This window comes from Ureibacillus sp. FSL E2-3493 (genome assembly GCF_038077515.1).
Lineage (GTDB): Bacteria > Bacillota > Bacilli > Bacillales_A > Planococcaceae > Ureibacillus > Ureibacillus halotolerans.
Genome location: NZ_JBBOPK010000001.1, coordinates 2,957,672 through 3,015,342, shown reverse-complemented (window position 1 = coordinate 3,015,342; position 57,671 = coordinate 2,957,672). Strand labels below are relative to the sequence as shown.

The 57,671-nt window shown below is 35.1% G+C and carries 49 protein-coding genes (2 of these 49 running past the window's edge); 41 read left to right on the top strand and 8 right to left on the bottom strand.

The window, feature by feature from the left end; translation table 11 throughout:
- Positions 1 to 1,383 carry the 3' portion of a polyprenyl synthetase family protein gene (locus tag MHH69_RS15555; protein ID WP_341362691.1) on the top strand. It extends 978 nt beyond the left edge of the window, so the window shows 1,383 of its 2,361 coding nt (coding positions 979-2,361); the start codon falls outside the window, past its left edge; it ends in the stop codon at positions 1,381 to 1,383.
- 60 nt (positions 1,384 to 1,443) lie between these two features.
- Here MHH69_RS15555 and MHH69_RS15550 read toward each other — a convergent pair whose 3' ends face one another.
- From MHH69_RS15550 to MHH69_RS15535, 4 genes are all read right to left on the bottom strand, one after another.
- On the bottom strand, positions 1,444 to 2,358 hold the full coding sequence (locus tag MHH69_RS15550; protein WP_341362690.1) for a DMT family transporter: 915 nt from the start codon (positions 2,356 to 2,358) through the stop codon (positions 1,444 to 1,446).
- Between the two features lie 183 nt (positions 2,359 to 2,541).
- Positions 2,542 to 3,111 carry a manganese catalase family protein gene (locus MHH69_RS15545; RefSeq protein WP_122971511.1) on the bottom strand — a complete coding sequence of 190 codons (570 nt, stop codon included), beginning with the start codon at positions 3,109 to 3,111 and terminating at the stop codon, positions 2,542 to 2,544.
- 98 nt (positions 3,112 to 3,209) lie between these two features.
- On the bottom strand, positions 3,210 to 3,473 hold the full coding sequence (locus tag MHH69_RS15540; RefSeq protein ID WP_122971512.1) for a spore coat protein CotJB: 264 nt from the start codon (positions 3,471 to 3,473) through the stop codon (positions 3,210 to 3,212).
- A complete protein-coding gene (locus tag MHH69_RS15535) occupies positions 3,466 to 3,693 on the bottom strand; it encodes a spore coat associated protein CotJA (RefSeq protein ID WP_122971513.1) in 228 nt (75 codons plus the stop codon). Before MHH69_RS15535 ends, MHH69_RS15540 begins: the two co-directional genes overlap by 8 nt.
- Positions 3,694 to 3,864: 171 nt before the next feature.
- On the opposite strand from MHH69_RS15535, the gene MHH69_RS15530 reads away from it, so the two are divergent.
- The 5 genes from MHH69_RS15530 to MHH69_RS15510 all read left to right on the top strand — a co-directional run bounded on the left by MHH69_RS15530 (position 3,865) and on the right by MHH69_RS15510 (position 10,828).
- Positions 3,865 to 4,707, top strand: a complete 843-nt coding sequence (locus MHH69_RS15530) for a DegV family protein (protein WP_122971514.1) — start codon at positions 3,865 to 3,867, stop codon at positions 4,705 to 4,707.
- 167 nt (positions 4,708 to 4,874) lie between these two features.
- Positions 4,875 to 6,785 carry a PrkA family serine protein kinase gene (locus tag MHH69_RS15525; protein ID WP_341362689.1) on the top strand — a complete coding sequence of 637 codons (1,911 nt, stop codon included), beginning with the start codon at positions 4,875 to 4,877 and terminating at the stop codon, positions 6,783 to 6,785.
- Between the two features lie 157 nt (positions 6,786 to 6,942).
- Positions 6,943 to 8,106 carry a sporulation protein YhbH gene (gene yhbH, locus MHH69_RS15520; RefSeq protein WP_341362688.1) on the top strand — a complete coding sequence of 388 codons (1,164 nt, stop codon included), beginning with the start codon at positions 6,943 to 6,945 and terminating at the stop codon, positions 8,104 to 8,106.
- A 39-nt stretch (positions 8,107 to 8,145) separates the two neighbouring features.
- Positions 8,146 to 9,546, top strand: coding sequence for a SpoVR family protein (locus MHH69_RS15515; protein ID WP_341362687.1), 1,401 nt, complete (start codon positions 8,146 to 8,148; stop codon positions 9,544 to 9,546).
- A gap of 352 nt (positions 9,547 to 9,898) precedes the next feature.
- On the top strand, positions 9,899 to 10,828 hold the full coding sequence (locus MHH69_RS15510) for an SDR family oxidoreductase (protein ID WP_341362686.1): 930 nt from the start codon (positions 9,899 to 9,901) through the stop codon (positions 10,826 to 10,828).
- A gap of 77 nt (positions 10,829 to 10,905) precedes the next feature.
- Here the strand turns inward: MHH69_RS15510 and MHH69_RS15505 are convergent, their stop codons facing one another.
- Both MHH69_RS15505 and MHH69_RS15500 read right to left on the bottom strand, forming a co-directional pair.
- Positions 10,906 to 12,537 (bottom strand): catalase, encoded by a 1,632-nt coding sequence (locus tag MHH69_RS15505; RefSeq protein ID WP_122971516.1) that lies wholly within the window; start codon positions 12,535 to 12,537, stop codon positions 10,906 to 10,908.
- Between the two features lie 173 nt (positions 12,538 to 12,710).
- Positions 12,711 to 14,372, bottom strand: a complete 1,662-nt coding sequence (locus MHH69_RS15500; RefSeq protein WP_341362685.1) for a ribonuclease J — start codon at positions 14,370 to 14,372, stop codon at positions 12,711 to 12,713.
- A 186-nt stretch (positions 14,373 to 14,558) separates the two neighbouring features.
- Here MHH69_RS15500 and MHH69_RS15495 point away from each other — a divergent pair, with 186 nt between their 5' ends.
- Both MHH69_RS15495 and MHH69_RS15490 read left to right on the top strand, forming a co-directional pair.
- The gene (locus MHH69_RS15495) at positions 14,559 to 15,260 is read left to right on the top strand and encodes a DUF421 domain-containing protein (protein ID WP_341362684.1); all 702 of its coding nucleotides are present in this window, start codon (positions 14,559 to 14,561) and stop codon (positions 15,258 to 15,260) included.
- Between the two features lie 148 nt (positions 15,261 to 15,408).
- The gene (locus tag MHH69_RS15490; protein WP_122971519.1) at positions 15,409 to 16,098 is read left to right on the top strand and encodes a hypothetical protein; all 690 of its coding nucleotides are present in this window, start codon (positions 15,409 to 15,411) and stop codon (positions 16,096 to 16,098) included.
- Positions 16,099 to 16,145: 47 nt separating this feature from the next.
- Here the strand turns inward: MHH69_RS15490 and MHH69_RS15485 are convergent, their stop codons facing one another.
- The gene (locus MHH69_RS15485; RefSeq protein ID WP_122971553.1) at positions 16,146 to 16,640 is read right to left on the bottom strand and encodes a L,D-transpeptidase family protein; all 495 of its coding nucleotides are present in this window, start codon (positions 16,638 to 16,640) and stop codon (positions 16,146 to 16,148) included.
- 204 nt (positions 16,641 to 16,844) lie between these two features.
- On the opposite strand from MHH69_RS15485, the gene MHH69_RS15480 reads away from it, so the two are divergent.
- Positions 16,845 to 17,726, top strand: coding sequence for a DMT family transporter (locus MHH69_RS15480; RefSeq protein WP_341362683.1), 882 nt, complete (start codon positions 16,845 to 16,847; stop codon positions 17,724 to 17,726).
- Positions 17,727 to 17,768: 42 nt separating this feature from the next.
- Here the strand turns inward: MHH69_RS15480 and MHH69_RS15475 are convergent, their stop codons facing one another.
- Entirely contained in the window at positions 17,769 to 18,350 is a 582-nt protein-coding gene (locus tag MHH69_RS15475) for a YitT family protein (RefSeq protein WP_122971521.1), read from the bottom strand.
- A 274-nt stretch (positions 18,351 to 18,624) separates the two neighbouring features.
- Here MHH69_RS15475 and MHH69_RS15470 point away from each other — a divergent pair, with 274 nt between their 5' ends.
- The 32 genes from MHH69_RS15470 to MHH69_RS15315 all read left to right on the top strand — a co-directional run.
- Complete coding sequence (locus MHH69_RS15470) at positions 18,625 to 19,245, top strand: hypothetical protein (RefSeq protein ID WP_341362682.1); 621 nt, start codon at positions 18,625 to 18,627, stop codon at positions 19,243 to 19,245.
- 66 nt (positions 19,246 to 19,311) lie between these two features.
- Positions 19,312 to 19,545 (top strand): gamma-type small acid-soluble spore protein, encoded by a 234-nt coding sequence (locus tag MHH69_RS15465; protein WP_341362681.1) that lies wholly within the window; start codon positions 19,312 to 19,314, stop codon positions 19,543 to 19,545.
- A 42-nt stretch (positions 19,546 to 19,587) separates the two neighbouring features.
- On the top strand, positions 19,588 to 20,925 hold the full coding sequence (locus tag MHH69_RS15460) for a DUF2252 domain-containing protein (protein ID WP_341362680.1): 1,338 nt from the start codon (positions 19,588 to 19,590) through the stop codon (positions 20,923 to 20,925).
- 18 nt (positions 20,926 to 20,943) lie between these two features.
- Positions 20,944 to 21,738: an arginase gene (locus MHH69_RS15455; protein ID WP_341362679.1), complete on the top strand. Its 795-nt coding sequence runs from the start codon at positions 20,944 to 20,946 to the stop codon at positions 21,736 to 21,738.
- 57 nt (positions 21,739 to 21,795) lie between these two features.
- Positions 21,796 to 22,035 carry a hypothetical protein gene (locus tag MHH69_RS15450; protein ID WP_341362678.1) on the top strand — a complete coding sequence of 80 codons (240 nt, stop codon included), beginning with the start codon at positions 21,796 to 21,798 and terminating at the stop codon, positions 22,033 to 22,035.
- 177 nt (positions 22,036 to 22,212) lie between these two features.
- A complete protein-coding gene (locus MHH69_RS15445) occupies positions 22,213 to 23,361 on the top strand; it encodes an acyl-CoA dehydrogenase family protein (protein ID WP_341362677.1) in 1,149 nt (382 codons plus the stop codon).
- A 52-nt stretch (positions 23,362 to 23,413) separates the two neighbouring features.
- Positions 23,414 to 24,919, top strand: coding sequence for a class I adenylate-forming enzyme family protein (locus MHH69_RS15440; RefSeq protein WP_341362676.1), 1,506 nt, complete (start codon positions 23,414 to 23,416; stop codon positions 24,917 to 24,919).
- Positions 24,920 to 24,932: 13 nt separating this feature from the next.
- Positions 24,933 to 26,114: an acetyl-CoA C-acetyltransferase gene (locus MHH69_RS15435; RefSeq protein WP_341362675.1), complete on the top strand. Its 1,182-nt coding sequence runs from the start codon at positions 24,933 to 24,935 to the stop codon at positions 26,112 to 26,114.
- A gap of 232 nt (positions 26,115 to 26,346) precedes the next feature.
- A complete protein-coding gene (locus tag MHH69_RS15430) occupies positions 26,347 to 27,567 on the top strand; it encodes a carboxylate--amine ligase (protein WP_122971528.1) in 1,221 nt (406 codons plus the stop codon).
- Positions 27,564 to 28,289 carry an aspartate/glutamate racemase family protein gene (locus tag MHH69_RS15425; RefSeq protein ID WP_122971529.1) on the top strand — a complete coding sequence of 242 codons (726 nt, stop codon included), beginning with the start codon at positions 27,564 to 27,566 and terminating at the stop codon, positions 28,287 to 28,289. Before MHH69_RS15430 ends, MHH69_RS15425 begins: the two co-directional genes overlap by 4 nt.
- 237 nt (positions 28,290 to 28,526) lie before the next feature.
- Entirely contained in the window at positions 28,527 to 33,134 is a 4,608-nt protein-coding gene (gene essC / locus MHH69_RS15420) for a type VII secretion protein EssC (protein ID WP_341362674.1), read from the top strand.
- Positions 33,115 to 33,366: an EsaB/YukD family protein gene (locus MHH69_RS15415; protein ID WP_122971531.1), complete on the top strand. Its 252-nt coding sequence runs from the start codon at positions 33,115 to 33,117 to the stop codon at positions 33,364 to 33,366. Before essC ends, MHH69_RS15415 begins: the two co-directional genes overlap by 20 nt.
- Positions 33,367 to 33,397: 31 nt before the next feature.
- Positions 33,398 to 33,700: a WXG100 family type VII secretion target gene (locus MHH69_RS15410; RefSeq protein ID WP_341362673.1), complete on the top strand. Its 303-nt coding sequence runs from the start codon at positions 33,398 to 33,400 to the stop codon at positions 33,698 to 33,700.
- Between the two features lie 18 nt (positions 33,701 to 33,718).
- Positions 33,719 to 34,024, top strand: a complete 306-nt coding sequence (locus tag MHH69_RS15405) for a WXG100 family type VII secretion target (RefSeq protein ID WP_122971533.1) — start codon at positions 33,719 to 33,721, stop codon at positions 34,022 to 34,024.
- A 153-nt stretch (positions 34,025 to 34,177) separates the two neighbouring features.
- Positions 34,178 to 34,915: a hypothetical protein gene (locus MHH69_RS15400; RefSeq protein WP_122971534.1), complete on the top strand. Its 738-nt coding sequence runs from the start codon at positions 34,178 to 34,180 to the stop codon at positions 34,913 to 34,915.
- A gap of 5 nt (positions 34,916 to 34,920) precedes the next feature.
- Positions 34,921 to 35,799, top strand: coding sequence for an Mbeg1-like protein (locus tag MHH69_RS15395; RefSeq protein ID WP_341362672.1), 879 nt, complete (start codon positions 34,921 to 34,923; stop codon positions 35,797 to 35,799).
- 302 nt (positions 35,800 to 36,101) lie between these two features.
- Positions 36,102 to 36,632 carry a hypothetical protein gene (locus MHH69_RS15390; RefSeq protein ID WP_341362671.1) on the top strand — a complete coding sequence of 177 codons (531 nt, stop codon included), beginning with the start codon at positions 36,102 to 36,104 and terminating at the stop codon, positions 36,630 to 36,632.
- A 329-nt stretch (positions 36,633 to 36,961) separates the two neighbouring features.
- A complete protein-coding gene (locus MHH69_RS15385) occupies positions 36,962 to 37,693 on the top strand; it encodes a hypothetical protein (protein WP_341362670.1) in 732 nt (243 codons plus the stop codon).
- Entirely contained in the window at positions 37,693 to 39,252 is a 1,560-nt protein-coding gene (locus MHH69_RS15380) for an Mbeg1-like protein (protein WP_341362669.1), read from the top strand. Before MHH69_RS15385 ends, MHH69_RS15380 begins: the two co-directional genes overlap by 1 nt.
- Before the next feature lie 14 nt (positions 39,253 to 39,266).
- A complete protein-coding gene (locus MHH69_RS15375) occupies positions 39,267 to 39,530 on the top strand; it encodes a hypothetical protein (protein ID WP_191707387.1) in 264 nt (87 codons plus the stop codon).
- A 10-nt stretch (positions 39,531 to 39,540) separates the two neighbouring features.
- On the top strand, positions 39,541 to 39,846 hold the full coding sequence (locus tag MHH69_RS15370) for a WXG100 family type VII secretion target (RefSeq protein ID WP_122971539.1): 306 nt from the start codon (positions 39,541 to 39,543) through the stop codon (positions 39,844 to 39,846).
- A 12-nt stretch (positions 39,847 to 39,858) separates the two neighbouring features.
- Positions 39,859 to 40,161, top strand: coding sequence for a WXG100 family type VII secretion target (locus MHH69_RS15365; protein WP_122971540.1), 303 nt, complete (start codon positions 39,859 to 39,861; stop codon positions 40,159 to 40,161).
- 25 nt (positions 40,162 to 40,186) lie between these two features.
- Positions 40,187 to 41,410, top strand: a complete 1,224-nt coding sequence (locus tag MHH69_RS15360; protein ID WP_341362668.1) for an FHA domain-containing protein — start codon at positions 40,187 to 40,189, stop codon at positions 41,408 to 41,410.
- Between the two features lie 18 nt (positions 41,411 to 41,428).
- Positions 41,429 to 42,196 (top strand): PP2C family protein-serine/threonine phosphatase, encoded by a 768-nt coding sequence (locus tag MHH69_RS15355; RefSeq protein ID WP_122971542.1) that lies wholly within the window; start codon positions 41,429 to 41,431, stop codon positions 42,194 to 42,196.
- A 23-nt stretch (positions 42,197 to 42,219) separates the two neighbouring features.
- The gene (locus tag MHH69_RS15350; protein ID WP_341362987.1) at positions 42,220 to 43,893 is read left to right on the top strand and encodes a serine/threonine protein kinase; all 1,674 of its coding nucleotides are present in this window, start codon (positions 42,220 to 42,222) and stop codon (positions 43,891 to 43,893) included.
- A gap of 15 nt (positions 43,894 to 43,908) precedes the next feature.
- Positions 43,909 to 44,490, top strand: a complete 582-nt coding sequence (locus MHH69_RS15345) for a hypothetical protein (protein WP_341362667.1) — start codon at positions 43,909 to 43,911, stop codon at positions 44,488 to 44,490.
- The gene (locus MHH69_RS15340; RefSeq protein ID WP_341362666.1) at positions 44,468 to 51,088 is read left to right on the top strand and encodes an Ig-like domain repeat protein; all 6,621 of its coding nucleotides are present in this window, start codon (positions 44,468 to 44,470) and stop codon (positions 51,086 to 51,088) included. The genes MHH69_RS15345 and MHH69_RS15340 overlap by 23 nt, the downstream gene beginning before the upstream one ends.
- A 14-nt stretch (positions 51,089 to 51,102) precedes the next feature.
- Positions 51,103 to 51,327: a hypothetical protein gene (locus tag MHH69_RS15335; protein WP_122971546.1), complete on the top strand. Its 225-nt coding sequence runs from the start codon at positions 51,103 to 51,105 to the stop codon at positions 51,325 to 51,327.
- A gap of 201 nt (positions 51,328 to 51,528) precedes the next feature.
- Positions 51,529 to 52,677, top strand: a complete 1,149-nt coding sequence (locus tag MHH69_RS15330; RefSeq protein WP_341362665.1) for a DEAD/DEAH box helicase — start codon at positions 51,529 to 51,531, stop codon at positions 52,675 to 52,677.
- Position 52,678: 1 nt separating this feature from the next.
- Positions 52,679 to 53,908 (top strand): aminopeptidase, encoded by a 1,230-nt coding sequence (locus MHH69_RS15325; RefSeq protein WP_341362664.1) that lies wholly within the window; start codon positions 52,679 to 52,681, stop codon positions 53,906 to 53,908.
- 139 nt (positions 53,909 to 54,047) lie between these two features.
- Entirely contained in the window at positions 54,048 to 55,220 is a 1,173-nt protein-coding gene (locus MHH69_RS15320) for an exonuclease SbcCD subunit D (RefSeq protein WP_341362663.1), read from the top strand.
- Positions 55,217 to 57,671, top strand: the 5' portion of a protein-coding gene (locus tag MHH69_RS15315; protein WP_341362662.1) for an SMC family ATPase. The gene runs 620 nt beyond the window's last position; the window shows 2,455 of its 3,075 coding nt (coding positions 1-2,455); it begins with the start codon at positions 55,217 to 55,219; its stop codon lies beyond the right edge, outside the window. The genes MHH69_RS15320 and MHH69_RS15315 overlap by 4 nt, the downstream gene beginning before the upstream one ends.

Below are 57,671 nucleotides of genomic sequence, written 5' to 3'. Positions count from 1 at the left end.
ATACCGATTATTTTAAAATCCTCTTCCTCTCGATTAATTGCTAGGGCTGTTATTCAAGAAACGGATGAAGACTTTGAACAACGAACCTTTTTATATGGTATATATAATCAATTGGCAGATGACTTTGCTGATATGTTTGAGGATTTAGAAATGGGTGCAGTTACCCCTTACACTTATTACATGACGCACTATGACAAGAGAAGGGATTTGATTAACCCTTTCGAAATGTATTGGGCTGTTATAATGAATTTAATTCATCGTGTTTATCACGCTGACGTTAAAACGAAGGACGTTATATTAAAACGTGCTATTAATGGATTAAAAAGATTTAAAGAAAAACATGGTCATACGAAATATCGCCAAGTGATGGAAATGTTTACTAAAGATATTCCTCAGTTAAAGGATTTGTTGCAGAGAGTAGTAGGGAAAGCCGATGATGTAGCCTTCTTCGACAAACTATTACGTGATCAGATGATTGATAGTTTAAAAAGGGAACGGAAGGAGAGGGACTATTTTAAAGCAAAGATAAAAGATGTAAAAGAGCAAATCAATCAACATTTACCAATTGCCGATGAACCTTTTTTGCTTAAGGATGATCTTATTGAAGCAGCTAATTATAGTTTAGTAGGAGATGGCAAAAGATTAAGACCGATCATTAGTTGGTTTGTCGGAGTAGAAATGTATGGATTAAAAGAAACCGCCCTCGTTCCTCTCTTTAACTCATTGGAATATATGCATACGGCTTCTCTCATTTTTGATGATTTACCTTCCCAAGATGATGCATCGATTCGTAGAGGACGCCCGACGGTACATGAAATATATAATGTTGCGTTAGCAGAATTGACAGGTTTATTTTTAACCCAAAAGGCGATGGAGCAACAAACATTACTACAGGATTTTGATGCACGTAATGTACTGGAATTGGTTCGCTATTCTGCCCAAGTGACAGCAAACATGTGTAAAGGTCAAGGGTTAGATTTACTATCTAAAGAAAGAAAGTTTACTTTAGAGGAACTTCATACGATGGGTTTCTATAAAACAAGTTTAGGATTTGAAGCCTCTCTATTGATGCCCGCCATTTTAGCGAATGCATCTGAAATGGAAAGAAATAGTTTGAAAAAATTTGCACGTCATGCGGGAATTGCCTTTCAAATTAAAGATGATTTACTAGATCGGATAGGTGATGCGACGATATTAGGAAAGCCGGTAGGGAAAGATGTAGATAATGAAACATCTACCTTTGTTACGATTTTAGGAATAGAAGGTGCTAAAAAGGCGATGTGGGAACAATATTGTTTCGCTTTGGAAGCTTTAAAAGAAATTCCTCATGAAACGAATTTTTTAAAACAATTATTAAATTATCTTGTATTTCGAAACAGTTAACACAAGATTGTATTGAGTAAAAACCCGTGATGATTTATTTGTCATCACGGGTTTTCTCATTTATTGAATTGTTTTTATTTTATTATGGTCCTGTGTCATTTCGTTTCGTTTTCCGTAGAAATTCACAATCAATACACTTGAAATGGCGATAAGACCACCAATAATAGAGAGGGAAGCTGGTAGTTCGTTTAACCAAATCCAAGCGACGATAATCGCAATTACCGGTTCCAAATAAAGAACACTTGAAATCGAGCTGGCATTTGCTTGAGATAATGCAATGGCCCATGTTAAATAGGCAACAGCCGTTGGGAATATGCCGATATATAAAGCGGTCATATTCACTTCGATAGAAGCCGATTGTATCGTTTCGAAAAGACCAGGGGCAAAAATAAGAAAGGGTATTGTACCAGCCCAAGTAAAATAGGCTGTTAATTCAATAGCTGAATATTTTTTAAATAAAGGTTTTTGATAAACGAAAAAGATCGATGTTGCAATAGCAGCAAGAATTGTTAAAAATACGCCTGGTGCAATGCCGAATGTTGTATCACCAGAACCTAATGCAATGAGGGAGATGCCAATAAATCCAAAAGCTAAACCAACCCATCCTACTTTACTTAAACGTTCCTTCAATATTAAAATCGCAAAAATCGTTGTGAAAATAGGACCGGATCCAATAAGCATACCCGCGGTTCCCGCACTAATTGTAAGTTGTCCAAAGGTAGCACAAATATGATAGCCGCTAATTCCAACCCATCCGAGGAGGGCAATTTTCCATATGTCCCTTTTTTCAGGTAATCGAAATTTCAGCTTTGGTATGAACGCTATTATTCCAAAAATAATAGAAGCAATTATAAACCGAAATAAAATTAAATGTCCTGCAGAATAGCCACCACGAAGGCTGAAACTATTCGCAGCAAAGGTAGAACCCCATATTAATACAGTTAAAAGCCCTAGCATTAAAGCTTTTGAATTCACTAATGTTCACCAATCTTTCTACTATAAATCATAGAAACTATCTTCTCATGTCTATAGTAAGATTAGCAAGACTATTTTCTCCCTTTATGACACCTAATAGACTTTCAATTAGATGGCTTGTCTTTTTAGAAGACAAAAAAACTGACCCAATTCGGCTTTTTTGGGTCAGCCAAGGTTGCCATTTTAAAAAATTCTCTTTTTCCCTTGTTCTTCTTTTAATATTTCTACTGCCTCTCTGAAACGAAGGGAGTGGACAATTTCTCTTTCACGTAAAAACTTTAATCCATCATTTAAATCCGGATCATCAGAAACATCAATAATCCATTGGTATGTTGCCCTTGCCTTTTCTTCAGCGGCGATATCTTCGTATAAATCGGCAATCGGGTCACCTTTTGCTTGGATATAAGTAGCGGTCCATGGATTGCCAGACGCATCATGATAGAACAATGCGCGGTCATGATTTACATAGTGATCCCCTAATCCAGCCGCTTTCATTTGTTCAGGTGTCGCATCTTTTGTTAATTTATAAACCATCGTTGCAATCATCTCGAGGTGGGAAAGTTCTTCTGTCGCAATATCATTAAGTACACCAATTACTTTATCAGGGATTGTATAACGTTGGTTCATGTAACGGAGGGCAGCAGCAAGTTCACCGTCTGCACCACCATATTGTTCAATTAAAAACTTCGCAAGCATAGGGTTACATGTACTTACTCTTACAGGATATTGCAATTTCTTTTCGTAATAATACATGGCCGTTCTCCTCCCCTCACAACTTATTCCTATTTGTAACTTTTATAGACGAAATGTTGAAATCCTTTTCCTCCTATATGAGTTTTGAAAGGTTTTCATTAAACTTGCCATGGCCAAGGTGAATCATCAATACTCCACGGGTAACTCGAATAACTTCTTCCAAAATGCATAAGTGGGCCAAATCTCTTTTCAAATTCGACTTTTAATTGCATACTCCGTTGAGCCGTTTCATTAAACTGTTTAATTGCTTCAAAGTCATGGGGGTGAGTATTTAAATAGAGGTTTAGTTCAACTAACACAAAGTCAATGGCTTGAAGTTCTTCTAGACATTGATAATATTCTGGTGGTATTTGCTTAGGCACTTGATGTCCCTCCTTTTATAGGATCCGGGTAAGGGCTATATAATTGTGGCCAAAGTGTACCATGCATTAGTGCCTGATGCGGTGTTTCAAATTGTTGAAGTCCAACAGGTTGAAAAGTTATATAGAGTTGTGGAGGGGTTGAATAACTTTTGACTCGTATTGGTTTACATGGGTCAAAGGGTCCAACAAAAGGTTTCCAATACTTATACTGTGATGACATATGATCCTCCTTTCGATTTTTGTAACACCTAATTTATATGAATGGAAAAATACAATTATTCACAAAAAAATATCATTTTTATATCCTCTCAATTTAAAACAAGGAATTCGTATTAAATAGAATAAAATGGCATTATGTTATAATATAGAAAAAAATAAAAGGGGTGCAAAAATGATTAAAATTACTGCCGACAGTACATGTGATCTTTCTCCGAATCTTTTAGAAGAATTGGATATTACATTAATGCCTCTCCATGTTTTGATTGATGAAGATGATTATCGTGATGGTGTGAACATTTCTCCTAAAGAAATTTTTGAATTTGTAGGGGAACAAGGGAAAACTTGTACAACTGCTGCAGTGAACACGTTTGAGTACGAAACTTTTTTTGCTCAACATGCGCCATCTCATGAAGCAGTGATACATATTTGTTTAGGGTCTGATTTTTCATCCTGTTATCAAAATGCTAAAACGGCTGCCCTTAATTTTGATAATGTCTTCGTAATTGATTCCAGCAATTTATCAACTGGTAGTGGACATGTCGTGTATGAGGCTGCTTTAATGGCAAAAGATAACGTTAAACCTGAAGAAATTTGTCAACGTTTAGAAGCGATCATACCAAAGGTAGATGCAAGTTTTGTCATTGATAAAATGGATTATTTAAGAAAAGGTGGTCGCTGCTCGGGAATTGAAGCCTTTGGAGCCACTTTACTAAAAATTAAGCCTTCTATCGAAGTAGTCGATGGCAAAATGAAGGTCGGTAAAAAATACCGTGGAAATTTCCACCGATGTCTTGAAAATTATGTGAAGGATCGATTGGAAAACAATGAAAACATTGATAAGAGTCGAATTTTCATCACCCATTCCCATTGTTCACCTGACACTGTCGAAAATGTAAAAGAATTGATTCGTCAATTTGCCGATTTTGAGGAAATGATTGAAACAACTGCAGGATGTACCGTTTCAACCCATTGTGGTCCGAATACTTTAGGGATCCTTTATAAAAGAATAAAATAATTTTTTTGGAGCTTACTAAATTTTTATTTATTTAGTAAAGCTCTTTTATTTTCTAAGATAATAGTGGATTTCACATGACAAAAATCGTTGGGAAATGAAAATTATATTATCGAGTATCCGGTATCATTATCGGATTAACTTCATACATTGTTAAAAACACGCCCTGAATGGAGGTAAAAACTATCGATATTTTAAACAGGGTTCGACAATATAGAGAAGAAGAGGATAGCCTGAAATGGGAAGGTACATTTGCAGAATACTTAGAGATTGTTAAGGAAAGACCCGAAGTTGCTCAAACAGCCCATTCCCGTGTATACAATATGATTAAAAGTGCTGGTGTAGCTGAAAGAGATGGTAAAAAAATGTACCATTTCTTTGGAAAAGAAATTTTTGGACTTGAAACAGCATTAGAAAGATTAGTGGAGGAATATTTCCACCCAGCAGCAAGAAGATTAGACGTTCGAAAAAGAATTCTATTATTAATGGGGCCTGTTAGTGGAGGGAAGTCCACGATTGTCACATTATTAAAAAGAGGATTGGAGCAATACTCTAGGACAGAAGAAGGGGCAGTTTATGCCATCAAAGGATGTCCGATGCATGAAGATCCGCTCCATCTCATTCCACATAATTTAAGAGACGAGTTTTTTGAAGAATATGGAATTCGCATTGAAGGGAGTTTATCTCCATTAAATACAATGCGTCTACAACAAGAATACGGTGGTCGTATTGAGGATGTTATGGTTGAGCGGATCTTTTTCTCTGAAGATAAACGGGTTGGAATTGGGACATTTACACCATCGGATCCGAAATCACAGGATATTGCTGATTTAACTGGAAGTATTGACTTCTCAACAATTGCAGAGTATGGTTCTGAATCAGATCCACGGGCGTATCGTTTTGATGGGGAGCTTAATAAGGCAAACCGTGGGATGATGGAGTTCCAAGAAATGCTCAAATTAGACGAAAAGTTTTTATGGCACTTGTTATCTTTAACTCAGGAAGGAAATTTCAAGGCAGGTCGTTTTGCGCTCATTAGTGCAGACGAGCTCATTGTAGCCCATACAAATGAAACGGAATATCGTACTTTCATTTCTAATAAAAAGAACGAAGCATTGCATTCGAGAATTATCGTAATGCCTATTCCGTATAATTTAAAAGTTTCAGAGGAAGAGCGTATTTACGAAAAAATGATTAGAGAAAGTGATATGGCTCATGTTCATATCGCCCCTCATGCATTGCGAGCAGCAGCGATATTCTCCGTTTTAACAAGATTAGAAATTCCGAAAAAACAAGGCATCGATCTTGTGAAAAAGATGCGTTTGTATGATGGAGAAAGTGTAGAAGGATTTAACTCCGTTGATGTGGAGGAACTGAAAAAGGAATATCCGAATGAAGGTATGAATGGGATTGACCCCCGTTATATTATTAACCGAATTTCTTCCGCTATTATCCGAAAAGAAGTACCTTCAATTAATGCGTTAGACGTTTTACGTTCCTTGAAAGACGGATTAGACCAGCACGCATCGATTTCCGAAGAAGATAAGGAAAAATATATGAATTACATTGCTATTGCCCGAAGAGAATACGACGAAATTGCGAAAAATGAAGTGCAAAAGGCATTTGTATATTCCTATGAAGAGTCTGCAAAAACATTAATGAATAATTACCTGGATAACGTAGAAGCCTTTTGTAATAAAAATAAGCTCCGGGATCCAATTACTGGAGAAGAGATGAATCCGGATGAAAAACTAATGCGTTCCATCGAAGAGCAAATTGGTGTATCTGAAAATGCCAAACGGGCTTTCCGTGAAGAAATTTTAATAAGACTTTCTGCTTTTGCTCGTAAAGGGAAACGTTTTGATTACAATTCCCACGAGCGATTACGAGAAGCGATTCAGAAAAAACTATTTGCTGATTTAAAAGACGTTGTGAAAATTACGACTTCATCCAAAACACCGGATGAATCTCAATTGAAGAAAATTAATGAAGTGGTAGCAAGGTTAATCGATGAACATGGCTATGATTCTAATTCAGCAAATGAATTGTTAAGATATGTTGGAAGTTTATTAAATAGATAATATAAGGTATATATTCGAAGGAGTGTCCATAAAATTTAGGACACTCACTTTTTTTTATTAAAATGTAGTGAAATATATCAGAAAATTCGCATATTATAAAAAAAGTGATTTTCCCTTCTTTTAAAAATGGGAAATTTCAAAGATGGGTGAGGATAAAATGAGTGAAAATCAGAATCGAAACTTTGTCGTCTCTCAGGAAAACTGGTCACTCCATCGTAAAGGGTACCAAGATCAACAACGACATATGGAAAAAGTAAAAGATGCAATAAAAAATAATTTGCCAGATTTAATTAGTGAAGAAAGTATTATCATGTCCAATGGTCGTGAAGTGATAAAAATACCTATTCGTTCATTAGATGAGTATAAAATTCGTTATAACTATGGGAAATCGAAACATGTTGGTCAAGGTCAAGGAGATAGTCAAATTGGTGATGTGGTAGCCCGCGACGGTAAACCTGGAAATGAAGCACAAGGTCAAGGGAAAAAAGCTGGTGATCAACCAGGTAACGATTACTATGAAGCTGAAGTTAGTTTAGAAGATGTTCAAAATATGTTGTTCAAAGAATTAGAGCTTCCTAACTTAGAAAAGAAAGAGATGGCAGATATTACGACAGAAAAAATCGAGTTCAATGATATTCGTAAAAAAGGTTTAATGGGCAACATTGATAAGAAAAGAACGATATTAACAGCGATTAAACGGAACGCTATGAAAGGAAAAGCGGAAATTGCGCCTATTCATAACGATGATTTACGTTTTAAAACTTGGGATGAAGTAACAAAACCTGAAACAAGGGCCGTTGTTCTTGCCATGATGGATACGAGTGGATCGATGGGGAATTTTGAAAAATTTTGCGCTCGTAGTTTTTTCTTTTGGATGACGCGCTTTTTAAGAACGAAGTACCAATCCGTTGAAATTGAATTTATTGCCCATCATACAGAAGCTAAAGTTGTAACGGAAGAAGAGTTCTTCACAAAGGGTGAAAGCGGAGGAACTATTTGCTCTTCTGCCTATTCGAAAGCGCTAGAATTAATCGATGAGAAATATAGTCCAGTTCGCTATAATATTTACCCTGTTCATTTCTCGGACGGAGAAAATTTCTCAACGGATAATGAGAAATGTTTGAGATTAGTAAATGAATTAATGGAACTTTCAAGTATGTTTGGCTACGGGGAAGTAAATCCGAATAATCGTTATTCTTCGTTAATGTCAACATTTAAGAAAATTGAAAATCCAAAGTTCCGACATTACATTTTAAGACAAAAGAAAGATGTATATGAAGCATTAAAAAACTTTTTCCAAAAACAGGAGACGACTGTTTAGGGAAAAGGGCCCGAGAATTTTTTAACGGGGGGAAAAGGTGTGGAAAAAGAGCTTCATAAAGCTATTGAAGAAATTACAGAAATTGCAATTGATTTTGGATTAGATTTTTTCCCTATGCATTATGAAATTTGCCCTGCTGATATTATTTATACGATTGGTGCATACGGAATGCCGACTCGTTTCTCCCATTGGAGCTTCGGAAAACAATTTCATAAAATGAAGCTACAATATGATTTAGGTTTAAGCCAAATTTATGAGTTAGTTATCAATTCTAATCCTTGTTATGCTTTTTTACTCGATACGAATTCGTTAACTCAAAATAAATTAATTATAGCCCACGTATTAGCCCATTGTGACTTCTTTAAAAATAATGTGCGCTTTTCAAATACGAGGAGAGATATGGTCGAAAGTATGACCGCAACAGCTGAACGAATTGCAAACTATGAGATGCTTTATGGAAAAGATGAAGTGGAGCAGTTTTTAGATGCTGTGTTAGCCATTCAAGAGCACATTGATCCTTCTATAGTAAGACCTAACTTACTAGAGTATGAAGATGATATAGAAGAAGAGGATAGCTTTGTTTCTAAATCACCTTATGATGATTTATGGGATTTAGATAAAAAAGAAGAACCGAAGCCAACTGTTCGTTATAAGAGAAAAAAATTTCCTCCAAAACCTGAAAAGGATTTGCTCCTTTTTATTGAATTATACAGTCGTGAATTGGAAGAATGGCAAAGGGATATTTTAACGATGATGCGAGAGGAAATGTTATACTTCTGGCCACAATTGGAAACGAAAATTATGAACGAAGGCTGGGCTTCCTACTGGCATCAACGGATTATGAGGGAGTTAAATTTAACAACAGATGAAACGATAGAATATGCAAAATTAAATGCCGGTGTTGTGCAACCGTCCAAAACTTCTATTAACCCTTACTATTTGGGATTGAAGATCTTTGAAGATATTGAAAAACGTTATGATCATCCTACCGAAGAGATGAGACGAATGGGTATAAAACCCGGCTCTGGACGAGAGAAAATTTTTGAAGTGCGAGAAATTGAATCGGATATTTCCTTTATTCGAAACTATTTAACGAAGGAATTAGTAGAACAAGAAGATATGTATTTGTTTGAGAAAAAAGGTTCTGATTATAAAATTACAGATAAGGATTATCGAAATGTAAGAGATCAACTTGTTTCGATGAGAGTAAATGGAGGATTTCCTTATATTGTAGTAGAAAATGGGGACTATTTAAGAAATGGCGAGTTATACTTAAAACATGGTTATGAAGGGATGGAGCTTGACCCCCATTATTTAGAAAATGTGCTTCCGTACATTTATCAACTTTGGGGCCGCCCTGTACATCTAGAAACCTTTGTTGAACAAAAGCCAGTGTTATATACGTATGATGGGAAAAGAAACTACCGAAAGGCATTATAGATAAAAGAGCCCGTAAGCTAAGTTTACGGGCTTTTTTGTTTAAATAATAGGATAATTCCATTCGCATCTTGGGTTCATATAATGGGGTGGTCTAAAGCTTATGGCAGGTAAGAGAAAGGGAACTTTATTGTTTGCATACTGGACTTTTACTTTTTCGTTAGAATGATTTATTAATAACTTATTTACTCCAGGACAATGTTGGGAATAAAACATATAACTCCTCCTATAACTATTTATCCACATATTATTCTCATAAAGGTTATTTAGTGAACTTAATTTTTATAGAGATAGGCACCCAATTCATGTTGTTTACATAAAATGACCATAGTTTTACTTTTACTAGGAGGGTACTATGGAAAACAAAAAGAAAAATGCGTGTATGGACGGTGCATATCCCCTATATCCAAACTATGGAACAATTACCCGAGTGGAAGATATTCCAATAACAGTACCTGAGCAAAGGCAATATCGACAACCAGGATTAGAATGTTTAATGGTGCCGAGACCGATTATTGAAAATCCCCAATATAAAGGATCGATGAAATTAAAAGGGAAAGTGGCATTAATTACTGGTGGAGATAGTGGTATCGGGGCAGCAGTGGCGATAGCATTTGCGAAAGAAGGTGCGGACGTAGCCATTGCTTACTTAGATGAACATGAAGATGCCAATCGTACGAAAAATAGAATTGAAGAACTTGGTAGGCGTTGTTTACTATTACCCGGTGATTTAAGAAATAAAAAGCAATGTGAATATATTGTTCAAAAGACAATCGAAACTTTTGGGAAACTGAATATTTTATGTAACCATGTTGGGATTCAATTTCAGCAATTAAGCTTACTCGATATTACCGATGAACAGTTTGATGATACGTTTAAAGTGAATATTTATTCCCATTTTTACACAACGCGAGCAGCATTGCCCCATTTAAAAGCGGGTAGTTCGATTATCAATACAGCTTCTGTTGTTGCTTATGATGGCAATGAAGAACTAATTGATTACAGTGCGACGAAAGCTGCGAATGTTGGATTTACTAGAGCACTAGCGAATAACTTAGTAAAAAAGGGGATTAGAGTTAATGCCGTTGCTCCTGGTCGAATATGGACGCCGTTAATACCTTCTAGTTTTTCAGCTGATGCTGTAACAATCGCAGGTAATCCAATGCAACGGCAAGGACAGCCTTTTGAATTAGCTCCAACTTATGTATATTTAGCATCGGATGATTCTCGATTTGTAACAGGACAAACGCTTCATGTTAATGGTGGGCAGTTTATGACCTCTTAACAGGAAATGATTTGAATGAAAAAATGCACAAATGTGATGATTATCAGCATTTGTGCATTTCAATTAGTTTCTAAACATTAATATGGATCAGCGTCGTGCCCTTTATCAACAGCATCTTTAACCGCTTGATCTGCTTCTTTTGCGCCAAGAGGATGGGGATTAAATTCTTTACCGAATTCTTCTTTATTGTTCATGGATTTTGCTTTTTCAGCTAATCCTTCCCTTAAACGACGGCCGTATTCCTCGTCCGCTTCATCGGCAAGGGCCATCATTTTATCTTGTATATCCTTTGGACAAATAGCAAGATCGTTAACTAAATTGTTAATAAGTTCATCCTTTTCCCATTGTTCGAAGCTACGATATGTTTCGCCAGCTTGTTTTGTATTATCGTTACGTTCAATGGATTCGCGGACTAAATTCCCCTCAACCTTAGGTGTATATTCCTTGCCAACTTGTTCCGCTTCTTTTAAGCCACCCATACTGGAAGGTTCATAGTTGACATGTAAATTTTGGCCAGGAGCTTTATCGTTGTAGTAACGTAATTGCCCACCTTCTTGGTTTGTAGCTACTCGTTTCTTCGCAGCGTTAATAGGTAGTTGTAAATAGTTGGCACCTACACGATAACGTTGCGTATCCGAATAAGAGAATGTTCTTCCTTGCAACATTTTATCGTCAGAGAAATCTAAACCATCCACAAGAACACCTGTACCAAATGCCGCTTGTTCAACTTCATTGAAGTAGTTTTCAGGATTTTTATTTAAAACCATTCGTCCTACTGGTAACCAAGGGAATTTATCATTTGGCCATAGTTTTGTATCATCTAATGGGTCAAAATCAAGTTCTGGATGTGGACCATCTTCCATAATTTGAACAAATAGTTCCCATTCAGGGTAATCCCCACGTTCAATTGCTTCGTATAAATCTTGGGTCGCATGATTGAAGTTTTTCGCTTGAATCTCTTCTGCTTCTTTCACCGTTAAGTTTTTAATACCTTGCTTCGGTTCCCAATGATATTTTACTAATACAGCTTTCCCTTCATTGTTTACCCATTTATACGTGTTAACTCCGGAACCTTGCATCATTCGATAGTTTGCAGGGATCCCCCATGGTGAGTAAACGAGGGTTACCATATGGAATGTTTCAGGAGAATTCGCACAAAAATCAAAGAAACGACGAGAATCTTGAATATTCGTAACAGGATCTGGACGGAAAGCATGGATCATATCTGGGAATTTCATCGCATCACGAATGAAGAAAATTTTTAAGTTATTCCCTACTAAATCCCAGTTGCCATCCTCTGTATAAAATTTAACTGCAAACCCACGTGGGTCACGAACGGTTTCAGGAGAATGTAATCCATGAACTACTGTCGAGAATCGTACAAATACAGGTGTACGTTTTCCTTTTTCTTGGAACAATTTTGCGCGGGTATATTTTGAAACAGGTTCATTTCCTACTGTACCGTAAGCTTCAAAATAACCATGGGCACCTGCTCCACGGGCGTGTACAATTCGCTCTGGCACTTTTTCACGGTCAAAATGACTTATTTTCTCAATGAAATCATAATTCTCTAAAGTAGCTGGGCCACGGTTGCCAACTGTACGAATGTTTTGGTTATTCGTAATCGGGTGACCTTGCCTGTTCGTTAATGTACCATCGTCCTCAATATTCGTTTGATGTTTTTCTTGGTTAGAAGGGTCTTTTTCCATGAAATATCATCCTTTCTTTTTGTGCACCCTGTTTATCGGTACTATTTGGTGCTAGTGTAAAATAAAAATTGAACATTACTATATTTGCCTATACCGTAAAAAAGTATTCGAAATGGGTAGAGAAAGAAGAAAAAAGTGTTGAACCGATATATACTGATTCAACACTTTCCGATTTATATAGCAAATATGATAGGTAAAATCATTGGCTTTTTCTTTGTTTTTTCTGACAAGAATATACCAACTTCTTTTTTAATAGCTCTTTTCATTCCGAGAATGTTCGGATCTTTAAATGGATCAATCGTTCGTTTTACAATTTCGTTAATATCTTGTATAAGTTTTTCAGAATCTTTTGCGTAAACAAAACCTCGTGAAATACAATCCGGTTCGGAAATGCGACTGCCATCTTCTTTACTTATTGTTAATACAATTACAAGCATTCCTTCTTCAGATAGCTGTTTGCGGTCTCGCAATACGATATCCACGATTTCGTCATCGCCTACATTATCCACATACGTATCCCCAGCTGTAATTTTACGAGTTTGGCGAGCTTCACCATATTCGATATCGACAACATCACCATTTCGAATAATGAACGTATTGTTCCTTTCTACGCCAACTGTCTCTGCTAAAATACGATGTAAATGGAGCATGCGATATTCTCCGTGAATAGGAATGAAATATTTTGGTTTCATGAGAGTTAACATTAGTTTTAAATCTTCTTGATAGCCGTGGCCTGAAACATGCATTCCTGTAATACTTGATGAACCGTAAATGACTCTAGCTCCTAATTGGAAAAGGTTGTCCACAATTTTCGAAACATCCTTTTCGTTTCCGGGAATGGGTGACGCAGCAAAGATGACCGTATCATCTGGTAAAACTTTTACGTCTCGATTGTTGTTTGTTGATAGGCGGGAAAGGGCAGCTAATGGCTCACCTTGGCTCCCAGTACATAAAACAACAACCCTATCTGGTGGATATTGTTTTACATCCCGGGCTTCGATTAACATCCAGTCTGGAATTTCTACATATCCCCGTTCTTTCGCTACTTTTACGACATTTACCATGCTGCGGCCGAGTAATGCAAGTTTTCGATTTGTTTTAATGGCAGCATGTACAATTTGTTGAACCCGATTGACGTTGGAAGCAAAAGTGGAAATAATAATTTTCCCTGTTGCACCCGAAAAAGCTTCTTCAATGTGAGAACCGACTTCATGTTCTGATGGGGTCGAGCCCGGACGTTCAGCATTTGTACTTTCCGAAATAAGCATTAACACCCCTTCTTCACCGATTTTCGCCATTTTATGAATATCTGAGTACTGGTCATTAACCGGTGTTAAATCAAATTTAAAATCCCCAGTATGAACGACATTTCCTTCAGGAGTATGGAATACAATCCCTAAACAATCAGGAATACTATGACTTACCCTAAAAAAACTAACCTGTATTTTTCCAAAATCTAAATGGGATTCTGAATGAATCTCGATTAAAGTAGATTCCCTTAAAAGCTTATGTTCTTTTAATTTTAATTCGATTAACCCAAGGGTGAAACGGGTAGCGTATATAGGTACATTTAACTTTTTTAAAAAATATGGTATCCCACCAATATGGTCTTCATGGCCATGGGTTACAACTAACCCTCGAATTTTATGTTGATTTTCCTGTAAATAACTCACATCAGGAATGATTAAATTAATACCTAATAAAGACTCATCGGCAAACTTTGCTCCGCAATCTACAATGACAAGATCGTCTCCATATTCGATGACATACATGTTTTTGCCGATTTCATTAATACCGCCTAAGGCAAAAATGGATAATGTATTTTTATCAGACAAACTGACCCCTCTTTTCAACGACTTTTACTACAGTTAAGTATAGCTATAACATTGTTGTCCTATACCGGAGAACAAATTCTTAGTAGGAGACGATTTTGATTAGTTTATCTGATAATAATCGCTTGTATATTAATGGAAAAAAGGGCGAGAATAAAACAGATAGATTGATTTGAAGGAAGTGTCATATTGGAATTTTTATATGGACAAGAATCATTAAAAGCAATTCAATGGGTTTTAAGAGCAATCATTGCATTTATCTTTTTGTTTATTGCAGCGAAAATAATGGGACATCGTTCTATTTCACAACTAGGCATACTTGATTTCGCGATGGCAATTACAGTCGGAAATATTATTGCCCATCCATTATCTGATGAAGGGTTGGGAATGGGTGGATCCATGATTACAATGTCCGTATTAATTATTTTGTATATTGGGTGTGTCTATTTAAGTCTTAAATGGATGTCTTTTAGACATTTTATCGAACCAACTCCGTTACCTCTTATTAAAAATGGGCAAATTCTTTCAAAAAACTTAACAAAAGCTAGAATATCCATAGATTATTTACTAGCAGAGTTACGGAAAGACAAAATAGAAGATATTCAAAAAGTTGCCTTTGCCTTTTGGGAAGCAGATGGGACCATTTCAAGTTTCCTTTATCCTGAAAATCAACCACTCACTCAAAAGGATATCAATATGCCACAGCAGCAATACACTTTACCAATTGTCATTATTAAAGAAGGGAAAATTGATTTTAATCAACTAAGCAATATAGCACAAAATGAAGAGTGGATAAAAAATGCAATCCTTTCCACATATAAAGTAGATATTCAAGATGTTTTATTAGCTACAATTGATCAACAAAATAACTTAAAAGTGTTTTTATATTAACATTCATTTTAAATAGAAATAGAATCCGTTTTAAGGATTCTATTTTTTTTCTGTTTTTTAATTAAAAAGAGAATGAAATGGAAGGTTGGGGAATACTATTTTTATAACTACTAGAAAACTTAAAAACTAGAAGAATGGGGTGAGAAGGTTGTTCCAGTTATTTTTATTATTATTAGAAGTTATCTATCTTTTTTTAGCATTTAAAACTGGTAAAGCACTCTTTTTTATCATTGCCGTTGGGTTAGGTTTTTGGTGGCTATATGAATTAAATAAAGATGTTCGAAAACGCAACGAGGCATTATTAAATGATACGATTGAACAAGTAGAACAGTATCCCCATACCCGTTATATCGTTTCTGCCGATTATTTAAATGCGTTAATGATTGATGAATATACGAATACATTACGAATATTGGAAAGGGAAGACATCGATGATGAATTTGAAAAAAAGGAATATCATTTTCAAGAAATTTATGAAATAGCGATAGTAGAAGATAATAAAAATGTTGCACTAACATCCAAGGGTGGTGTCCATGGTTGGTCGTTAATTGATGGCGGTGCAAAAATCGATGTCCATGTAAATGATGTAGAAGATTCAGAAGAGAAAAAGGATAAAGAAGTAAAAAAATTAATGCTTAAAATGGTAGTAGATGATTTATCCAGTCCAATAGTGGAATACGTTTTTCTAGACAATAAACAAGCGATTCCAAAGGATTTAGACGAATATAAAGATCTGTTTAAAGAATGTCAAAAATGGTACCAAAAAATTAGTTTGATTATTAAACGAAACGAGGTAGAAAAGGATAGAAATGAAATGGTTATAAAGGGATGGACTTAATCTTTTAACTGCTTGCAGTAATGCAAGTTTTTTTATGTCTACATTTACTATGGATGTATTGTAACGCGAGTCCCGATTGGGATTGTTCTAGCTAATTCTTCGACGTCTTCGTTGTACATCCGAATACATCCCCGAGAAACAGCCTGACCAATCGAACTCGGATCGTTTGTACCGTGGATACCATAACTTTGTTTTGATAAACTCATCCACATCGTTCCATATGGACCACCTGGATTTGGTGCTCTATTAATAATAATAAAATCACCAACTGGCGTCTCGTACAACATTCTTCCAACGGCTATTGGATATTGTTTTTGAAGGACACCGTCCCGAAAAAGTCTTAGCCAACGACCGTTTATTGACACTTCGATTCGATAAGGGAGTGTATTAGGATCCGGAAAACCGGGAATTTCAATTAATTGCCCTACGTTAATCACATTTGGATTAATATTCGGGTTGGCTTGGATAATGGCTGACAAAGGTGTTCGATAATCTAAAGAAATTTGGTTTAACGTTTCCCCGCTTTTAACCGTATGAAGCAGTGTCATCATCTCCGTTCAACATAATATCTTTCTATTCTATGCATAGGTTCCTCGCAAAAAAATATGTATCGCAAATATTTAACAAGCAACGAAAGCCGATTTATTTACAGAAAGGGAATTGTTTAATATAAATAAATATTCAAATTTATTTTTCGTTTGTTTATAATGATATTTATTTATAAAGAACGGTAAATGGAGGCCATTATGCGGAAATACGTTGGAGAATTGATGCTATGTATTACAGCGATTATATGGGGGAGTGGCTTTGTTGTTAGTGCAATTTCCCTTGATCATTACTCACCTTATCAAGTATTAGCTGGTCGTTTTTTAGTTGGTTTTATTATATTAAGTATGATTTTTTATAAGAAATTAAAAGGGATACATATCGGAGTGATTAAAAAAGGATTTGTATTAGGATTCTTTTTATACGTAGCTTTCGCTTTGCAAACGGTAGGTCTACAGTTTACGACACCTTCCAAAAATGCCTTTTTAACTGCTGTAAACGTTGTACTTGTTCCGTTTATAGCCTATCTCTCTTATAAAAGAAAAATTGATAAGTTCGAATTGGCCGGTGCCATTTTAGCGATTATCGGTATTGGATTCCTATCTTTACAATTATCAATGGATCTTAATATTGGAGATCTTTTAACATTAGGTTGTGCTGTAGCATTTGCTTATCAAATTTTTTATACGTCCAAATATGTAAAGGAAGAGGATCCAATTACGTTAACGATTATACAAATGGCTGTTGCAAGTCTGTTAGCGTGGATTGTTGTTTTATTCAAAGGAGAAGTTCATTATTCAATGGAAATAGAAGCAGTATCTTCTATTATTTATTTAGCGGTTTTTTCAACAACTATCGCTTATTTATTCCAAACAATTGCGCAAAAATTTACGAACGAAACGAAAACAGCTATTATTTTATCAACGGAATCCTTTTGGGGAATGGTTTTTTCGGTACTCCTTTTAAATGAAGTGTTAACGATAAGAATGGTGATAGGTGCGATTTTAATTCTTTGTGCCATAATTATTTCTGAAACAAAGTTATCCTTCCTTAAAAGGAAGCAACTCGGAAAATTAACTTAAATGTCTCTTTAATCTAGAGGCATTTTTTATTTGCCAAAATCCTTAAGAATGCTTTTCAAGATGACGACGACTTGTCATTATGCTCGTTGTAATTCCAACGATAAATATCGTGACGATAGATAAAAATAACGTCCTTGTGGAAATAAAAATCCCACCTAAGCCAACTACAGCAGCATCAATAAAAAAGATAACAATCCCCACATTCATTGCCGTTTTATCAGCGATAAATTGGGCTAGTAAGTCTGTCCCACCTGTACTCGTCTTATAACGAAGCATGAGACCAATACCTAAACCTACAAGGATTCCACCTAATATCGAACTGATGAGTGGATCGAACTGAACAATGGAACGAAGTGGTTTGAACATATCAATAATAAGGGAAGATATAAGTAAGCCGTGGAGGCTATTGTAAAAATAATTTTTATATTTAAACCAGGCTAAAATAAAAATGGGAATACTTAAAACAATAATCATTAAACCAATTTTTAAATGAAACAAATAATGGGTTATTAAAGAAAGTCCAATAATTCCGCCATCTAAAATTTCATAGGGGGTTAAAAAAACATTAATACCTAAAGATAGAAAAATACTTCCTACAACAATTGCTATTCCTTTCCGTATCATGCAATTCTCCTCGTAAAATGGACATGCATCATTTTATGAGGAAGTAGGGCAGAAAATGTATGACTAATTTGTTACTTAAATAATTTGTAGTATCAGCATTGAAAAAAACATTATCCATTATTTTTCTAATAAATGGTTTTAAACTATGAACTCTCTTGATTATGGCGTTGTCTAGAAGCGAGGAAATTATACAAAAGAAAAAAATTAATTGCACTCATAATAAAACAGATAATTGCCATGATAAGCACATAACATTTTTGGAGGTGTTTTTGACATGCAAAACAATAATGGTAATGGTAATGGTAAGCGATTCACATCAGCTGGTACTGATATTAATGAAGTAAAGCGCCAAAATGCACAAGGTTCTTCAGGATCTTCCTTTGGTACTGATCCACAAAAAGTAAAAGAAGAAATCGCTCAAGAAGCGGGTCCATTTGCCTTCGGTAAAACAGGACAAGCTGGTCAAGCGGGTCAACAATCTTCTTTCAGTAACCCATCTATCGGGACAAACCCACAAAAAGTAAGAGAAGAAATCGCTCAAGAAGCGGGTCCATTTGCCTTCGGTAAAACAGGACAAGCTGGTCAAGCGGGTCAACAATCTTCTTTCAGTAACCCATCTATCGGGACAAACCCACAAAAAGTAAGAGAAGAAATCGCTCAAGAAGCGGGTCCATTTGCTTTCGGTAAAACAGGACAAGCTGGACAAGCAGGGAAACAATCTTTCGGTAACCCATCTATCGGGACAAACCCACAAAAAGTAAGAGAAGAAATCGCTCAAGAAGCAGGACCGTTTGCTCAATCAGGACCTTCTGCAAATCAAACAGTGACAGGTACTGATATCAATGAAGTAAAACGCCAAAACCAACAAGCAGAACAAGGTAAGAATAAGTTCTAGTTTGGAAAAACGCAAAACGCCTCTTTATGGGGCGTTTTTTATATCCTTTAGCGGGGTGATGGAAAGATGGATAACAATGGACATCGTTTTACTGTTGCTGGAACTGATATAGAAGAAGTAAAACGAAAAAATGCAGAAGCGGGTATGTCCTATAAAGAAGTGCTGCAATTGTTAGCTAAAACAGGTGGACATAACACGAAACAATACAGCAATACAAAGGTTGAGGAAGTTAAAAAGAAAATTTATCCATATAATTATAGCCCATCTGGGTTCTTTTTTATTTTCATTCAATTGGTTTGAAATAATGGGTATAATTGTAATATGAGAAAAGGAGGGGGTGTTATGGAAGCGTTATTAAACCGTGTGAAAGACACAAGGGAAGTTTTACGAAAATTAGTTATTGATACAGTATTGAATGAATTTGATGGACACTGTATGGTATTGAGTGATGAGAAAAGAAAAATGAAGTATACAAAAATGATGGAAAGTCCTTTTCGTTTTTTTAGAGGCAGTGCTTATTTATTTTACTATGATATGTCAAAAATTCCGTTTTCCTTTCATACAAGTATTGATAAACCGACTTGGATTCAAGGTGACTTACATATGGAAAACTTTGGGGCTTTTCAAAACGAAAAAGGCGAGATTGTTTACGATGTGAATGACTTTGATGAAGGATACATAGGTTCCTATTTATATGATCTTATACGTATGTCTGTAAGCATTGCATTATCTTGTGAAGCTCAAGGACTCTCTAATCATGAGCAACAAAGACAAATAAAAGCATATATTGATGCCTATTACCATCAATTGAAACGGTTTAAAAAAGGAAAGGATGATCCGTTTAGTTTAACCTTTACTGAACAAAATACAAAGGGTCCTGTAAAAAAGGTTTTAAAAAAGCTGGGGAAAAGACAACGAGACCATTTGTTAAAAGATATTACCTACATTAACAATGAGGGGAAACGAGTATTTTCTTGGTCAGAAGAAATTGAGCCGGTTTCCTTTGAAGAAAGTACGATGCTTAAAACGTTAACGGAGAACTACTTCCATTCGTTAGATATAGAAGATAAAAAAGAGTTTTCCTTTTATACAATAAAAGATATTGCGAGAAAACATGGCACAGGTACAGCTTCTATTGGGTTAGATCGATATTACATTTTAATTGAAGGGGAAAAGGATGCAAACGGAGTGGATGATTTAGTACTTGAAGTAAAAGAAGTACGCACCCCAATACCAGCTTACTTTCTACCTTATCGCGAAAAATTTTGGAAAAAATACGACCATCAAGGGAAACGGGTTGTGGCAACTCAAAAGGCAATGCACCATTTAGAAGATCCTTATCTTGGTTATTTAACAATTGACGGACGGGAGTTTTACGTGCGGGAACGTTCACCTTATAAAAAGAAAGTGAAAATAACTTCCCTTTTAACGTCAGAGGATTTTGAAGCAACTGTCCAAATTATGGGGAAAGTGACCGCTAAAATTCATGCTCGGGCAGATGTTAATACGGAAAACGAACTGTTCAACCATGAAAGTGAAGAAGAAATTTTAAATGCAATTGGTCAAGACTTTGAAACGTTTTGCAATCAAATTATTTTTGTCTCAATGGCCTATAAAGAACAAGTCAATCAAGATTATGATCTTTTTTGCACGTGGGTTTCTGAGAAATGGAACGATTAAATAAGGTTGTTCTATCATTTGAAATTAAAATTTTTAAAAATTAAGATTGATATAGTAAGCCCATATGATTATATGAGCTTACTATTCGATATTGATTTTGAGGTGATAGAATTGACAAATAGCTTATTATCCATTGATTGGGACTATTTTATTTCCACAAAAAATCAAAACATTGTATCATTCGTTGAAAATAAACGAACCATATTAGATGATTGGTATAAACGATATTTACAGGCGAAAAGTAAGGGTATCAATTTACAAAAATTATACCAACTTTCTGAAGAGACGAAGACTTTTTGGCGCAAAATTAAAAAAGTATTTCATTATGATGGTGACACTCCTGTATTTGTATCGGATTCCCATGCCTTATCCTACGATCTTGTTAAAATGTATCAATGTGACGAAGTATTTCTTTTCGATGCCCACTCTGATTTAGGGTATGGCGGATTATCCTCTTTAAAATTTGATGTCAATTGTGCTAATTGGTTAGGGAAACTATTACATGAGGATGTAATTGAACAGGCGAACATCGTTTATAGCCCTTACACTTTAGAAAAACCATCATTTTTTAAAGAAATCAACCGTTTATATAATGTAAACTATTTAAAATTTAATGATATTCAAGGAAAAATAAAAATACGTGCTATCCATATTTGTCGATCGGGAGCATGGAGTCCACCTTGGTTCGATTCAACATTCATTGAATTCATAAATAGTTTAGGTTTACGATACGAAATAAAGGATTGCCCTGCTCGAAATTGGAACCCGAATAATATTAGCTTTTCCGAGCAGTTAACCTATTTAATGGCTTAATCCTTTGGAATAATTTATCGATACTCACACACACTAAGTAAAAAGGAGTGGGTATTCATGAATAAAGAAAGAGATTCCTTTCCCGAATCGAAAAAGGTGTTTGAAGATTTACCTATAACAGATAAACCGGATATGGTCGAGTCAGAGAATATTAGCCTTTTTGATTTACATGAAGATATGCAAACTGTAGACGCAATTCCAGTACAAGAATTAAATAAACGTGTAAAAACAGAAGATGATGAATTAATTACTGAAGTTTTTAGAAAAGAATCTCCCGATGAGAAAAAACATAGTTAATAGAAGGTGCTGCCTAAGTTAAAGGTGGCACTTTTTCTTTTATATTCTACTTTATGCCTCGATATTCTTGAAAAAATATAAATAAATTCTATGTCCTTATATTGAATAGTTCATAGGGCATTGTTAAAATTCAATTATATTTTCAGAAAAATCCAACAACTGATAGGGGAGATAGAGATGTCAGGGGATTTCTTTTCAGAAGAACATAATATGTTCCGTCGAACCTTGAGAAAAATGTTAGAAAAAGAAGCTTATCCATATTTCGAGGAATGGGAACGTAAGAGGGAAGTACCGAGAGCCTTTTGGTCAAAGTTAGGGGAACAGGGATATTTATGTCCGATGGTAAGTGAAACGTATAGTGGATTAGGCCTTGATTTTGGTTATTCTATGATTTTAGCAGAAGAGTTAGAACGGGTAGGAGCAGGGCTTGCTAGTGGCATTGTCCTCCATTCAGATATCGTCATTCCGTATATTGAACAATACGGAACGGAGGAACAAAAGAAAAGGTGGCTACCAAAAAGTATAACAGGAGAGTTCATTTCTGCTATTGCGATGACTGAGCCAGGAGCAGGCTCTGATTTAGCAGGTATTCAAACGACGGCTTATCGGGAAGGAGATTTTTATATATTAAATGGCGAAAAAACATTTATTACAAATGGAATTAATGCTGATTTCGTCGTCGTTGTTTGCAAAACGAATCCAAACGTTAATCCATCTCACAGAGGGATTAGTTTAATCGTTGTAGAAAAAGACACGCCTGGATTTAAACGGGGAAAAAAGTTAAACAAGATCGGAATGCATTCATCAGATACAGGTGAACTTATTTTCGAAGATGCAAAAGTCCCTGCTGAAAACTTGCTCGGGGAAGAAGGAAAAGGGTTTTACTATTTAATGGACAAATTACAACAGGAACGTCTGCTAGTAGCCATCGAAGCGCAAGTGGAAGCAGAGGAAATGTTCCGCATTACGAAGGAATATGTCAAATCTCGAAAGGCCTTTAACCGTTCAATTGCCGATTTTCAAAATACACAATTTAAATTAGCGGAAATGGCTACGGAAATTGATATTGGACGGAACTACATTCATACATTAGTAGCAAAACGTATCGCAGGAGAAAAATTAGTAAAGGAAGTTTCAATGGCGAAATGGTGGATCAGTGAAATGGCAAAAAAAGTTGCTGCCGAATGTCTTCAACTTCATGGGGGGTATGGTTATATGGAAGAATATGAGATTGCTAGACGATTTAGAGATATTCCAGTAGCAGCGATTTATGCTGGGACGACAGAAATTATGAAGGGGATTATTGCAAAGGAAATATTGAAGTAACAAAAGTATGGATTAGGGGATATTCGGTTGTTCACAAATGATAACAGGGGGAATGGGAATGTTTATTACGGAGGTATTAGCACAACATGCGATGGATAGGCCAGATGCATCGGCAATTGAATATGAAGGGAATCGATGGACATATCGGGAGCTATTAAATAATGCGCAGAAAATAGCGGGTTACATGCAACAGCAAGGATATAAAAAAGGAGACATCGTTGCGCAATTTATGCTTAATTCGGACTTGTTTATGGCTGTTTATTATGGGGTACAGCTTGCAGGATTGACAATTATGCCAATTAATACAAAGCTTGCACCTCCTGAAGTAGAATATATTTTTATGCATTCAGAAGCAAAGGTACTTATTTTTGATGAAAAAATGGAAGAGACAATTAAAGATTCTACTTATAACTTTAAAGAAAAAATCAATTTATCCAAAATACGTGAAATAATTCAAGCTGACTCTGTTCAATATGAGCCTGTTTCATTACAAGGAAATGATACTTCAGTCGTTATGTATACGTCGGGTACGACTGGGAAGCCAAAAGGAGTCATGCTTTCCCATCAGAATGTTTATGAAACAGCAGCTATTTGGTCTGAATCGATGAACATGACAAAAGATGATCGGATGTATATTTGTACCCCTCTTTTCCATTGTGCAGGAAGTCATGTATTTGCTGTACCAACAATGTTTAAAGGTGGTGCAGTGGTAATTGAAGAAGCCTTTTCACCAAGTCGTAAATTGAAAAAGTTAGTTGAAACAGAGGCTACTATTTTCTTTGGTGTTCCAGCGATGTACACGATTTTATTAAATATGCCAGAGTTAACAAATTATCATTTTGAACATTTACGATTGTTTTGCTATGGAGCAGCGCCGATGCCCTATGAGCTAGTAAAACGGTTAAAAGACACTTTCCCTCTAGTGAAAGTTCAAAATTTATATGGACAAACGGAAAATTCGCCAGCCGCTTCATCATTAACAGATGAATATGCATTAGAGAAAATTGGTTCTGTTGGCAAACCGTTAACCCGTACACAAATTAAAATTGTGGATTCTTTTGGAGAAGAAGTGGCAGTAGGTGAGGTAGGAGAAATTTGTGTAAAAGGTCCCCAAGTGATGAAAGGTTACCTTCATAATCCGGAAGAGACATCGAATACGATTAAAAATGATTGGCTTTATTCGGGTGATTTAGGTCGTTTCGATGAGGAAGGTTTTTTATATATTGTCGACCGAAAGAAAGATATGATCATTCGCGGTGGTGAAAATATTTACCCAATCGAAGTGGAGGAAGTATTATATCAAATTCCACAAGTTTTAGAGGCGGCCATTGTTGGTGTACCCCACGAAGTATATGGGGAAGTACCGAAAGCGTTTGTTGTATTGAAAGAGGGTCACACCGTTTCTGAAGAAGAAATCGTAACATACTGTAGTACACAGCTGGCAAAATATAAAGTGCCGATTGAAGTTGAATTTTTAGATCAATTACCTCGTAATGCATCGGGGAAAGTATTGAAACATACGTTAAGACCGCAACAAAGTAAAGCAACTCATTTATAAGGGAGGGAAATAGATGGAAAATGTTTATATAGTAGATGGTGCACGTACTGCTTTTACATCCTTTGGCGGTTCCTTTTCTAAAGTAGATGCAGTGGAACTTGGCACATCCACTGCAGTAGAAGCATTGAAAAGATCCAATGTTCGACCGGAACAAATCGACCATGTCATCTATGGGAGTGTCATTGCATCCAATGTAAATGCCTCCTACTTAGCACGGCATATAGGGTTAAAAGCAGGTGTTCCAAAGGAAGTTCCTGCATTAACGTTAAACCGTTTATGTGGTTCAGGGATGCAATCGATTGTGACAGCAGCTCAACATATTTTATTAGAGGAAGGGAATATTATCCTTGCTGGTGGAACTGAAAACATGTCCCAATCTCCTTATGCGAATTTTGAGCAACGATTCAATGGATCAAAAATGGGGAACTTACAATTTGTTGATATGCTACAAGCTACATTAACGGATCAATATACTGGATCAGGTATGGGGATGACTGCAGAAAAACTAGCTGAAATGTATAACATATCTCGTGAAGAACAAGATGAATTTGCCCTTCTATCGCATAAAAGAGCATCCCGTGCGCGGGAATCGGGCTATTTTAAAGAAGAAATCGTACCTTTCACTGTCCAGTTAAAGAAAAGTGAAATTTCCATTGAAATCGATGAACATATAAAAGACAACACAAATATAGAAAGCTTATCGACCCTTCGCCCTGCATTTAAAAAGGATGGAACAGTTACTGCTGGTAATTCGTCAGGTATAAATGATGGTGCGGCATCTATTGTAGTTGCAAGTGGAAAAGCTATAAAAGAAAATGACCTACAACCTATAGCACGTATTGTTTCTTGGGGAGTTGCGGGAGTTGATCCTTCCATTATGGGGATTGGTCCAGTCCCTGCAATAAAACTGGCTCTACAACGGGCTAACTTAGCGCTACATGATATAGATTTAGTCGAAGTAAACGAAGCCTTTGCAGCCCAGTACTTAGCTGTAGAAAAAGAACTCGGATTAAATCGCGACATAACAAACGTAAACGGTGGCGCTTTAGCATTAGGACATCCAGTTGGAGCGAGTGGTACACGAATCATTTTAGCCGCAGCTTATGAACTCAAACGACGTGGAGGGAAGTATGCTGTTGCTAGTCTTTGTATTGGCGGCGGACAAGGAATTGCGTTAGTGATTGAAGCGGTATAATCGTTTGAAGTGCTAGTGAAAAAACGACTAGCACTTTTATTAATGGGAAAATTTACGGGAAAGGCAATTTTAGTTACGTATCCTTATTAACATATTTCTAAAATGTGATAAACTATTTTTTATACTGACATGACTGTAAAATTTACCGTTTCTCAGTAAGTCAAATTTCATTCAATTACATCGATCAATTTTATTTTTAACTACTAAAACAACTAAAGTGAGCTGAAACATAATGGAACAACCATTTTTACCAATATTATTAGGTTCTGACATGAACGCTTATGGCATGGCGCGAGCATTTTACGAGGCTTATGGATTAAAGCCACTCGTATTAGGGCGCTCCCATTTAACAGCGACCCAAGATAGTCGCATTTTAAACTTTCAACAAATTGATAAATTAAATGAACAGGATGTATTTGTTCCTGCCCTTGAAAAAGTAGCAAAGCAATTTCCTGATAAGAAATTGTTATTACTCGCTTGTGGCGATGATTATGCGAAGTTAATTATTAAAAATAAGCCAGAACTTGAAAAATATTTCACGGTGCCATATATAGATGAATCGTTAATGGATCAAATTTTATTAAAAGAAAACTTTTATAAAATGTGTGAAAAATATGATTTTAAATATCCTGGTACAACAACGGTTACTGCTGATAACTATGAAAACTTCACGCCACCTTTTGAATATCCAATTATTTTAAAGGCATCCAACTCAGTAGCTTATTGGGCATGTAAATTCCCAGGGAAAAAGAAAGTGTTTGTGGCAAATAATGAAGAAGAAAAAACGGCTATTTTAAAAGCAATTTACAGTTCTTCTTATCAAGATACAATGATTGTACAAGAATTCATTCCTGGTGATGATTCTTATATGCGTGTATTAAATGCGTATGTTGGAAAAGACGGCAAAGTTAAATTAATGTGCCTTGGAAATCCAATTTTGGAAGAGCACTCACCTGAAGGAATCGGTAGTTATGCGGCAATCATTACTACGTTCGATGAAAAATTAATGGACAAAGTTCGTTTCTTTTTAGAAGATATCGGGTACACAGGTTTTGCTAACTTCGATATGAAATATGATGTGCGTGACGGTGAGTACAAGCTATTTGAAATTAATTTGCGTAACGGACGCTCAAGTTATTTTGTTACAGCAGCTGGCTATAACTTAATGAAATATGTTGCAGATGATTATATGTTAAACATTAAGCAAGAGTTAACATATGCGGACAACAAACATTTATGGATGATTATTCCAAAAGGCGTATTATTTAAATACGCTTCCAATGAAAAGATGAAAATTGAAGCAAAAAGTTTAATTCGCCAAGGAAAATGGACAAACTCATTGTTTTATAAAGAAGACATGAATCCGAAACGTTGGGTTAAACTAACGTTAAATAATTTAAATTATTTCCGTAAATATAAAAAATACTTTAACAAAAAAGGTTTGGAAGAATGAGAAAAACATTAGGTATTATTGGTGGTGTCGGACCGTTAGCAACTATGTTTATAGGCGAAATGATTGTTCGCCGTACGAAGGCATCAAAAGATCAAGAACATGTCCATACTATTATCGATAATGATACTTCGATTCCAGATCGTACAGCATATATTTTAGATCAAACAAAGGATAATCCAGTTCCTTATTTAATAAACGATGCTAAAAAGCTTGCTAATGCTGGAGCAGATTTAATTTGTATTCCTTGTAATACAGCCCATAGTTTTTATGATGAATTGCAGATGGCTTCCCCCGTCCCTGTATTACATATGATACGCGAGACGGCGAAAAGAGCTGCAACGTTAGGAGCAAAACGAGTTGGGATTTTAGCCACAGATGGCACATTAACATCAGGTGTTTATCAAAGGGCTTTAATGGAACAGCATATTGAACCTGTTATTCCAAATGGAATGATTCAGCAGCAAGTCATGTCAGTTATATATGACTATGTGAAGGCAGGCAAAGAAGTTTCGATTTCCCAATGGCAAGTAATCGAGCAAGCAATGCTTCAAATGAACTGCGATAAAATCATATTAGGTTGTACAGAGCTATCAATAGTAAATAAAGAACTAAAGCTAAGTAATCGTTACATTGATTCTCTTATTGTCCTTGCGGAAAGTGCCATCGTTGCATGTGGGTATGAATTAGCACACCCTAATGTTCCGTTAAAATTGAACGTATAAACTAGAAATATTTGGATGTAATAGTGAGTATTTACCTGTATATAAAAGGTAAATGCTCATTTTTTTTATAGTTAAATGGTCCTTCTTTGAATTAATAATTGGTAGGTAAGGGTCATTTACCTTTAATAGGAAATAGTAGATAATGGGTTTTGAAATAAATACCAAAAAAATGAGTAATAATTGGTAAAAAAACTTATTTTTCAGTAATATAAAACTTTTTCAGGAGGTTAAATAAAAGTGATCGTCACATTGCTAAGTAAAAAGAGTATTTCTTCTACTATTTTGCCTGAAAAAGTTACAGGTCAATATTGGATATATGATAATGCAAATACGAAAGAACTAATCAGTATAGAAGCATCTTCTAAACAAGAATGGATATTAAAATCAAATAAAAACTATTCTATTTTAGATTCAAAAGGCAGCCGAATTAAAAATACGATTTTAAGTCCATTAAGTATTTACAATCTAAGTGTCAAAGAAGATACAGATAAAACTTTTATTTTTACTGAACCGAATACATTAGATCGTCAGGAGTTTACCAAATTATTAGTCGATCGTGACATGGAAATTACTTTCGGTCGCTCTGAACAGAATGATCTTGTATTAGATAATCGATTTGTATCTGGGGCACATTTCAAACTTAGTTTACATAAGGATCAGTGGCGCATTAAGGATTTAAATAGTACAAATGGTACATATGTAAACGGAGAACGTGTTACAGAGAAAGATTTAAACTTTGGCGACTTAATCTACGTAATGGGTTTTAAAATTATTGTAGGAAGTTGCTTTATTGCTTGTAATAATCCAGATGGAAGCTTACATATTAAATCCCCGTTATTACAGCGTTTTGAGCCGCAAGAGATAGAGGAAATCAATGAAGAAGATGAGGAAGTAGAAAACATTGAACCCGATTATTTTTATCGTTCTCCACGGTTCAAACGGGACATTGAAAAACCTGTATTTAAAGTAGATTCTCCTCCTCCAAATGCAATTGGTGAAGAAATGCCGATTATGCTCGTCATTGGACCATCGGTAACGATGGGTATGGCTTCAATGGCAACGGCCCTTTTTGCCATTAACAATGCGATGGCAAATGGTAATATTGCAGCTGCCACTCCAGCAATCATTATGTCCTGTAGTATGTTAATCGGTACGATTTTATGGCCAATTCTTTCAAAAAAATATGATGCAAAACGTAGACGGAAAAAAGAAAAGAAACGTCAAGAAAAATATAAAAAATATTTGGATCATTTCGCTACGATTTTTAAAGATGAATGTGATCGGCAGTCGGCGATTTTACATGAGAATATCGTGACAGTAGACGATTGTATTGGCCGTATTGAAAATAGAGGCCGTAATTTATGGGAACGAGATTTTGGACAAGATGACTTCTTAAAATTAAGAGTTGGTTTAGGACAAGAAGAGTTAAATGCGGAAATTAAATTTGCAGAGAAAAAGTTCTCAATCGAAGATGATAATTTACAAGAAGAACTTTATACGTTATGTGAAGAACCAAAAATTTTAGAGAATGTCCCTAAAACCATTTCATTATATGAAGATCGCTTTGCTGGTGTCATTGGAGAACGTGAAAGAAGTATTGAGTTTGCAAAAGGACTTATTTTCCAATTAGCATCCTTATATAGTTACGATGAGCTGAAAATGGTATTTGTTTACGAGAAAGATGAGGAAGAAATATTTAAATTTACAAAATGGCTTCCCCACGTTTGGAATAACGAGCGTTCTTTCCGTTTTATCGCTTGTGATAAAAATGAAATGAAAGAACTATCTGCTTATTTAGAGAAGGAAATCGAATATCGTAAACAAGCAAACGATTCAGAAATCGAAGAAGTTAAACCTTATTACGTCATTTTCTCTATGAGTAAAGAACTTGCCAAACGCGGTGAAATGTTCAAGCAGTTATTTGAAGAGAAAAGGCAAATAATGATGAGCGTTGTTACATTCTATGATGAGTTGAAACATTTACCAAAGGAATGTACAAAAGTAGTCGAACTGAAAAATAATAAAGGTTATTTATTCGATAAAAATGATATTTCAGGAAAAGTTGTAGAATTCGAACCGGATATTGACGTAAAGGCAGATGTTGAAAAATTAAGTATCCAATTAGCGAATATTCCTTTAGATATTTCCGATGGACGATTTAATTTACCGAAAGTCATTTCATTCCTCGAACTATTCGGTGTTGGGAAAGTAGAACATTTGAATTCATTAACTCGCTGGAAAGAAAATGACCCGACAAAATCTTTACAAGCTGAAATCGGGGTAGACACTTTAGGCGAAACATTTATGTTGGATTTACATGAGAAATTCCATGGCCCTCATGGTTTAGTTGCCGGAATGACCGGGTCAGGTAAGAGTGAATTTATAATTTCGTATATATTATCTCTTGCTGTGAATTACCATCCAAATGAAGTGGCCTTTATTTTAATCGATTATAAAGGAGGCGGTATGGCAAAATCCTTCGAAAACTTACCTCATACAGCAGGTATTATAACGAACTTAGATGGGGCGGCTATTAAACGCTCCCTCGTATCGATTGAAAGTGAATTAAAAAGACGCCAAGCGATATTTGCACAAGCAAGTAAACAAGTAGGCGAGAGTAATATCGATATTTATAAATATCAACGTCTTTATCGTGAAGGTGTTGTAAATGAACCGTTACAACATTTATTCATCATTTCAGATGAATTTGCTGAGTTAAAAACCCAACAGCCTGAGTTTATGGCACAACTTGTCAGTGCGGCACGTATCGGTCGTAGTTTAGGGGTGCATTTAATATTAGCAACCCAAAAGCCAAGCGGTGTCGTAGATGATCAAATTTGGAGTAACAGTAGATTCCGTGTCAGCCTGAAGGTTCAAGATAAAGCAGATAGTATGGATATGTTGAAACGTCCGGAAGCTGCCGAATTGAAAGATACAGGTCGATTCTACTTACAAGTAGGGTATAATGAGCTGTTTGAATTGGGTCAATCTGCTTGGGCGGGAGCTCCGTATTATCCATCTGACAAAATTGTAGTTGAAAAGGACAATAGTATCGTCGTAATTGATCGCAACGGAAGACCATTACGAGAAGGAAAATACGATAAGAAGAAAGCGTTAAATAGCAATCCGAAAAAACAATTAGACGTCATTACCCAATATTTAAATAAAATTGCTGATGAAGAAAATATTAAAATTCGTCAATTATGGTTAGAGCCAATTCCAAGCATGATTTTATTAGATGCTTTAATGGAAAAGTATCCTCAACCAAAAACTTCAATTGCATTAAATCCGCTTATTGGGGAATACGATGATCCTGAAAATCAAAAGCAAGATGTATTGCGCCTTCCTTTAACCCAGGAAGGAAATGTAGTCGTATATGGTGCTGCAGGTAGTGGGAAAACAACGTTTATAAATACGATGGTTACATCGTTAATGAAGGAGCATACGCCAGACGAAGTCAATATTTATTTATTAGATTTTGCTTCTGAAACTTTACGTGCTTTTGAATCGGCACCACATGTTGGAGATGTTATTTACGCCCATGAAGGAGAAAAAGTAAGTAATTTATTCCGCATGTTGAAATTAGAAGTCTCGAATCGTAAAAAAATGTTTGCTGACTATGGTGGAGATCAAGCTTCCTATATTCGTCTAACAGGCAATAAGGTTCCTTCCATCGTTGTAGCAATTAATAACTTCTCTGCCTTCACAGAATTATTTGAAGAGAAGGAAGAGGCGGTTGCCTATTTATCCCGTGAAGGAATGAAATATGGTATTTACTTTGTTCTTACGGCTTTAAGTGCAAACTCTGTAAGGTTCCGATTGTTACAAAACTTTAAGCAACAAATCGCTTTACAGTTAAATGATGAAAATGACTACACAATGATTGTAGGGAAAACGGGTGGATTAGTTCCATCGAAACATAAAGGACGCGGATTAATTAAATTAGATAAAGTGTATGAGTTCCAAGTGGCGCATATAACGGAAGAGAATATTCCTTATCCATTTATCGTCAATATGTGTACTGAAGCTCAAAAGGCATGGGGCAAACCGGGAGCAAAACGTATCCCGATTTTACCGAAGAATGTGGATATCGAATTTTTATCTAATTATCTTTCAGCTGAAAATACATTAAATCTGCCAGTGGGTGTTGAAAAATCATCATTAAATGTAACCCACTATCCATTTAATAAATTTTATATTAACCTTGTTCTTTCAAATGGAGAAGGTTCAAATATATTTGGAAAAGAGCTGGCCCAATTTATCGGTCAAAAAACAACTCTTCCAATTGAAGTAATAGATTTCAAGCGTGAATTAGAGGTAATGGATTCGCCTCATATTATACGCTACGAATCTTTAGAAGCTTGCAAACAAGCGATCAATGAATTATTTAGTTTAGTCTTATACCGTAATAATACGTATAAAGACGCCTTAGAATCTGGAACAGAGATTGAACCATTTGAACAAAGGGTTTATATGATTCAATCTGTTACGGCATTAAAATCCCAGTTAACGGGTGAAGATGCTAAAAAACTAGAGCTTATCCTTGAAAAAGGTAATGTTAAATATAATATTACGATTATTTTAGTAGAACAATCGAAAAACTTATCAAGCATAACGTTTGAACAATGGTTTAAACAAAATGTCAGCTTAACGGATGCCATTTGGGTTGGTTCGGGCATTACCGATCAATTTAAATTGGAAATTAAAAATGTAAATGCCGAAATGCGTGCTGATATTGATATGACAGATGAGTTTGGATATGTTGTACGAAATGGGAAAGCGACAAAAGTGAAATTGTTAAATCCGATAAAGGAGGAAGAATTTGATGAACAAAGTGTTAGTTGAAATCTTTCTACCTGCATCGAATAGAAGCTTTGATGTGTATCTACCTTTGGAAAGTCGATTAAGTGAAGTGCTACCTGTTGTGAGTGCTTTAATCACTGATTTATCTGGAGGAACATTTAAAGCAAACAATGAAACCATTTTATGTGATTTTGAAACAAGCATTATTTTCAATATTAACATGACAGTTTCAGAGCTCGGTATTCAAAACGGCTCGAAACTAATGTTGATATAAATTTATTATGAATTGAAGGGAGACGAAAAGAATGAGCAAACGTATTCGCGTTACACCAGAGGAACTAGGCCAAGCTTCAGCAAAATTCTCAGAACTTGCAGGTACTTATACTGATATTTATACTCAGCTTTTACAACAAGCAAGTACAATGGGGCAAGCATGGGAAGGGGAGGACAACTTAGCCTTCGTTAACCAAATTACTGGCTTCTCAGAAGATTTAAAAGCGATGGCGAATCACCTAGAGCAAGCTAGCCAAGCATTAAAAACGCAACAACAAAACTATGAGCAACGCCAACAAGCAAACATTTCTTCTGTACAAAAATTAACGAATTAATAGAGAGGATGATTTTTTATGGCAGGACATATTCGCGTTGATACTGGACAGGTAAATCAAATTGCATCAACAATCGAAACGTTAAATAAACGTTTACGTGAAGAATTAGAAAACAGTAAAAAAACGATTTTAAACTTAGGGAATACTTGGGAAGGGGAAGCTTCTCAAGCAACAATCGATTCTTATAACAGCTTTTCAAATCAATATTTCCAAACATACGAAGACATCTTAAATCAATATGTAACATTCCTACGTACGAACGTAGATCAAGGTTACTTTGAAACAGAATCAGCAAACACAAACTTAGCTGACGCATTTAAATAATACTTAGCATGCATGACAAATCTAAAGACGATGGGATAACCATCGTCTTTAGTTGAAGTTGAAAATAATTGGATATACTTTATATAAATTTTTGAACGATATGAATTAAGCGAAGTATTAAAAGCACTTAATTTCAAAAACGGGAGCTTAAATATGAAAAATGTATTAAAAGTTTTATTAACTATTTGTTTTGTAATGGGAGTGAGTGGGTGTATGAATTCAAATACAGGTGATAGTAATACTACAAACAGTGGGCAAAAGGGAAAAGCAGAGTATCTAAATGAACAAACATTAAATTACTTGGAGAAATATGATGATACTTTTAAAGTGGAAAATTTAACTTTACGAGGGGTAATAGAACCCTTTCACACTTTTGTAATAAACTCTTCAAAATATGATGAGAATTTCCATGTCTATATTTATGAAGAAGGAGATAGCTTAACGTTTAAAGACGATTACTTTCAGTTAGATATGTCAAATGAGGCTTCTGAATATATTTACTCCTTAATTCAATCAAAATTACCAAATGCAAGTGTAAAAGTGGAATTTCTTGATCGAACAATTGATTACAAAGGGGAGATTAAGAACTTTCAAGATTATATAAATTTAGGGGAGGTTGCTATAGATAGTTATATTTTTATAGAGAATATTGATTATGAAAAAAGTAGTGATTTATTTAAAGAAGTAGCATTAGAACTTGATAGTCACGACATAATAGGAACTGTACAATTTTTATCGACTACTACCGATATAAGTGAAATAGTTCCAACAAAAACGTTAAATACATTATTGAATTTAGAAACGGTCGTTGCATCACAAACATTTGCAATTGATTCGTCAAAAAAAATTATAACTACACCTGTAGAAAAAACTCCCAATTTTGAGGATTGATAGTTATGACAAAACTTTCCTATGAACAAATTGCAGTATTAGATAATTTAATTTATTGGGATTTCCCTAAGTCCGGAACTGGCACTTGGACAATGGAACGAATTTTGATGGATATGGAGAGAAAACTTAATCTCAAAAATTTTGAAAGTCCAAATATGATGTCAAGGGATGATTGGATAAAAATAAAAAATATAATAAAAAATGATAAACAATTAATGAATTATACAATGGTAGAGTATCGAGACCCTAGTCAAAAATATCCTGAACTTGAGAATGCTAATACTTCATTAGATTTTTATCCGATGCGAGTAGCAACATTTGTTGATAATGTGGAAAATCCTGAAGATGTAAATGTTGTTTTTAGAGGTACTTCATCAAGTTTTGAATGGAAAGATAATTTACAACTTTTGTATTTACCAGAAACTTTAGTACAAGAAATGTCATTGTATTATGTTGATAATGTACTAGATGAAAGATATGGAAACAGTATTCATACTTCTGGTCATTCTAAAGGTGGTAATAACGCTTTTTATACTGCTCTTTTTAGCAATAGAGTTTCTACAGCTTTCTCTTTAGATGGAGTTGGAGTTTCACAAGAGATAATAGAAAATAATCGAGAAAGAATAGATGAAATACGTCCATATTTGACTTTAGTTAGCGCTGAAGAAGATTATGTAAATCCACTTTTAAATAATATTGCAGGGAAAACTATCTATATTGAAATTGAAGAAGGGAGAGACTTTACTCAAAACCATAATCCATCACTAATCTTAAATGAGGATGGAAAGTTTAATAAAGAAGTAGAACAAGGGGAATTAGGGAAATTTTTGATGCAATATCTAATCAACTATATACCATTGATTCTCATAATCTTCAAAGGATAATCGAATATGGGTTATTAGATATTGTTCAACCCATACTTGATGGGAAGATAGAACTTAATAGGGATTTATTAACTGGTAAATTACTGGATAGTGTATCTGAATTAATTGCAGATGCTGATTTACTAACATTTAGTTATAAATATTTTAAAGAAGAAAAAATATATAATGTAATTGAAGATAAATATGGTTCTTTTACAGCATCTATTTTTAAATTTATTATTGAGATAAATCCAATTAATAAAGCTGTTAATTTAGGTATTGATTTTGCAGAAGAAAATTTTAAAGGCGTCGTTTTAAGTATATTGAGTGTAGTAGATGCAGTTACTTGGATTATAAAAGCGTATGAAACTGCCAAAGAAATTACAGAAAATTACATAAATATATTAACTAAAAGTGCCGAAGTCTTAAAAGAGAGAATAACCTCAACAATTCAAAATTTCATTAATACTGGAAAAGCATTAAAAAAAGCAACTGTTAATTTCTTGAAGCAGGTAATTAATAGTGTAAATTTATTAATAAGTAATACTCTTAAAAAAATATTTACTTCATTCATAGGGACAAATAACGAGGCAAAAGCAACCCCATATATCAACTTAAATACTAATTCATTAAGAAATTACGCTGATCGTTTAGAAAAAGTGAAGTCCCGTTTGGCAGAGTTAGACAGTGATATGACAAGTTTAATTTTTACTGAGTCACTTCCTGCTGTTATTAGTGCGATTCGCGCAAATAATTTTCCGTCTCAAAGAAAAATTCAAAAGTGTATCAACTACTTAGACGGTACGGCAGAGGCTTTTGAAAGGGCGGAAAGAAACATTTTAAATCGAGTATAAAATAACAAGATAAAGTAGATTTACAATTACAAACTAAACAACAAAGGTGGTGTTTTATTCGTTTCACTTCTATTTTATAAGTGGTACGAAAAATCACAGTTTCAACCCTTGATAATCGTTACGGTACTAAAAATAATGATACATTAACAGAATATATTCAATCAAAAAAGAGAGACATTATTTTTAGTTTCGCTGCGAATAATCAAGGAAATACATCTATTTTTAAAAACAAATAATCGTGGCAAATTATTCACACAATTTTGCTCTAACCTTTTTCCTTATAATTGGAATGAAGGTTTAAATATTTCTAATGAAAGTAGGCATATGATATGAGGAAATTATTAAAGAAAGTGGGCGTATTTGTAATGGGCATTTCCATCTTAAGTTTGCTAGGGTGCAGTGATGTAAATGAAAAAACAGCTAAAGTTATTGAGGAAAAATTATCAAAAAAATACAATGAATCCTTTGAAGTGCAATATATAGGGGAACGCTGGGGTACGAAAAGCAATGATACGGTAACGACGTATGTGAAAGCATTAGATTCCGACATTCTATTTACTGCCGAAATGGATACTTCAGAGAACATTGTTGAAAATTACCCAGAGATGTTGTTAATGAATAAATTTGCATCGGTTTTTAATAAAGCGATTGAAGGTCAAGGCTTAGATGCTTCCTCGTGGATAAGAATTCATCCAAAACAATCTGTTGAAATTACGAAAGATATGACGATTGAAGACTATCTAGAAAAATCGAAATCCGAGTATGTTCATGTAGAAATCGTCATGAAAAATGATGAAAGCATTACAGCGGAGAAGTTAAAAACGATTGTACAGCAATCCTACAATCAGTTTAATGGCCCTTCTATTTCTGCAACGTATTGGCTATTCAATGATGATGAATATAAAAAGGTGAATGAAACTTTAGCGAAAGTAGTCAATATAGTCCCTTCTGATTTAGAAAGTTATGACTATGATAGTACAGTTTTTGTTGAATTAACGGAAAATGGCTTCGTAGAATCCGATGAAGAAATTAATAATAGCCTGGGTGGAGGGACTAATTAATGGCTTTAACTGATTACGAGAAAAAAATCGTTACAGATATCGCTTATCAAGACCTTGTTTATTTTAAAAAAGAAACTGCTGAAGAATCTAACAACGTCATGGATCAAATAAATTTAATGATTAGTGAGGGTAAAAATTTTAAAGGTGAAACTTTATCTGATGAAAAAATAGAAGAATTAACTAGAGTGAAAAATAGATTAACAGAAATAGGTGCCGAAGATTGGAAGGTTAGCTATGTGCAAAATCATAATGAACCTGAACAAAGTGGCTTCTATGGAGTTTTAATCGATACAGGGGAAGAATATGCAGCTGGTTTCCGAGGTAGTGAAAATCCAGGAGAGTTAGGGAATGCGAAAAATGACTGGTATGAAGCGGACCTTAAATTAGTAACAGATATTCAAACAAAGCAACAGCAGCAAGTAGAAGTATTTTTATCTAACTTAAACGAAAAGGTAAATTTAGATAAGTACGGAGAGTTAGAGTTTGCAGGTCATTCGTTAGGTGGCAATCTTGCTGTACACGCAGCCATTATGGCTGAACAATATGAGAAGATAAATAATTTTAACATTGCAGGTTATAACTTAGATGGACCTGGTTATTCTTCAGATTATATTGCAAAACATCAAGAACGCATTCAATATTTGGCGGAAAACGGTAAAGTTGAACATTATCAATGGAGTATTGTAGGGGCAATCTTGATCCCTATTGTGGAAAGACAAACATTAAAAACAGAAGGGAAAGATAGTGGGTCGTTAATTGCTGAGCACTCAACGGACACTTTAGATTTTAATGGAGATCAATTTGTTATAGGTAAACAGGAACAGAAAGAAAGCATAATGGCTAGTGTTACTAGTTTTGTAGATAAATTGCCTACTGTATCTAAAAATCTATTAATAGATACGTTGGGTGGAATGCTAGTAGCGGCGATTTGGACCAAAGAGAAAATTTTTAACGATCAAGGGCTTACGAATTTTGGCAAAGGGCTTATCGCAGGAGCTATTGTCATTGTAGGAGGAGCTTTACTGGTAGCTGGACCTGCAGCAGTTTTAGCAGCTGTTGGAACAATCATTGCTGGTGTCGTTCAAATTGCGATAAGAGCAGCCATTGCTTTTATAGGTGTAGTTTTAGTTGAAACAATCGCAGAGTTTACAATTAATATGATCAAAGGGATTGCTAATCAAATAGGTGAAGCGGTTCAGTGGACTGGAAAGCAAATTGCAAGTGTCATTGATAGCGCCATCGATATTATCAATAAAGCAGGAGGATTTTTCCAAGATTTATTTGGTATAACAAAAGCAGTTGCAACACCTTATATACAATTAGATACGAATTCACTAAGAAACTATGCAAATCGTTTATCGAAGGTAAAATCTCGATTAGCCGAATTAGATAGTGATATGACAAGCTTAATCTTTAGTGAGTCCCTTCCTGCGGTAATAAGCGCTATTAAAGCGAATAATTTCCCCTCACAAAGGAAAGTTCAACAGTGTATTAACTACTTAGACGGCACTGCCGATGCTTTTGAAAAAGCGGAAAAAAATATTTTAAGTCGTGTATAAGGAGTGAACAATACATGGGTAGAAGTTTAGGCCAAATGCAATCGGAATTACGGAGCATCATTAATGAACTTGAAAGTATTGCCAGCGGTATCGGTAGTAATTTCAAAGGAATTGGTGCCGAACAATGTTCAAGTAAATTACAAGATTTTATAGAAGAATGCGAAGCTTCTATTAAACATCTAGATCATATAAAAGAAGTTCGAAGAGAAGAAAAACGAAAAGAACGGGAACGTCAACAAAAGTTGGAAATGTTATTGAATGGTAAAACGATGATTTAGGAGGGTCTCCATGTCAGAGCAAATTATTGTAGATGTTGATAAAGTAAAGAAAATTGCTAGCAATATCTCGTCTTGTAATAAGGCAATCCATAGCGGCATATCCGATGCGGAGCAAAAAATAAAGTCGCTAAATTCCAATTGGGAAAGTGCTGCAGCCGATGCGGTTATTACGAAATTTTATTCGATTAAAAATGACTTCCATTCGAATCGATTTAAAGTTGTTCAAAACTTTTCAACGATATTAAATCAACAAATCTCTGATGGCTATAAACAAACAGAAGATACAAACGAATCTTTAGCGAACTTATTTAAGTAGTGGAGGAGTAAAATGGGGAAAATCTCAGTCAATTACAATCACTTCGAATCGGCTGCAAAAGAAATCGAAAGCTATATAAAATTACAAAAAAGTGAAATGGCAAAGGCAACACAAGAAGTCGTTTCTTTAGGTACAGTTTGGCAAGGTAAGGATTACAATCAGTTTTATAAACAGTGGAATGAATTGGATGATTCCGATTCAACAACTGTGTCTTATCAAAAGTCGCTCCAAGCCTATGCAGACTTACTAAGATATACAGCAAGCGAATATAAAAAAGCGCAAGAAAAAGCAATCGATCTAGCAAATAAGATTTAGATCTTTCATTTGAAGGAGAATTATAATGGCAATAACAAATTTAAAACAAACTCCAAATGGTTATTTAGTAACTGCTAAACTCGTTGAAAGTGAAGATATTAATCAACGTCAATTAGAAATGATTAATCATCATCAAAAGTTTATAGCGGGTCGTTATGAAATAACGAAAAAATATAGTCAATTGATTTTTGAAGTAAATCAAATGTTGCCATTAAAGATTTATTTAAAACGTATTATTTGGAAGCATCAATTTTTTAAAATTGTTGAGGAGTTAATCGAAATCATTAAGGGCAGTGAAGAAATCCACTCGAATCCTGAAAACATATTGTTGGATTTCGATTATGTATTTATTAACCCTACAACAATGGAAATGCAAGCAATTTTATTACCATTAGTAAATAATCATAACCCTTTATCAGTAAAAGGATTTTTTCAAGAGTTTTTACATCAATGCTTATTAGCTAGTACGGAAAATCATGACTACACGACTCGCTATTTTGAGTTTTTTAAAAACAATCAACCATTTTCTTTACAAAGATTTGAGCGGATGTTCTTTGAAATTTCGGGGAAATCAATGGAGTTAGTAAATGAAGACAAAGTAGTTCAAAAACCTGTGCCGAAAGAGCCGGTGAGTATAGCTTATAACCCTATTCAGCGAAACAAGGATTTGAATAAGCAACGGGAAGCTTTTTCGACGAACAAAAGTGTAACGAGCCTCCAAGAAATGCCTCCAAAAACAATCTTTTGTATGGAATGTGGTACTAGTCTCGTTCCTAGTGCAAAATTTTGCATCAGTTGTGGTCATCCAGTGAAAGTTGTACCACCAGTTGCTCACACATTCGTGTCTTTAAATGAAGAAAGCTCAACCGAAACCTTTAGTGAAACTACCGTATTAGGCAACTCAGATGAACTCGAAGGCACAACCGTTTTAGGTTCTGAAGAGCTAGAACGAGATATAGTTGCCTACCTACAACGAAAAAGTACGCAAGAAAAAGTCATTATTGATCGGGATGAGTTTAAAATTGGAAAAGATCCTTCCCAATGTGATTTTGTCATTTCTGATAATAAGGCAATAAGTCGATACCATGCGAAAATCATTCGTAGAAACAATCGGTTTTATATTGTTGATTGTCATTCTACAAATAAAACCTTTGTTGAAGGATTGGCCATCTTGCCTGAAAGTGAAATGGAAATTTTCGCAGGAACAAATCTTAAATTTGGAAATGAAGAATTTTTATTTTCCATATAAACAAAGGTGGAAGAATAGATGCAAGTATTGACCGCTTTACATACTGATGTAGGCATAAGGAAGCAAACAAATCAAGATAGTCTCTTACTAAAAGTAGCGCAAACTTCTGTTGGGAAAGTCGTATTAGCGGTTGTTTGTGATGGGATGGGTGGATTGGAAAAGGGCGAATTAGCAAGTGCAACGGTTATTTCCGCCTTTTCCAAATGGTTTGACAACGATCTACCTCCACTTTTACAAAATCATAATTGGAATGAAATTCAAGCTAGATGGAACTTACTTTTAAAAGAGCAAAACCAACGAATCGGAGAATATGGAAAAAGGTTAAATATTAACCTTGGTACTACTTTTTCGGGGTTATTAATTATTGATGAACACTTTTTCTTAATTGGCCACGTTGGAGATACACGAGTATATAAAATTGATTCCAAATTAGAATTGTTAACAGAAGATCAAACATTAGTGAATAGAGAAGTTCAAAGAAAAAACTTAACCCCAGAACAAGCTGAAAAAGATCCGAGAAGAAATGTACTTTTACAATGTTTAGGGGCGTCTCGAGTTGTAGAACCACAGTTTATATCAGGAATACCAACATTACATACAGTGTTCATGCTTTGTTCGGACGGCTTTAGACATATGATTTCAAAAGAGGAAATCTATCAAGCCTTTGCCCCAGAAAAGTTAATGACGGAGCAACAAATGAAAAATAAAGCGATTGAATTAGTTGAATTAAATAAAGTTCGCAATGAAACGGATAATATTTCAATTATTTTAATAAAAGTAGATTAAAGGTGGAAAATAGATTGGCTTCAATGAATCGAATTATTGATAACAAATATGAGATTTTAAGAATGATTGGACAAGGTGGTATGTCCAAAGTTTATTTAGCGATGGACTCCCGCTTGAACAAACAATGGGCTATAAAGGAAATTAGTCGAATCAATAAGAACGGTTTTAGTGAAGTGAATTTAAAGGCCGCACTCGATGAAGCAGATATGATGAAACGTCTAGATCATCCAGCTCTTCCTCGTATTGTAGACATTATTCAAGAAAAAGACGTAATCTATGTAGTAATGGATTACATTGAAGGGGAACCTTTAAGTAAATTATTGGAAAATGGTAATGCACAGCCTCAAGAACAAGTTATTGAATGGGCTAAACAACTATGTAACGTACTAGATTATTTACATACGTGTAACCCACCAATTATTTACCGTGATATGAAGCCAGGTAACATCATGTTAAAGCCGGACGGACAGTTAAAGTTAATCGACTTTGGGATCGCACGTGAGTACAAAGAAAATAAAGTTGGCGACACGGTCAATTTAGGTACTAGAGGTTATGCTGCGCCCGAACAATTTGGTTCCCATGGACAGACAGATGCACGGACGGATATATACTGTCTAGGAATGACTTTGTACCATTTAGTAACAGGAAGAAGTCCAGCTGAGGAGCCCTATGGAGGAGTTCCCATTCGAGAATTAAATCCAATACTTTCAAGCGGACTAGAGAAAATTATTTTAAAATGTACGGAAGCAAATCCTAATGATCGTTATCAATCTTGTGCAGAGCTTTTATATGATCTAGAGCGATATGACGAAGTTGATGATACGTATCGTCAAAACCAAAAAAAGAAATTAAAGCGCTTTGGAATCGTTTCAGCTGCTGCTGTATTTTCAATAGTTTTTGGTGCATTTGCCCAAGTTATGAACGCCCAAAAAGTAAACAATGATTACGAAGTAAACTTAGATTTAGGGGATACTGCTACGACGCAGGAACAAAAAATCAATTATTATGAAAAAGCTATCGATATTAAACCAGAAAAACATGAAGCCTATTATGCATTACTAACAACCTTTAAAGATGATGCAAGCTTTCAAATTGAGGAAGAACAAATACTGAAGAAAAAAATTAATCGTAACTTAGCTGAATTAGTAGAAACAGATCATTATAGCGATTTAGCCTATGAAATTGGTAAAACATATTGGTATTACTATGATTATGGGTCAGAGAATACAGACGATAATCAGCTAACTAGAATTAAAGCTGCAAAAACATGGTTTTCTGACGTAGTAGAAGATCCGGAAAATGAGCACTATGCCCAAGCTAAAATCTATGAATCTATTGCTACTTTCCATGAAGAAGTTAATTTGAAGGTTGAAGAAGCGTCAGATCAAGGAATGTATAAAGAATATTGGGAAAATATCGAAGCCCTTCTCGATTTCACTATCGAAAATAAAAATGAAAGTGAAATAGTGAAGTTGGAAGTTTATAAGCTTATTACGAATGCTTTAGAAAATGAAGTACGAAAATTTGCAAGTGACGGCATTGAAAAAGAAGATTTATTAGAAGTATTTCATACTGTGCGTTCCTTAGTGGACGAATTAGATGTATCGACGGATAAAACGATTAACTTAAAGGAAAGTATTACTAGCCGTTTTGACGAAGTAGTTAAAGCGATTGATACTGCCTTTATTGAGCAATAGAGAGGAGACGATTACATGGATGCACAAATATGGTTTACTTTGTCCATTGTAGGATACTCCCTTGGAGGGCTCTTATTAATAGTGGCAATTATTATGTTTTATAAAATGGGTATTCTCGCTATTTATAATGATTTAACAGGTAAAACGGCTGAAAGAAAAATTCGTGAGATTCGGGAAAGTACTGAAAATGCCCATCGAAATTATTCAAGGGTTACCCAATACGATCCGGTTTCTACAAATAGTCCAGTTACTAGAGGGGACAAAAAGCAGCAATTCAATACACCGACAGCTAAAACATCAACAGCCCAAGAAGTTTTCGTTGGAGATGAAACGGAACTTTTAGTAGAAGAAACAACATTATTAGCAAGTAATGAACTTCCTATTCTTATCGAGGAAACGACCGTACTTGGTGCACAATATGGGACAACTGCATTACATGACGGCGGTACGACCGTTTTAGACGAAGGAATAACGAAATTAAATAATACGACAGAAGATATTCATGAAGAGTTTGTACTAGAAAAAGAAGTAATAACAGTACATACAAATGAAACTATTGGAGGTGTAAAAGAAAGTGGACGAAAGGAAACGAACTAACTTATTAACAAAAGTATTTTACCTCTTAGTTGCTGTTACTTTAGTAACTTATAATATGCCATTTTATTTGGTATCACAAATTATTTCGGCAGAAGCTGTTGAAGAGCAGGATACTACAAATGAGTCCACCAATGAAGGCGAAGTTACCCCGACAGAGCCAACGACAGAACAAGGGGAAGTTGCTCTAATCGAACCGACTACAGAACAAGGGGACCCAACTGTTACAGAACCAACTCCTGAAGAAGGGGAAACTACCCCAGCAGAACCAACTCCAGAAGAAGGAGAGAGTACTCCAACCGAACCGACACCAGAAGAAGGGGACACTACCCCAACAGAGCAAACACCAGGTGAAGGGGAAACAACTCCAACGGAACCAGGTACTGGTGAAGAGGTAGTAACATATCAATATTCAGTAACATCCAATGAAGAGGATGGAGCTTCCGGTCAGGTAACTTTAAATAATCAAGATACAACAGAACCAATTGAGTTTAAAAGTAATGACCAAGTAACATTGAAGGCGAATGCGAATAAAGGATCTTATATTTCGGATATTAAAATTAACGGTACTTCGATTCCTTTAGTGGATGAGACATCTTTACAAGGGTTAACACCATTGCAAATTGAGAAGAAAAAGCATGAAGTCACTACTTTTGAAAAAGTGCTTGATTCATATAATAGCGATGTAACAATTGAAGTTACCTTTGCAGTCCAAAATTATTTTATCGAATTTAATTCTGATGTTACTGTTCATGTAATTGATACGGATGAATCGGATTTTACGATTGAAAATCAACTAATTAAAGTAAATCCAGATACAGATATTAAAGTAGAAGTTCAACCTACTGAAACATCTAAGGTGATTAGTAGTTTCGTAGTAGATGAAACAGAACTGATTGATTCAGATGATGTTAGTGTAGAAACATATGAAGAGCAAGTAACAAAGTTAACTTATACGTTTGAAAAAGTTCAACAAAATGTAAACGTAAAAACGACTTTAGTAGATAAAACGTATCCGTTTGTTGTAACGGGCAGCAACAATATTTCGGTTGAAACAACAGAAGATAAAGTGTCACACGGTCAAAATATTAGCTTTTTAATGAAGTTTAATAATGATGATACGAACTTCGCAGGTTTTAAAATAATAAAAGGCTTGGAGACTTTACAACCTTTAGATGTAGATAACAATGAAATATTAACAGAAGATGAGTTAACAAGTGAATTCTTTACGGTTTCAGAAACTGATATTGAAAACGAGTTAAAAATCGAATTATTGAATATTACGACAGAAATCGAATTACAAGTACTTGAAAGTTCGGTACAAAATACAATCATTGATCAGCTTACGGAAAATAAAATTATTGTCACGGGGTTATCGGAAGATAGCTTACGTAAACAAGATAGTCAATCGTATTACTTATTAGGAAAGGATGCAGTTGTTTCCTTTACACACGAAGATGGAAAAAGATTTAAGTTAGAAGATAACGGAAGTTATAAGAAAGAATTTAACATTACAAAAAATATAAAAATTGAAAAAATTTCTGTTAAGTCATCTATCTTTAAGAAAAATTCTTTTGAGTTAAACGATCCGTTAACGATTGTTTTTGATTCAGAGGCTCCAAAGTTTGAACAAATTGATATTTCTGGTGAAAACCGTTATGAATCAGAAGAAGGAGACATTTGGCATAGTTCGGTTACAAAAGTATCTGGTTTGATTAATAATGAACCGCAAGATTATCAAGGTATAAGTTATGCTTCGGATGTTGCCACAGTTCAATATCGTTTAGTAAGTGAAACAGAAACTGCTTTTGCCGATGCAACATATAACGCTGATACAAATGAGTTTACTTTTAATATTCCAGAAGAGATGATGAAAACTTCAGCCAAATATGAAATACAAGTAACGGATAAGGCTGGCAATAAGACAACTGAAATTGTTCATGTGAATGTCGATACGACTGCACCTTCCCTTCTTGGAGAAAAAGCCGCTATTAACATCGTTCAAGACGAAACAAATGCGATTGAAGGGTTTATTCGTTTTTTAACATTTGGTGCATTTTTCTCAGAAAAATTTGAAGTAACTGTAAATACAGAAGACTCACAATCAGGGGTAAAAGAAGTACAGTTAAAATCTTCAGATGAAGATGCAGAAATCGAAACAAAATCGGTGTCTGAGGATGGAACAGTCTATACGTTTGAAGTCGATTCTGTAGATGAAATTGTTGATGGAAGTCTTTCGGTAATTTTAAAAGATAATAACAATAACACAACGGAAGAAATTCAAGTGACAGATGCCAATTCCAACCTATTAAATGAAGATGGAAAAATTGTCTTAGATAAAGATGCTCCAGTTGTTGAAATGAAGGCACCTGAAGCGAATTACGTAAGAGATGAACATCATTATTATAAAGACAATTTTGAATTACCAATTTCAATTGAAGATGTAGGGGCAGGAATTAGAAGTGTTGAAGTGAAAGTAAATGGTGAAGTGATTCCACTAGAAAATGCGAACTTCGATACTCAAATTACGAAAAGCTTTAATACAGTTATTAATACTTCTAACTATACGCTTGACGATGGAGAATTTCAGGTAGAAGTTGAGACCGTCGATAATGCCGGTAATAAAACGACATCAACAAAAACAGTCTATATAGACAAAACAGCTCCACAACTAACAGATAAAATATTATTTACAAAAGAAAATGACGGATCCTTTGCGGAGTTTTTAAATATTATTACCTTCGGTGCTTTCTTTAATGAAAAAGTGAAAATTGTCGTTCAATCGGCTGATACTGAAAAAGGTTCAGGTATCGAAACGATAGAAATAACAAGTGCAAGCGGTGACGTTGAAATAGTTAAAACGGATGCTACGGAAGATAATGAAAAAGTTACCTTTACAATTGATGCTGATCAATTTGAAGGGGCATTCAATATTACGTTAAAAGATTATTTAGGTAATGAATACACAGCTTTAATAAATAATACGAACTCAAATCTAGCTGATGAAGAAGGTAGTATCGTATTTGATAAAAAAGCGCCTGAAATCAAAGCGACGATTGATATGCCAGAAAAAACAACGAATATCAACTTGAATGGAAAAGAGTATTACAGCCAAGATGTCACATTTAAAGTAGAAACGAATGATGTAGAAGCTGGTATTCATAAAGTTGATCTTTTAATAAATGGTAAAGAAATCCAGTCTTATAACTATTCAGAGAAAACGACTGAACAAGTTTATACAATCAATACTAAAGATTTGAATGTTAGTGACGATGGTTCCTATGAGTTATCCGTTATAGTTGAGGATAATGCAGGCAATCAATCAGAGCTCGAAAAAACAGTTTATATTGATAAAGAGGCACCTCAATTAGATGGAGAACCTGCGATTACATTATCTACAGTAAACGATGGTGCTATTGGTAAAGCGATTAATTTCTTAACTTTCGGTACTTTCTTTAATGAAAAAATTAAAATTAAAGTTCATTCAAAAGATAACGAAAACGGCTCGGGGATTAAAGAAGTCAAATTAGTCGGTTCAGACGAAGGAAAAACGATTGAACTTGTAGATTCGGATGTGGCGAAAGAAAATAATACATTTATTATTGAGGACTCTTCCTATGAAGGGACAATAGAAGTCATTTTGACGGATTATACAAACCATGAAACAAGAGCTTTAATTAATACGGATAATTCCAATATGGCATCTATTACGGGTTACGTACAAATTGAAGATGTAGCGCCAGTAGCCAATATCGATATCATCCCAAATAAAGGTGTTATTGCAAATGATCAATCGATATACAATGGTGATGTGGTATTTAAAGTTTCAGCAAAAGACGCGGAATCAGGATTAAATAAAGTAGACATCAAAGTAAATGAGCATCAATTGATGAAAGACTTTTCTTCGAATGATAGTAAACTAACAGAAGAACAAGTTTATGAATTGAAAACAAGTGAAATTCCAATCAATGAAGATGGTTCTTATCATATTTCCGTGTATGTGGAAGATAACGCAGGAAATACCTATAAGAAAGAAACGACAATTTATAAAGATATTACAAATCCAGTCGTTGATGAGTACCGATTTTTAACGAAAACTTCTAATGGTAACTTTGTAGCTGTTGATTCTACGAAAGAATTAAAAAATGTAGTAGAAATTAATGAATACGGATTTTACTTTAAAGAAGAGACACAAGTCATTGTAAAAGCATATGACCCACAAGTGAAAAACGAAAAAACGAGTGGCTTACAATCTATCAAAGCGTACTTACACGATTTTGAAAATGGAAAATATTATGCAGTTCAAAAGAATGGTTCATTAAAAGAAATTTCAAAAGCACAAATTGGACAAATTGCACCAATTAAAACAAACAGTCAAATTGTTATTAAAGTACCGAAAAACTTTAAAGGTCAAATTTATGCAATTCCGACAGATAAAGTAACAAATACAGGAAAATCTTTTTCTCCAGACGGTACGGTTGTTGAATCAGCAGCTCAACATGAAAAAGAGACTCATATTAACATTGAAAAGCCTAATACAACGTTAAAAACGAAATCTGGACAAGATTTATATAACAAAGATGTTCCGATTTCTCTGTCAATCGTCGATACGTATTCAGGAATTGCGGAGATTGAATGGTCTGTCGTATCCAAATATGATACAAAAAATAACCAATCAGGAAAAATGGTTATTCAAAATGATGGTTCATTATCAGGGGCAAAAGAAGGTTGGTCAAAAACTTCTACTGAGAAGAACTTAGTCTATGAAATGACAAAAAATATTGTTGTGAAAAATAATAGTAATGATATTGTGTTGAATGTGAAGATGAAGGATAGAGCTGGTCATACATCTACTGAAAAAATCCAATTCAGTATAGATAAGTCAACACCGACTATCGAAGTTGTTTATGACAATAATTCACCGGATCCACAAAATAATGATTACTATAATGAAAATCGTACAGCAACAATTACGATTACTGAGCGAAACTTTAATGCCGATGATGTACTGGCATCCATTCAAAATTCAGACGGCGTTATACCAAAGCTAACTGGCTGGACAACTTCTTATAACGCAGAAAATCCAGACCAATCTAAGCATGTAGCACGAATTGCCTATACGGCAGATGGGGACTATACATTTGATATTGACTATAAAGATTTAGCCAATAATAAAGCGGCAGATTATGCAGCAGATGAATTCACAATTGATAAGACAGTGCCAGAAGTGAATGTAACTTATAGCAGTTCAAGTGAACCTGTTAATGGAAAATACTATAATTCGGCTCGTACTGCTACTATATCTGTGAAGGAACATAATTTTGATCCAAGTCGAGTACGAATTACAAGTTCAGCTAGTGATAATGGCGTTGGAAAACAAGCGCCAGTAGTTGGTGGCTGGTCTCGCAGTGGAGATGTGTACACAGCGGTAATTAATTATAGTCAAGATGGTCATTACACATTTGACATTGATTTTATGGATATGGCTGGTAATGAAGCGAAGGATTATGTAATGGACGAATTTGTGATTGACCAAACTGCGCCAGAGCTGAAAATTACAGGTGTCGAAAATCAAGTAGCCTATGCTGATAAGGTAAGTCCAGTTATTACGTATTCCGATACAAACTTTAATGCAGAAGGTGTCTCGGTATCACTTGTTGGTGCGAACCGAGGAGAAGTACAATTTAAAGCAACGAAAGCAGATGTACAAAACGGTCAAAGCATTATCGTGGCGAATTTCGAAAAGGTTGAAGAAAACGATGATATTTATACATTAACAGCTACTGTTCGTGATATGGCTGGTAATGAAACGAAACAAACGATTATGTATTCTGTCAATCGATTCGGTTCCAATTACTTATTCTCCGAAGATGTTCAAAAAATAATTAACGGCTATATTAATAAGGAAATCGACATCGTCGTTCAAGAAATTAATGTGGATAACTTAGCAAGGGAAACAGTCCAAGTGAAACTTGCAAAAAATGGTTCTCCAACAACGTTAGCTGAAGGAACAGATTATGCCGTTTCCCATTCGGGCGGTAACGGAAAATGGAGCGTATATGAATACGTCATCGATAAAAAGTTATTTGTAAATGACGGGAAATATAATGTATCGCTCTACTCAAAAGATATGGCTGGTAATATAAATGACACGACGGATTCATCAAAAGAGGCAGAGATTGTCTTCTTTATGGATAAAACAAAGCCGGTCATTACACCACTCGATATTGAAGACGATCAGCAATATCCTGTTGATAAGAAACAGTCGAATATTTCCGTTGTGGATAACTTAGCATTAGGTGATATTCATATTCTCGTAAATGATGAAGAAGTTGAATATGACATCATTGAAGGAAATTATTCCTTCTATATGAATAATTCGACGAAAACTCAAGATGTTCAAATTTCGGCGGTAGATAAAGCAGGAAATGAAACGGAACTTGCCGTGGAAAACTTGCTTGTTACGAAAAATTTATTCGTTCGCTGGTTTAATAATAAGCCGTTATTCTATGGTTTATTAGGCGGAGGAGGCTTGCTATTATTAGCAAGTGGTGGTTGGTTCATATTACGCAATCGACCAACTGAAGAAGCTCAAGAATAGATGGAGGTAATGCTATGGAGCTAAATTTAATACTTAATATCGTCAGTATCGTTTTAAGTGTAATTGCCTTCATTTTAATTTTCATCCTTTTTAGTAAGGTTAAAAAACTATCAAAGCAATTAAACAAAATAACGAATGCAGAAACGAATAAAAGTATGACATTGGTCATTTGCAGAAACTGTGGGTCTCAAATGAATTCCAATTTATTAGTTTGTCCGAAATGTAAAACTGCTCGTTAAATAGAGTGTTTTCGTTAATGATTTAAAGTACAGCTAGTCTCAAAATTACTATGGGGCTAGCTGTTTTTCTTCTTAGATGTAGGAAGATTTAGTCATTTTTCGCCAGATATTATTAAAACGTATAAAGAATGTTGAATTTTCGAGTATTTCTGCAATAATATGGTACACTAAACGCAAGTAACTTAAGGTAGGTAAACGTAAATGTCTGTAATTAATTTATTGAATGAAACATTACAAAGTAAATGGAAATTTGAAACAACAATGAAAGTCCAGGATGAAATGATTCCGGCAATGCTTGATGGTAAAGATATCGTAGCAGAATCACCAACGGGATCAGGGAAAACGCTGGCATATGTTCTCCCGATATTAAATAAAGTAGATGGAAGCAAAAAACAAACCCAAGCTTTAATTGTCGCTCCATCTCAAGAATTAGCTATGCAAATCGTTGAAGTAATCCGTGAATGGACAGCTGGAACGGATATTACAGTTCAGCAATTAATCGGTGGAGCAAACTCTGCACGACAAATTGAAAAACTGAAGAAAAAACCAACGATTGTAGTTGGAACACCAGGTCGTTTAAATGAACTGGCTCGGGCGAATAAATTAAAACTAAAAGAAATTCAAATGGTCGTACTTGATGAATGTGACCAATTACTTAGCAGAGAATATCGTGTGATTGTCAAATCCTTTATAGAAGGTGCTGCGTACGGAAGACAAGTTGTCGTTGTATCAGCAACAATTACCGACGAAATTAAGCTTGTGGCAAGCCGTATGATGTTTGAACCTGTTTTAATTGAGATTAAACCTGAGGATATGGTGCAAGTAGGAAAAGTCGTTCATTCCTTTATAAAAATAGATGAGCGGGATAAAACCGATATGCTTAGAAGGCTTTCAAATATCGAAGGTTTGCGCGGTTTAGCGTTCGTTAATAACATTGACCAAGTGTTAATGAAAGAAACAAAATTAAAATATCGGGATGCTAAAGTCGTAACATTACATTCCGATATGAAAAAAGAAGAACGAAAAAAAGCCCTTGATGCTTTTAGAAAAGGGGATTCACGTATTTTAATTGCGACAGATATCGCTGCCCGTGGATTAGATATTGAAGGGTTAACCCATGTAATCCATGTAGATGTTCCTCGCACGATGGAACAATATACCCATCGTTCAGGTCGTACTGGTCGAGCAGGTGCTGATGGTGAAGTAATGACATTGCTTTCTTACAAGGATGAAAAAACGTATAAAAAGTTAACGCGTGAATTAAATGTAAAACCAGTTCAAAAAGTTTGGTACCAAGGAAAGGTAGTCGAAGGGAATTCAAAAACAGTTTCACAAAAGAGAGGGAAATGACATGACTTTTGAAGAGAAATTGGAACAATATGCCGAATTAGCAGTAAAAGTAGGAGTGAACATTCAAAAAGGGCAATACTTACTTATTAATACTTCCACTGATACCCTTGATTTTACTCGTATCGTTGTAAAAAAAGCTTATGAGGCAGGAGCTGGAAGAGTTCAAGTGAACTTAAGTGATCCTGTTTTTACCCGAGCATTTTATGAATTAGGGGCAGAGGAAGAATTTAGTCAATTTCCAAAGTGGATTGTCGCCCAACGTGATGAATTAATTGAACGTAAAGGTGCGCTTTTATGGATTGATGCAGAAGATCCCGATTTACTAGCAGGTGTACCAACTTCTCGACTTTCAGCTCAACAAAAGGCTTCAGGAAATGCATTAGTTCGTTATCGTAAAGCAGTGATGAATGATGAGATTGCTTGGTCCATTATTGCGGTTCCTTCGAAAAAATGGGCAGCAAAAGTGTTCCCAGATTTACCTGAAGAAGATCAAATGGCCGCTTTATGGGAAGCAATTTTCAAAACCGTTCGAATCGGCGAAGGGAATGCCGTTGAAAAATGGCACGAACATGTTAATAATCTAGAAAGCCGTGCAGCCCAATTAAATGAAAAGAAATTTGTTAAATTACATTATAAAGCCCCTGGAACAGATTTAACGATTGAGCTTCCAGATAAACATTTATGGGTATCAGGTAGTAGTAAAACGCCGGACAATACAACATTTATTGCCAATATGCCGACGGAAGAAGTGTATACATTACCTGCGAAATATGGTGTGAACGGTACGGTAAGCAATACGAAACCATTAGCATACCAAGGAAATATTATCGATGAATTTACGCTAACTTTTGAAAAAGGAAAAATTGTAGAAGCAAAAGCTGAGGTAGGGAATGAATTATTACAAGAATTAATCACTTCCGATGAAGGTTCAGCTTACTTAGGTGAAGTAGCTCTAGTGCCACATGAATCACCTATTTCTTCTTCGGGAATTTTATATTACAATACATTGTTTGATGAAAATGCTTCAAACCACTTAGCTATCGGGGAAGCATACCCAACGTGTTACGAAGGTGGCCGGGAGTTGGAAGAAGGGCAATTAGAATCTTTAGGCATTAATGTTTCCATTACCCATGTGGACTTTATGATTGGAAGCTCCGAAATGGATATCGATGGAATATTAGCTGATGGAACAGAGCTCCCGATTTTCCGAAAAGGGAACTGGGCATTTTAAGTAAATGAATTAAAAATTACCTTGATAAAAGGACCAATTTTCACGAATGTTTGTTCGCGGAATAGGGTCCTTTTTTAATCGAAAAATGTTACAATAGTAAAAATAAATTGGTGAAAAAATGAATGGAGGTTCGACGATAATGAAAATATTTCATACCGCAGATTGGCATTTAGGAAAGCTTGTACAAGGAATTTATATGACGGACGATCAACGTTATGTGTTAGAACAATTTTTACAAGCAATTGATGAAGAACAACCCGATGTGATCATTATTGCCGGTGATTTATATGACCGGGCATTGCCTCCAGTTGAAGCAGTTGATTTATTAGATGAACTATTAGCTGAAATCGTATTGAAACGGAAAGTGCCGGTATTAAGTATCGCAGGAAACCATGATAGCCCAACACGTTTGCAGTTTGGAAGTAAGTTAATGAGTGAGGCTGGTTTACATATTGTTGGGGAGTTATCGTCCAATTTACAACCGATTGTATTGGAGGATGAGTTTGGAGAAGTCCATTTTCATTTAGTTCCTTTTGCTGAACCTTCTTTAGTGAAACATATTTTTGAAGATAACAATATTAGTAGTTACGATGATGCGATGAAAAAGGTCATTGAGTCCATTGAGGAGAAAATGGATAAATCAAAACGGCATGTATTTATTGGACATGCCTTTGTAACACCTTATGGAGAACATGCAGACAATACAAGCGATTCCGAACGACCTTTAGCGATAGGTGGTTCCGAATGCGTCAGTGCAGAACATTTTAAACCTTTTCACTACACAGCCCTTGGTCACCTACATAAAGCCCACTATGTATTAAATGAAACGATTCGTTATGCTGGATCACCTTTAAAATACTCGGCATCGGAAGCCAATCATGAAAAAGGTTATTTAATCGTTGAATTGGATGCTGATGGACAAGTATCAGTCGAAAAGCGAGCTTTCCGTCCAAGAAGGGATTTACGAATCGTTGAAGGATCTATTCAAGAAATATTAAAACATTCAATTAGTGAAGATTATGTATTTGTTCGATTGACCGATCTAACTCCGGTGGTAGGGGCAATGGAACAAATTCGAACGGTTTATCCAAATGCCATGCATGTAGAACGTAAAACTTTACCAAGATTAGAGTCATCAGAACAAGGGGAAGCCATTCGCAGGGAACAAATGGATGAGCTTAGTTTATTTAAAGCATTTCATCAAGAAATTTTAGGAGAAGAACCTTCTAATATTGCTCAGCAACTATTTGAGGAAGTGTTACAAGAAATGCTCGAAGAAGAACGGGAAACAAAAGAGGTGGTCGTGAAATGAAGCCAATTAAATTAACATTGAGAGCATTTGGTCCATATAAAAATGAAGAAGTAATTGACTTCACTGAGCTACAAGATAACCGTTTATTTGTCATTTCAGGTTCGACAGGTGCAGGGAAAACGACCATTTTTGATGGAATCTGTTTTGCTTTATATGGCTTTGGTAGTGGCCAGGACCGGAAAGACACGAAAATGTTGCGTAGTGACTTTGCAGAAGATAATGTACATACTGCGGTAGAACTCATTTTTGAAATCCATGGAAAAATTTATCGTATACTACGACAACTTCCTCATGTGAAAGAGGGGCGGAAAACCGCTACTGGTGAAAAATATGAGTTCTTTGAAATCGTAAACGGACAAGAAATACCAGCTGTGGAACGTCAAAAAGTAACGGATATTAATGACAAAATAGAAAATATTATCGGCTTAACCTACGACCAATTCAGTCAAATTGTCATGTTGCCTCAAGGGGAATTTCGTAAACTATTAACCTCCCAATCGGATAATAAAGAAGCAATCTTGCGTAAAATTTTTAAAACAAATCGATACGGCGAGATGACGCAAAAGTTAGAAGAAAAGAAGAAATTGGCCGACCAAGAGTTAGATAGAGCGCGAACTTTGAAAAATAGTTACGTAGCTCAAATTGCAGGGGCACTTCCAAGAAGGGATTCCACTCTCTTTACTGTATTAGACCAAAATTCAAATATCTATCAAATCCAGGATGCTCTAGTTGAGGAAATTCAATATTATCAACAAAAAATAAAAGATGATCAAAAAAACTATGAGCAAGCGGTTGAGAATCATCACGAAAAGTACAATCATTTTTTGGCTGCTAAAGCTTTAAATGATCGAATTGAGTCCTACGAAAAGAAGAAGCTGACATTACAGCAATTAGAGCAACAGAAACCCCTTTATGAACAAAAGAAAAAAGAATATGAAGCGGCCATTTCCGCGGGTAAAATTCAACCTTTAAATCAACAATGCCATGCTTTATATCAGGACAAAGTGAAGCAGCAACAGATTCTTTCAGAAATGATGCAGCGGTTGGAACAGGCAAAAAGAGATTTAACGGATGCCCAAAATGCTTATGAACGGGAATCTTTAAAACAATCAGAAAGGGATGCATTAACCCAAAAAGTAAATGAACTTCAAAAGCTTGTCCCCCTTTATGAACAAATTGAAAAACAAAATCAAATCGTCCATACTTTAGAAACGGAAGTACAAGGTGCAAAAACGATCTTCGAAAAAGTGGACAAACAATTAGCCACTGAAAAGGAGCAATTGGCTCGCATAAATGGTTTAGTTGAACAATTAGAAGAAAAAACGGGAAATTTAAACGAGCTTCTTGAGCAGCAAGTGTATTTGCGAGAAGTCGTGAATACGTTCGCCCGTTACAAAGAGTTAGTGGTTAAGGCAAATCAATTCAAAGAGCAATATGAAAAGATTGTTGAGGAATATAATGCGGCTCGAAAAGATTATGAATTGGAAGAGAAGAAATGGTTAAGTAACCAGGCTGCCCTTCTTGCTACAAACTTAATACCTGGAACACCTTGTCCTGTTTGTGGTAGTACTGACCATCAGCAAGTAAATTTAAACCACGAGGAAGCAGTGGATGAAAATTCATTAAGAAATAGGAAGTCTTTATTAGCTAGTGTAGAACAACGGAAATATTCGATTGAAGCGAATTATAATACATTGCAGGAGCAAGTAAAAAAATATGAACTAGAACTAGGACGATTAAAAGCTTCGATTGATAATGAAGACACTTTCATTCAACAATTGAGTGCGGTAAATGAAAACGTGCAACAAGTAAAATTAGGAATGGATAAACTAGCTCAATATAAAAAACAATTAAAACAAATGAAAGAAAACTATGAACAATTAGAGCGCATACGAAAACAAACGGAAGAAACTTTCAGACAAAAAAATGAACAGCTTTTAAAAGAAAATATTATCCTTTCGGAACAACAAAAGTCGATTCCTCCTCATTTACAAGAGTTGAGTCAATTACAGCAGGTAATCCAGGAAACGGAAATTCAAAAAAATGCTTTATTGGCACAATGGGAAAAGGTCCAAAAGCATTTATTAGAAGTGGAAAAGTTTGTTGCGACAACTGAAGAAGGAGTAAAACAAACGACTAAAAATATTGAGCATTTAGAAGAAAAGTTAAAGCATGCCAAAGAGCAATTTAAACAATCGATGGCTGATGCAGGATTCGATAACTATAAACAATTTGAATCAGCTTTACGAACGGATGACGAAATACAAAGTTTATATCAATTGTTTATGGAGTTTTCTAATGAACTACACTCCATATCTACACAAGTAAAAGAAGAAAGTATTGAATTAGAGGGAAAACAAAAGGTTGACTTAACAATAGCAGAAGCGGAAGTCCAAAGCTTAAAGGATGAATATGAAAAAGCATTGCAAAGGTTAAATACTTCGAAGGATT

Bases quoted from the DNA above. Each gene is read 5' to 3' on its own strand.
- MHH69_RS15440 (WP_341362676.1), top strand. From the start codon at position 23,414: ATGGGAATGTTTATTACGGAGGTATTAGCACAACATGCGATGGATAGG.
- MHH69_RS15405 (WP_122971533.1), top strand. From the start codon at position 33,719: ATGGCAGGACATATTCGCGTTGATACTGGACAGGTAAATCAAATTGCA.
- MHH69_RS15380 (WP_341362669.1), top strand. From the start codon at position 37,693: ATGGCTTTAACTGATTACGAGAAAAAAATCGTTACAGATATCGCTTAT.
- MHH69_RS15525 (WP_341362689.1), top strand. From the start codon at position 4,875: ATGGAGGTAAAAACTATCGATATTTTAAACAGGGTTCGACAATATAGA.
- MHH69_RS15425 (WP_122971529.1), top strand. From the start codon at position 27,564: ATGAGAAAAACATTAGGTATTATTGGTGGTGTCGGACCGTTAGCAACT.
- MHH69_RS15450 (WP_341362678.1), top strand. From the start codon at position 21,796: ATGAATAAAGAAAGAGATTCCTTTCCCGAATCGAAAAAGGTGTTTGAA.
- MHH69_RS15345 (WP_341362667.1), top strand. From the start codon at position 43,909: ATGGATGCACAAATATGGTTTACTTTGTCCATTGTAGGATACTCCCTT.
- MHH69_RS15470 (WP_341362682.1), top strand. From the start codon at position 18,625: ATGCAAAACAATAATGGTAATGGTAATGGTAAGCGATTCACATCAGCT.
- MHH69_RS15320 (WP_341362663.1), top strand. From the start codon at position 54,048: ATGAAAATATTTCATACCGCAGATTGGCATTTAGGAAAGCTTGTACAA.
- MHH69_RS15460 (WP_341362680.1), top strand. From the start codon at position 19,588: ATGGAAGCGTTATTAAACCGTGTGAAAGACACAAGGGAAGTTTTACGA.
- MHH69_RS15360 (WP_341362668.1), top strand. From the start codon at position 40,187: ATGGCAATAACAAATTTAAAACAAACTCCAAATGGTTATTTAGTAACT.
- MHH69_RS15530 (WP_122971514.1), top strand. From the start codon at position 3,865: ATGATTAAAATTACTGCCGACAGTACATGTGATCTTTCTCCGAATCTT.
- MHH69_RS15480 (WP_341362683.1), top strand. From the start codon at position 16,845: ATGCGGAAATACGTTGGAGAATTGATGCTATGTATTACAGCGATTATA.
- MHH69_RS15395 (WP_341362672.1), top strand. From the start codon at position 34,921: ATGACAAAACTTTCCTATGAACAAATTGCAGTATTAGATAATTTAATT.
- MHH69_RS15370 (WP_122971539.1), top strand. From the start codon at position 39,541: ATGTCAGAGCAAATTATTGTAGATGTTGATAAAGTAAAGAAAATTGCT.
- MHH69_RS15415 (WP_122971531.1), top strand. From the start codon at position 33,115: ATGAACAAAGTGTTAGTTGAAATCTTTCTACCTGCATCGAATAGAAGC.
- MHH69_RS15445 (WP_341362677.1), top strand. From the start codon at position 22,213: ATGTCAGGGGATTTCTTTTCAGAAGAACATAATATGTTCCGTCGAACC.
- MHH69_RS15535 (WP_122971513.1), bottom strand. From the start codon at position 3,693: ATGTCATCACAGTATAAGTATTGGAAACCTTTTGTTGGACCCTTTGAC.
- MHH69_RS15400 (WP_122971534.1), top strand. From the start codon at position 34,178: ATGAAAAATGTATTAAAAGTTTTATTAACTATTTGTTTTGTAATGGGA.
- MHH69_RS15365 (WP_122971540.1), top strand. From the start codon at position 39,859: ATGGGGAAAATCTCAGTCAATTACAATCACTTCGAATCGGCTGCAAAA.
- MHH69_RS15510 (WP_341362686.1), top strand. From the start codon at position 9,899: ATGGAAAACAAAAAGAAAAATGCGTGTATGGACGGTGCATATCCCCTA.
- MHH69_RS15335 (WP_122971546.1), top strand. From the start codon at position 51,103: ATGGAGCTAAATTTAATACTTAATATCGTCAGTATCGTTTTAAGTGTA.
- yhbH (WP_341362688.1), top strand. From the start codon at position 6,943: ATGAGTGAAAATCAGAATCGAAACTTTGTCGTCTCTCAGGAAAACTGG.
- MHH69_RS15350 (WP_341362987.1), top strand. From the start codon at position 42,220: ATGAATCGAATTATTGATAACAAATATGAGATTTTAAGAATGATTGGA.
- MHH69_RS15465 (WP_341362681.1), top strand. From the start codon at position 19,312: ATGGATAACAATGGACATCGTTTTACTGTTGCTGGAACTGATATAGAA.
- MHH69_RS15385 (WP_341362670.1), top strand. From the start codon at position 36,962: ATGAGGAAATTATTAAAGAAAGTGGGCGTATTTGTAATGGGCATTTCC.
- MHH69_RS15410 (WP_341362673.1), top strand. From the start codon at position 33,398: ATGAGCAAACGTATTCGCGTTACACCAGAGGAACTAGGCCAAGCTTCA.
- MHH69_RS15475 (WP_122971521.1), bottom strand. From the start codon at position 18,350: ATGATACGGAAAGGAATAGCAATTGTTGTAGGAAGTATTTTTCTATCT.
- MHH69_RS15375 (WP_191707387.1), top strand. From the start codon at position 39,267: ATGGGTAGAAGTTTAGGCCAAATGCAATCGGAATTACGGAGCATCATT.
- MHH69_RS15355 (WP_122971542.1), top strand. From the start codon at position 41,429: ATGCAAGTATTGACCGCTTTACATACTGATGTAGGCATAAGGAAGCAA.
- MHH69_RS15505 (WP_122971516.1), bottom strand. From the start codon at position 12,537: ATGGAAAAAGACCCTTCTAACCAAGAAAAACATCAAACGAATATTGAG.
- MHH69_RS15545 (WP_122971511.1), bottom strand. From the start codon at position 3,111: ATGTATTATTACGAAAAGAAATTGCAATATCCTGTAAGAGTAAGTACA.
- MHH69_RS15330 (WP_341362665.1), top strand. From the start codon at position 51,529: ATGTCTGTAATTAATTTATTGAATGAAACATTACAAAGTAAATGGAAA.
- MHH69_RS15430 (WP_122971528.1), top strand. From the start codon at position 26,347: ATGGAACAACCATTTTTACCAATATTATTAGGTTCTGACATGAACGCT.
- MHH69_RS15325 (WP_341362664.1), top strand. From the start codon at position 52,679: ATGACTTTTGAAGAGAAATTGGAACAATATGCCGAATTAGCAGTAAAA.
- MHH69_RS15435 (WP_341362675.1), top strand. From the start codon at position 24,933: ATGGAAAATGTTTATATAGTAGATGGTGCACGTACTGCTTTTACATCC.